Origin of the sequence: Solidesulfovibrio sp., from assembly GCF_029978005.1 — a bacterium.
In the GTDB taxonomy this organism is placed as follows: Bacteria; Desulfobacterota; Desulfovibrionia; order Desulfovibrionales; family Desulfovibrionaceae; genus Solidesulfovibrio.
In genome coordinates this window covers 1-56,169 of sequence record NZ_JARKOZ010000144.1, presented here as the reverse complement: position 1 = coordinate 56,169, position 56,169 = coordinate 1, and the positions used below count along the sequence as shown (strand labels likewise).

Sequence of the window (56,169 nt, the reverse complement as noted above, 5' to 3'; positions counted from 1 at the left end):
AACAGTGAAATAATCATCTGGATTTAAAAGCAATTTTTCAAGCGATACAGAATTATTGTTTGTTATTGAAAATTCTGGATTCAATTGCTTTGGGCTGACCTTAATAATAGTTGGCTTTATGACGATATCGCCAGCGAAGTGTATTCGTATATTATCAATAATATCATCTGGCCTTATTGGTGCGTTCCCGTTATTCAAAAACGTCAACTCTATAATCGTCAGAGAGTCTATAGGCCTTGCCTTGTACAAAAGCTCAAGCCCGTCAATCTTATTGCTTCCCAAAGACGCAATAGCAACATTTGAATCAACATTAACAGTCAGAGATTTGTTTTCCTTTTGCCAATACTCCCAGATTAAAAGAGCACCACCAAGGGTTATTAAAATAAAAACAAACTGCGATATCAGCTTTTTTACAATGTTCATTTGCAATTTACAAAGCAATAGTGCGGGCGTTATGAAGTATAACGCCCGCACTCCTTTTCTGTCTTACTCTTCCTTCTTCTTGCTCTCCGCGATCACCTTTTCGGCGATGGGCGGCGGGCATTCCTCGTAGTGGTCGAAGGCCATGGTGAAGGCTCCCTGGCCGCCGGTCATGGAACTCAGGGTCTTGGCGTATTCCTGCATCTCGGCCATGGGCACGTGGGCCTGGATTTCGGTGATGCCGCCGGTGGAGTCCGAACCCAGCACCTTGCCGCGCCGGCTGGACAGGTCGCCGATGATGTCGCCCATGTATTCGTCCGGGCAGCTCACGGACACCAGCACGATGGGTTCGAGCAGCGAGATCTTGAGCTTCTCGCAGGCCGCCTTGAAGGCGATGGACCCGGCGATCTTGAACGCCATTTCCGACGAGTCCACGGTGTGGAAGGTGCCGTCGTAAAGCGTCACCTTGAAGTCCACCATGGGATAGCCGGCGAGGTAGCCGCGCGCCGCGGACTCCACCACGCCCTTGTCCACGGCCGGGATGTACTGGCGCGGGATGGCCCCGCCCACGATGGCGTCCACGAACTCGTAGCCGCCGCCGCGCGGCTGGCCTTCCATGCGGATCCAGCAGTCGCCGAACTGGCCGCGCCCGCCGGTCTGCTTCTTGTGCCGGCCCTGGACCTCGACCTTGCCCTTGACCGACTCGCGGTAGGGAATCTTCGGGGCCTTGAGCACCGGGCTCACCTTGAAGCGGCGCTTGGCCTTCTCCACGGCCGTCTCCAGATGCGTCTGGCCCATGCCGGAAAGGAGAATGTCGCCCGTCTCCTCGTCACGGGTGATGGACAGCGTGATGTCCTCGTCCAAAAGCTTGGACATGGCCGCGAAGACCTTGTCCTCGTCGCCCTTCTCGGCCGGGGCCAGGGCGTAGGAGATCATGGGCGGCGGCAGGACCGGCGCGGGCACGATCACGGGCTTTTTCGGGTCGCACAGGGTGTTGCCCGTGGCCGTGTCCTTGAGCTTGGCCAGGGCCACGATGGCGCCCGGGCCGGCCGGCTCCTTGGAGATGACGGTTTCCTTGCCCAGCGGCAAAAGGATCTGCCCGGCGCGCTCCAGGGTGTCGGTGACGGGATTTTGCAGGTCCTGGTTGGTATTGAGCGTCCCCGACAGCACCCGGGTCATGGAGAGCTGGCCGGCGAAGGGGTCGAAAAGCGTCTTGAACACGAAGGCCACCACCGGGCCGGACTCGGAAGCCTGGATTTCCCCGCCGTCGGCGGTGGGGATGACCTTCGCGCCGCCGGGGCCTTCCAGGGGGCCGGGCAGGAAGTTCTCCACGGCGGTCAAAAGGCGCGCGCCGCCCATGTTTTTGAGCGCCGCGCCGCAGCACACCGGGCACAGCATGCCAGAAAGGGTGGCCTTGTGGACCGTGGCCAGCAGTTCCTCGGTGGATATCTCCTCGCCTTCGAGGTAGCGCTCCATGAGCTGCTCGTCGGCCACGGCGATCTCCTCGACCATGGTCTCGCGCAGCGTCTCGACCTCGTCGGCCATGTCGTCGAGAACCGGGCCCTCGGTCACGCCGCCCTTGTCGTCGAAAAGGTAGGCCTTGCCCTCCAGGACGTTGACCACGCCCTTGAAGTTCTCCTTGGAGCCGATGGGCAGGTTCTGGATGTAGGTCTTGACCCCGAGCTTCTCGCGGATGCCGGTGAGCGCCATGTCGAAGTCGGCCCGGTCGCGGTCCATTTTGTTGATGAAAAAGACGGCGGGCAGGCCGAGCTTGGCGACCTCGCCCCAGAGCTTTTTGGTGAGCGGCTTGACGCCGTCCACGGCGTCCACCACGAACACGACGCCGTCCACGGCGCGCAAAAGGAACGGCAGGTCGCCGTTGAAGCTGCCGTCGCCCGGGACGTCCAGGAGAAAATGCCGGTTCTTGTTGAAAAGGTAGGTGGCCAGGCCAGGCTGGGTGCTGCCCCGGCGTTTGATTTCCTCGGGCTCGTAGTCGAGCGCCGTGGTCCCCTCCTCGATCTTGCCAAGGCGCCCCACGGCTCCGGTGGTAAAAAGGAGCATTTCGGCCACCGAGGTTTTGCCGCATCCGCCGTGGCCGATCAGGGCATAGGTGCGTTGGCTGGCAAGGTTGTCCGACATTCCCTTCTCCCTTGTTGTCGCGTTCGGTAACTGCTCAACATGCCGACATGTGTGCAACCCAAAGACGCAATTGGCGCATCCGCAAAAAACACGCGGTTTCGTGCGTGGACGACGCGAGGCGCATGGCGGGACGGAACCGCCGGACGGCGGCCCGCAAGCGCCCTATGGCCAGCCGCCGGGGAGGCGGCTTGAGGTCTTTTGCGAACCAAGAGAAAGAACGGGGCGCGATTTCCGGCCTTTTCGGGCCATTGCCGGCCCCTGGCTTTTGCGCGAGATTAGGCATACTGAGGCAGGCGTCACCCCCTTGTCAAGACGACAACTCCTTGAAATCATAAATTCTACGGGAAAACCGTAATAAAACCGACACCGTGCAGCCACTCTTTTTACACCCGCGCGATCTGGACCTCGATGCCCTTCACCTTTTCTGGGCCGCGCCGCCGGACGCCGTCCTGACCGCCTCCCTGGCCACGCTCGGCCAGACCACCCCGGCCCTGGCCTTCGCCGCCGAGGGCCGGCCCATCCTGGCCGCCGGCGCGCGCCGGGCCCTGGCCCTCCGGGAGAGGCGCGGCCGCACCCTGGCCGCCGTGGTCCTGGAGGAGCGGGACATGGAGCCGGACCTGGCCGCCCTGCCCCAGGCCCTGCGCCTGGGCGCGGTCTACCTGGCCTCCAACCTGGGCCGAACGGTCACCGACGCCATGGCCGTGGCCGCCGGGCGCTACTTCGTCGCCGCCGGCGGCCCGGAGGCCTTCGAGGCGCTCGCCGCGCCGCGCCTTTTTCCCGAAGGAGACCGCAGACGGGCGCTGGTCGGGCAATGGCTGGCCCTGCCGCCGTCCCTGGACGCGCTTCTGGCCTCGGGCAACCTGCCGCTCGGCGCGGCGGGGCGGCTGGCCGCCCTGGACGACGCCTCCCGCCAGGCGCTTGCGCCGCTTTTTCATGCCGTGCGCTGGTCCCGGGCCAACCTGGACAACGCCCTGACCTGGCTCGTCGAGGCGGCCCGGCTGGCCGGCGAGCCCCCGGCGGCCATTCTCGGCCGCTGCGGCGCGCTGGATCTCCCCGGCCGGGGCCTTTCGCCCAACGACCTGGCCGCCGGCGTCCTGGCCGCGCTTCGCCGGGCGCGCTATCCGGCCACCACCACCCTGGAGGCCCGCTTCGCGTCGCTTTCCCGCGCCGTGACGCCCAAGGGCAGCAAGGCGCGCCTGTCGCCGAGCCAGGGCTTCGAGGCCGACGCCGTGACCGTGACGGCCACGGCCAGAAGCCCGCAGGAGCTGGCCAAAATCGCCGCCGACATCGCGGCCATGGCCGCCGCGTCCGAGCTGCCGCGCCTTTTGCGCGTGGCCCATGAGGACGACCCGGCATGACCGCCGCGCCGTGGGACATCACCCTGCTCGCCGTGGACGCGGCCGTGGCCGGCTCGGCCATGGCGCTGCGGGCGGCCGCCGCCCTGCCGGAGGCGAAACAGATGGTCCTTGCGCCCGGCGAAGCGTCGCCCGAGGCCCCGGAGGGCGGCCGAGCCCTGCACGTCAAGGCCCATAAGGGCCGGTTTTTGCGCCCCTGCCCGGCCACGCGCCACTACCGCTGCTGCGGCTACCAGATCGTGCACATCGGCGAGAACTGCCCCATGGACTGCTCCTACTGCATCCTGCGGGCCTATTTCCGGGACCGGACGCTCACGGCCTTCGCCAACACCGGGGACATGTTCGAGGAGCTCGGCCGGACCTTCGGCCGGGACCGCAGCCGACTTTTCCGCGTGGGCACGGGCCAGTTCGCCGACTCCCTGGCGCTGGAGCCCATAACCGGCCACACCAGGGAAATCCTGGGCTTTCTCAAGGGGTTCGACAACGTGGTCCTGGAGCTCAAGTCCAAGACGGCGGACCTCTCCTGGCTGGAGGCCGATCCGCGGCCCGACCGGGTGCTGCCGGCCTGGTCGCTCAACGCCCCGGAGATCGTGGCCGGCCAGGAACGCGGCACCGCCTCCCTGGAGGCGCGCCTGGCCGCGGCGAGGACCTGCGTCGCGGCGGGCTTCCGGGTGTGCCTGCACTTCGACCCGGTCTGCTTCTTCCCGGGCTGGGAGGCGGGCTACGCCGCCGTGGTGGACATGATCTTCGACCACCTGCGCCCGGCGGACATCGCCTACATGAGCCTGGGGTCCTTCCGCTGCCTGCCGGAGCTGCCGGGAAGGCTTGCCGCCGAGGGCCGGGAGCTGCCGCTTTACATGCTCGGGGAATTCACCCTGGGCGCGGACGGCAAGAAGCGGCTTGTGCGTCCCCTTCGCGTGCGACAATTCCGTTTCATGGCCGGCAGGCTCGCCCGGCACGGCTTCACCCGGGGGCTGTATTTCTGTATGGAATCCGACGAGGTCTGGCGCGAGGTCCTCGGCCGCACGGCCCGGGACCTGGGCGGATTGTCCGCCCATCTGCTCGACGCGGCCCGCAACCGTGGAGGTGCGCCGTCATGCTCGTGGACTACGCCGAAACCCTGACCAGACTGGAACGGGCCCTGGGCCGCAGCTACGCCGAAACGCCGTCGATCCTCAACGTCCCCGGGGCCTCGGCGGCCCTCAAGCTCGACCCCTTCTACTACCTGGCCCTGCGGCCGGTCTTTTTCGAGCTGCTCGGCAAATGGGCGGCCGTGCCGCCGTCCCGGGTCGAAGAGACGTTCGCGCGCACGGGCAACCTGGTGCTCGGGCCGGGAAAAACGCGTTATCCCCGGCCGCTTACGGCATTCGAGGAAGGCACGGGCACCCGGTTGCAACTGACGGCGGATTTCGTGCCCGCGGCCTGCATCGACCGGGCCGTGGTCATGTACGGCGGCAGTCCCGGGCCGTTGCCCGTGGCCGGACTGCGTCTTGCGGCGGATCAACGGGAGGCGCTGGCCGCCTTTTTTGCGGAAACCACGCCCCTTGCCGCCCTGTGCTTCGGAGAGCCCGCCGGGACCTGAGACGCGGCCCGGCCTCCCTTGACACCGCCGGCGCTTGGGGTCATGTGGGCAAACATAACGAACATACGGCTTGGCCGTTCCGGAGGATGCGCGTGAAACGCCTGCTTGCCATATTGCCCATGCTGTGCCTGCTTCTGGCTTCCTGTTCCTCGACGCTCAACTTCTTCGGCTTCGGGGGCAAGGACGAAAAACCGCAGGAACCGACCATCGTCCTCGTGGATTACGGCATCTACGACGGCTCCGGCGCCCTGACGCTGGCCACCACCTCCGTGCCCCGCAAGCTCGGCACCACCTTCGGCATGCGCTTCCGCACCCTCAAGCCCGAGGGCGGCACGTCCAAGGTGAAGGTCGTCACGGCCTCGCCCGGCATCATCGATCCGGCGAAAAACGCCGTGGTCTTCAACACCGAGTCCACGGTCGACGTGGTCACGGGCAAGGAATACAACTGCACCTTCACCTTCGAGAAGGAATGGGAGATGGCCAGCGGCGACTGGACCCTGACCGCCACGGCCGAGGACGGCTCCCAGGTCAAGAAGACCTTCCAGGTCTTCAACCCGCAGCAGTAGCCCCGGCTTTGCGGCATGACGCCGGTCATGCCCTGACGCGCACGACGACGCCGCAAAGCGCAACGGATTTCCGCGCGCTGCGCCTCCGACCGGGAGGCGCGGCGCGTTTTCGTTTCCCGTCCGCCGGCCCCGCCGGTCAGCCGTCCTGGCGCAGGACTTCCCAGTCCACGTCCAGGGCGGCGGCGACCTTTTTCAGGGTGGCCGCCCGGGGCCTGGCCTTGGCCGCCTCGAACTGGGCCACGGCCGCCGGGGTCACGCCCAGGCGGCGGGCCAGCTCCTCCCGGGACACGCCCAGATGCTCCCGCCAGGCCCGTATGGCCGAAAACCCGTCCCGGCGCAGCCAGGTCACTTCGGTGGGCGTCGCCCCACCGGACGACGCGTCGTGTTCTTCCAAGATTCCCTCCCCGGGACACGGCCGGCTCACAGGCCGCCAAGGCTGCGCATCATCGCCGCCGCGCCGGCGAACTTGTCCGGCGCGATGCGGATGATGCCGGAATACGGCGTGTCCAGCTCGTAGAGCAGAAAGATGTTGCCGAGCACCATGGCCAGCATCATGAGCATGAAAAAGAGGTCGCTGGTCCGATGGTCGGTGTCCAGGAAATAGAACCCGGCCACGGTGAAGGCCACGCCCATGTAGATGATGGCCCAGATGGGCGAATAGAGGTTGCCGTTGATGAACAACAGCCGCTGATGCCGCAATTTGTTCAAATTGATCAGCTGGTTGAGCATGACGACATAGACGCTGTGGCTGACGCCGCCGCGCGGGTCGGCGGTCTGCAGCCGCTCCCAGATGCGCTCGTACAGGGCGTCGGCCCCGTCCGTGGGTTTGCCCTCCCGCATGTTCTTCCAGCCCTCGCCGGCGACGAAGGTGACGTAGTCGAGCAGCGACCGACGCAGCTCGTCCGTTCCGGGCATGGTCAAGGACAGGCGGTATTCCACCACGAGCAGGTCCGATTCGTTGGTGATGGCCGCGTCGGCATGGTTGTAGTCCTGCCACAGCGAGACCACGGCAAAGCCCAGAAAGAACGTGTAGAGGGTGGTGAAGAACCCGAAATTGGTGGCGAAAAGGGTCCGCTGGGCAATGGACATGCCGCCGCACCGGCGGCGGCGGAAGACCTCGAGCAAGGCCACGCCCGCGCCCACGGCGCACAGCACGTACAGCAGATATTTGACGTCGTCGTACATGAGGCCTCCGGGAACGGTCGGCGACGCCTCCCCGGCGCGCCGGGGCGGGGCGGGAAGGCGTCGCGGTCGGACGGCGGCCTCTCGATGCCGCTAAGGCCGCGTCCGGGAAGCGGCGACGAACGGCACGAACGTCTCGCCGTCCTGGCGGTAGAGGTCCATGGCCGCTCCTTCCCCGCCGCTCACGCGCACGGCCAGCTCCAGGCCGCCGGCGGTGCGGAAGGCGAAAAGCGGCGTGTAGCCGGCCACGGGAAATTCCCCCCCGTCGTCCTCGCGCCAGGTGCCGCCGGGATCTGCCGTGGCCGGGTAGTCCAGAAAAACCAGTTCCCGGGAGTCGGCGTAGGTCAGCGTCGCCAGCTCGTCGCGCCCCCTGGGCGCGAACCGGGCCAGGGACAGCACGCCGCCGCCCTCCACCGAGGCCACCTGACGGCACCACAGCACGGGCCGCCCGGCCCGGGCGGACAACGCCCCCCGCAGCCGGGCCGGACACTCCCGGCCGTCCAGGGGGCTCACCCCGAGCACCTGCCGCTCGGCCAGAAAGCCGTCCGTGGCCACGAACACGTCGCCGCCCGGTCCGACCTGGCCGCCGGCGGCGAACAGCGCCCCGGGCGTCTCGTGAAAATCCGCCACGCCGTCGCCGTCGGCGTCGCCGCCCCGGCGCACCCCGGCAAAGCTCAGGGGCACGACCCGGCCGGGCGCGGCCACGGCCTTGCGAAACCCTTTCATGCCCCGAGCCAGCCCCGTCTCCACCGGCACGAGCACCTGCTCGCCCTGGGCGTCGGCATAGCCGAACGCGCCGCCGGAAAAGACCTGGTTCGCCGAGGGGTCGTCCTCGTCGTGATTCGATTGGGCCAGGGCCATGACCGCCAGGGTCATGACCAGGGCCGCCAAGCCGCACGCGACCCGCCAGGGGAAAAACCCCTGGTCGGGCGTCGTCGTCTCGCCCATAAGTGCGCTTCCTTCTCCCGCGATGATGCCAAAACGGCCGCCTCAGCGCCGGTGCGCCGGCAGCCCCCAGACCACGGCCACGGCTTCGGCCACGGCCATGATCACCCGATCCTCGGCCCGGTCCCGACGATGGACCAGGGACAACCCCAGGGTCAGCCCCTCGCGCTCCCACAGACAGACCTCGCCGGCGGCGGCGGCGTCCAGGGCGTCGTCGCGGCGCAGGAGCGTGAGCCCCACGCCGGCCGCCACCAGGGTGCGCAAGGTGGCGTCGCTGTCGCCGCACATGACCTTGTTGACCACGAGGTCGCGGCAGGAAAACGACGCCTCGAGCAGGAACTGGAACGGGCAGCGCTCCGAGAACCACACCCAGGGCAGGGCGGCGATGGTCTCCCAGTCCGCCCGGCGCATGCGCTCGGCAAAGGACGTGGGCCCGACCACGGCCATGGGCACGTCCTCCAGGGGCTGGGCCGCCACCTCGTGTCCCGGCTCGATGATGTTGTCGTAGACGAACCCCAGGTCCAGCTTCTCCTGGCGCACGGCGTCCAGGATGCGCGGCGAACTGGAATTGACCAGATGGATCTCCACCCCGGGGTGCCGCCGGCCGAGCACGGCCAGCAGTTCCGGCACCCGCATCCGGGCCGCTTCGTTGTTGAGCCCGATGCGGGCCACGCCCGTGACCTCGCGCCGCAGCTCCCCGGCGCGATCGCGCACGGCGTCCAGGCCCGACAGAGCCCGCCTGGCCTCGTCGAGCAGGGCCCTGCCCTCGCCCGTCAGACGCATGCCCCTGGGGGTGCGCACGAAAAGCGGCACGCCGAGCTCGTCCTCCAGGCCGCGCACATGGGCGCTGACCGCCGGCAGGCTGGCGTGGAGCCGCTCGGCCGCCCTGGTGAGGTGCTCTTCCTCGGCCACGGCCACGAAGGTCCGCAGATGGTAGTATTCCACAACGCCCCTCCCGGCGTCGCGTCGCCCGGCCTTCAGGGAAACGGAAGCGGCGCTTCCGTCATTGCGATTGGATCGCCTCCCCGCCGGCCTGCTACATCCGGTACTTCCTGGCCTATGGCATACGCCCGGGCCTGCGTAAAGACCGGGCGCGACCCCTTTTCACGGGAGGAAAAGACCATGTCCGTTGTCAAGAAGATCCTTGCCGGCGCGGCCCTGGCGGCCGTCGTTTGCCTGCTCGCGGCCCTGGCCGAAGATCCTGCGGCGAGCCCGGGCGCGCCCGCGCGATCCGCCGCCGTCGTCCCGGCCCGGGCCGACCTGGCCGAGGCGGTCTTCGCCATGGTGCTGGAAAACGCCAAGAACGGGGGCATGCCCCTGGCCGAGCCCATCACCCTGTGCCAGGCCTGCGCCGCCGCCCACCTGGGGCTGCCGGACGGCGTGGTGCGGGAGCGCTGCGCCCGGGCCTGCGCCCTGCGCTGACGCCGGCCGGCGTTTCAGGAAAAAAGGCGCAGCAGCAGCCCGTCGAGCAGGGCGGCCAGTTCGCCGCACAGCCCGCCGCCGCCCGGCGGGGAGCCGAAAAGCTCCTGACGTTCGGCGGCCAGGTCCGTGGCCGGGCACTTGGAGCCATTGACCAGGGATAGGGTGATCTCCAGGCGCTGGGCCGGGAAAAACGTCAGCAACCGGTCGACGAAGCCTTCCAGGCGCGCGGCGAATTCCGGTCCGGCCTGCCGCCAGTATTCCCGGGCGGCGCCGTTGGGCGGCAGGGCGGCCGCGCCGGCCAGCATGCCGGCCAGGCTCGACAGGGAAAAGCCGGGCATGCCCGGCCGCCAGCCGAGCAGCCAGGCGTTTCGCCGGAAAAGCAGCCGGGCGTCCAGGCCGGAGCCCACGGCCCTGGCCAGGGCGCGCCGGGCGGCGGCCAGGTGGGGATCGTCGAAGCGCGCCGGCTCCGTCTCGGGGTCCCAGGCCGGCACGGCACGGCCCAGGCGGTCCTCCCGGGTCAGCAGCCCCAGGATGTGGCCGAACCAGGCGTTGGCCCCGGGCGAGTCCGGGGTCTCCAGATGGGCGTGGGACAGCACGTAGCGCCCCTGCCCGAAACGTCCGCTCAGCACGCAGGCCCCGCCGTCGAGAAAGGCCGGCGGCAGGCGCAGGCCGAAACGCTCCCGGCAGGCGGCGAGCCTGGCCGCGTCCATGGCCCCCAGGGCCACGTCGGCCAGCATCAGGTCCGGCCCGGGTCCGACGTAGGTCGCGGCCACCATGACGTCGGGATCGACCCCGCCGAGCGGCGGCGCGAACCCGGCCGGCCACCACACCGGCACGGAAAGGTCCTCCGGGGCCGACGGCGGGCACAGGGCGGAATCCGGGTCCAGGCGCAGCCGCACGTGGCCGCTGACCAGGTGCTCCAGCCGGTCGGCGAAGGTCCGGCGCGTCCAGGAGCAAAGCCGCAGGCCGTCGGCGTGGGACAGGGCCAGCCCCGCCCCGCCGCAGATGCCGAAATAGCCCCCGCCCCCGGAGACGTAGTCGCGCACGGCCCGCGCGCCGTCGTGCCCCAGGGCCTCGTGCTTGAGCCGGGCGAAGCCGCCCGGCACGACGAGCAGCCGGGGCGCGTCGCGCGAAAGCGCGCCCTCGGCCACTTCCCGGCAGGTCACGGGCGAAAAGTCCGCGCCGACGGCGGCGAGCCCCCGGCAGGCAAGCAAACCCCACAACTGCGAATGGTCCCACAGGACCCGGATGGACGCGGCCATGGGAAAAGCCTAACGGGAGAGCGAGCGGCCGGCAACCCGCCCGTGGCCCCGGCCGGGCCGTGACATTGGCCCCGATCTTTTGTATCCAGGGCCGCCGAAGCGGCGCGACGCGCCGCGTTTTTTCGAAGGAGCGCACAATGACCAGCGAGGCCCTCTCCAAGGGATACGAGCCGGCCGACGTCGAAGCCCGTTGGATCGCGTACTGGCAGGACGAAAAGACCTTCACCCCGGACCCCGACGGCCCGGGAGAGCCCTACAGCATCGTCATCCCGCCGCCGAACGTCACCGGCGCCCTGCACATGGGCCATGCCTTGAATGTCACCATCCAGGACATCCTGTGCCGCTACCACCGCCAGCGGGGCCGCAAGGTCCTGTGGGTGCCGGGCACGGACCACGCCGGCATCGCCACGCAAAACGTGGTGGAGCGGTCGTTGGCCGCCGAGGGCAAGTCCCGCGAGGAACTCGGCCGCGAGGCCTTCGTCGAGCGGGTCTGGAAGTGGCGTGAGGAATACGGCGGCAAGATCCTCAACCAGATCAAGCGCCTGGGTGCGTCCGTGGACTGGACCCGGGAGCGCTTCACCTTTGACGAGGGCCTCTCGCGCGCCGTGCGCGAGGTGTTCGTGCGCCTGTACGAAGAGGGACTCGTCTACCGGGGCGACTACATCATCAACTGGTGCCCGCGCTGCCACACCGCCCTGGCCGACCTGGAAGTGGAATACGCCCCGCACATCGGCAAGCTCTACCACATCCGCTACCCCGTGGAGGGCATGGAAGACACCTTCGTCACCATCGCCACCACCCGGCCCGAGACGCTGCTCGGCGACACGGCCGTGGCCGTGCATCCCGAGGACGAACGCTACAGGGAATTCGTGGGCAAGCACGTCGTCCTGCCCCTGGTCGGCCGGCGCATCCCCATCATCGCCGACGCCTATGTGGAACGCGAGTTCGGCACCGGGTGCCTCAAGGTCACGCCGGCCCACGACATGAACGACTTCGAACTGGGCCGCAAGCACGGCCTGGAAGTCATCTCCGTCATGGACGAGGCCGGGCGCATCAACGACAACGCGCCCGAGAAGTACCGGGGCCTGGACCGGCAGGCCGCGCGCAAGGCCGTGATCGAGGACTTAAAGGAGCTCACCCTCCTCGACGACATCCGCGACTACGAGCACAACGTGGGCGAGTGCTACCGCTGCCGCACTGTCATCGAGCCCTACGTGTCCAAGCAGTGGTTCGTCAAAACCGGCCCGCTGGCCAAGGTGGCCCGCGAGGCCGTGGAACGCGGCCATACCACCATCCTGCCCGACCAGTGGACCAAGACCTATTACGACTGGCTCGACAACATCCGCGACTGGTGCGTGTCGCGCCAGATCTGGTGGGGCCACCGCATTCCGGCCTGGACCTGCGACGCCTGCGGCGAGCTCATCGTCTCGCGCGAGGACCCGACCACCTGCCCGGCCTGCGGCGGGACGCTGCTCACCCGCGACCCGGACGTGCTGGACACCTGGTTCTCCTCGGCGCTGTGGCCGTTTTCCACCATGGGCTGGCCCGACGAGACCAAGGAGCTCAAGACCTTCTACCCCACCTCGGTGCTGGTCACGGCCTTCGACATCCTCTTTTTCTGGGTGGCCCGCATGATGATGATGGGCCTGCACTTCCGCCACGAGGTGCCCTTCAGGCAGGTCTACATCCACGCCCTGGTGCGCGACGCCGACGGCAAGAAGATGAGCAAGTCGCTCGGCAACGTCATCGACCCCCTGGTCATGATGGACCGCTACGGCACGGACGCCCTGCGCTTCACCCTGGCCGCCTTCGCCGCCATGGGCCGCGACATCAAGCTCTCCGAGGAGCGCATCGAGGGCTACCGCCACTTCGTCAACAAGCTGTGGAACGCGGCCCGCTTCGCCCTCATGCACCTTTCCGGCGGCGCGCCGGAGCTGCCGCTCGCCGAGGCGGCCAAGGCCGGGCTGTGCCACGCCATGATCCTCTCGCGCCTGGAGCGGCTCAAGGAGACGGTGGCCAGGGCCGTGGAGGGCTACCAGTTCAACGAGGCGGCGCAGGAGCTTTACGCCTTCTTCTGGCGGGAATTCTGCGACTGGTACCTGGAGATGGCCAAGGTGGACCTCGGCGGCGAGGACGAGGCCAAAAAGGGCGCGGCCAAGCGCGTGCTCCTGACCGTGCTTTCGGAAGTCCTCACTCTGCTCCACCCCTTCATCCCCTTCGTCACCCAGGAGGTCTGGAGCAAGCTGCCGGGCGCGGCCGACCCCAACCTGGCCCGGGTCCCCTATCCGCCGGCGCGGCCGGAGCTGGTCTCCGACGCGGCCGAGGCGGACATGGACCTACTCAAGGCCGTGGTGGTCGGCGTGCGCAACATCCGGGCCGAGCTCAACATCAACCCCGGGGTCAAGCTCACGGGGCTTGTGCACACGGAAAACGAGGCCCAGGCGGCGTCGCTTTCGGCCAACGCGGCCATGATCGTGTTTCTGGCCAAGCTCGAGACGTTCACGGCCGGCCCGGAAGTGATCGCGCCCAAGGCCTCGGCCTCCACGGCCGCCGGCGCGTGCGCGCTGTTCGTGCCGCTTTCCGGCGCGGTGGACTTCGACGTGGAGTATCTGCGGCTGTCCAAGGAAGAGGTGAAGACGGTCAAGGAACTGACCGTGGTGGAGAAAAAGCTCGGCAACGACGACTTCGTCTCCCGCGCCCCGGCCGAGGTGGTGGCCAAGGAACGCGAGAAGCAGGAGGCGCTGGGCGAACGCCTGGCCCGCCTTCGCGAGCTCAAGGACCGCATCAAGAAGCTCATGGCCGAGTAATCGGCCTTCGCCATATCGCCAACGAACCGCCGGGCGGCTCCGCAAGGGGCCGCCCGGTTGTTTATTTAGCCGGCGTCCACCAAGCTGTTCTTAAACCTGAGCAGGTCGCAATACATGGACCTGCTCTGGTCCGCCTTGTCCTCATCGGTAAGAAAGAAGAAGTCGTTTCTTGCATAAAAGTGGATAGCACGAGGAGTATTGTAGGCGTCCACGGTGACGAACCGGCAACCTGTTCGATTGTCCGTGATGAAAAGAACCTTGACGGCCCACAGGAGGCGGGAGCCGATGCTTTGGCCTTGATACTCCCTGCGCGTCCCCAAGCGCCCTATCTTCACGGCGGGATACGATTTGTAGCGCTTGCCCTCGGGGAATGTCTGGCTCTTTTTCCTGTTGGACAGCTTTACCGAGTCGTTCGACATGCTGCAAAAGGCCACGGCATCTGACACTGACCAGTTGTCCTTCAGGTAAAACGAGTACATCTTGGCCAGAAGCTGGTCTTCGTGCGGCTGGGCTTCGTTTATGAAAAAATCGTCAAGGTCCGCATCGCCACATGAAAAGCCCGCGAACAACGTGAAGTCGTCCACGGGCTTCAAGAGGCAGTCGAAATCTTCGTAGCTATTTCGCGGGCTGCTTGTCACGACCAAAGACCAGGGACTTGGCTTTGTCGAGGCTTGGAGCGCGCGTCACCTTTACCGGAGAACCGACGTCCTCCGAAATCCTGCGCTCAAAAGTTTGCGCCTCCCGGTCGTAGAGGACAGGGGTGGGCTTGATCGGCGTAGCCATTTGGGTCACCTCGTGCTCATGGGGGACAGTGCATACAATGCCTACAATGCATGTACTGTGCACATGTAATCCCCATCCCCACTCCGCGCAAGCCCCGCTCTCCCCTCTTCGAACAAATCCTGGACCCGACCGCCGGGTCGCGTCCGCCAACATGGCGTAAATTCTCAAGTGCTTGAGATGGCGAGGGGCAGCCGGAAAGCCGCGAAAAACGGCCGGGCTACAGCGACCGCACCCAGGCCGCCATGGCTTGCCGCTTCTTCTCCGAAAAGCCGCCCCGGACCTGCTCGTGGAGCCAGCCCAGGGTCCTGGCCCGCAGCTTGTCGCGAAACGCCTCCTCGGCCTCCTGCATCACCACCTTGATCAGGCAGGGGCACTTGCCCGAAACGGCGGCGGGCTCGTCCTCGAAAATATTCTTCTGGCGGATCTCGGCGCACTGGAAGAAAAACGACGGTCCCTCCACCGCCTCCACCACGTCCCAGAACGTCACCTCGCCGGCCGGGCGCGCCAGCTCGTAGCCGCCCTTCACCCCGGCGATGGACCGGACGATGCCCGCCTTGCGCAGCTTGGAAAATATCTTCGAAAGATAGCTCTCGGTGATGCCGTGGAGCCCGGCCAGCGGCCTGATCCCCACCGTCGTGCCGGGAGGCAGATCGATCATGTAAAAAAGCGAATGAAACGCGTACTCTACGCCGACACTGAATTGCACCTGCCGCCTCCATGCCCGGGAATTTTTCCAAAATACCCGGCGACGGCGGTTTTGTCTTGACCGGGCCGGGCGGCCTAATTATGGATATTAAAGATATATGTTATCTATAATTATCCCCACGCAAGGAGACGATCCATGTTCACGGAGACCTTTCGCGAAGTGCTCGGCAAGGAAGGCGTGGTCGCCATCGTGACCTGCGCCGACGGCGAGGCCCATGTGGTCAACACCTGGAATTCCTACCTGGTCTCGCCCCGGGACGGCACGCTGCTCATCCCCGCCTGGAAGATGCGCGAGACGGAGCGCAAGACCCAGGTCAACGACGCCGTGCAGCTCACCCTCGGCAGCAAGGAGGTGGCCGGCCGGCGCGGCCCGGGCACGGGCTTTCACCTGCGCGGCACGGCCCGCTTCCTGCGCTCGGGGCCGGAATTCGACCTCATGAAGGAGAAATTCCCTTTCGCCACGCGGGTGCTGGAGGTCACCGTCACCTCGCTGACCCAGACCCTGTAAGCGGCGGCCGCGCCGTGCGGAAACGAAAGGGCCGGTCCGTCCGCCGCACGCGGCGGCGAAGGGACCGGCCCCGAAGAAACGCTTTGCCGTGCGGGGTCACCTTCGTGCGGACAGCGCCCTGGGGACGGCCTTGCCGGACGGCGCGCCGGACTCGCCGCCGCGCATTTCGGCGATCAGCCGCGTGAGCACCGCGGACTGCTCGGCCATGCCGGCCACGGCCTGCGCCGATTGCCGCATGCCGTCCGAGGCCTCCATGGAGATGCGGTTGATGTCCTCGATGCTGCGGTTGATCTCCTCGCTGGTGGCCGACTGCTGCTCCGAGGCCGTGGCGATGGACTGGATCTGGCTCGCCACCATGTCGGCCAGGGACACGATCTCGTTTAAGGCCTCGCCGGACTGGGTGGCCAGGCGCGTCGTGTCCGCGATGGTCCCCACGGTCTTTTTGACCTTGTCCACGTTGCCGGCCGTGCCCTGCTGGATGCCGGACACGGCGTCGCCCACCTCCTTGGTGGCGGTCATGGTCTTTTCGGCGAGCTTGCGCACCTCATCGGCCACCACGGCGAATCCCCGGCCGGCTTCCCCGGCCCGGGCCGCCTCGATGGCGGCGTTGAGCGCCAAAAGGTTCGTCTGGTCGGCGATGTCGGAAATGACGTTCATGATGGCGCCGATGCCCTTGGCCCGCTCGCCCAGCGCCTCCATGTCCTGCTGCAGCTCCCGGGCGTGGGACTGCACCGTGCCGATACCCTTGACGACGCCGTCCACGACCTCCTTGCCCTGGAGGGCCTTGTCCTTGGCCTGCTCGGCCGTACCGGCGGCCATGGAGGCGTTTTTCGCCACTTCGAGCACGGTGGAGTTCATCTCCTCCATGGCCGTGGCCGTCTCGCCGGCGCTCTGGGACTGCCGGGCCGCGCCGCTGGCCGCCTGCTCGATCTGGGCCGAAAGCTCCTCCGAGGCCGTGGCCGTGGCCTGGGCCACCTCCTGCAGGGTGACGGCGGCGGTCAGCATGGCGTCGCGCTGGGCGGCGGCCTCGCGCTGGGCCGCCTCGGCCCGGTCCATGGCCTCCCGGGCCTTGCGCGCCTCCTCGGCCGCCTCGGCCGAGCGGGCGTCGGCCTCGCGGATGCGCTCCTTGAGGCGCTCCACCATGGTGCGCAGGCTGTCCGCCAGCCTGCCCACCTCGTCGCCCTGATGCACGTCGAGGACCCCGTCGAGGTCGCCGCCGGCCACCTTGTCGGCAAAGGCCACGCTGGACAGGATCGGCCGGGTGATGGCGCGGGTGAGAACCACGGCCACGCCGACGCCGAGCAGCAAGGCCATGGCCAGGCCGGAGACCATGACGATGTTGGCCGTGCCGAGATCCGAGGCGGCGGCGTCGGCCAGGTGCTGGGTGTTGGCCATGCCCGCCTTGGCCATGTCCTTGGCCAGTTCCTCGATTTCCGCCCCCGCCTGGTTGCGCTTGACCGCAAGCTCGTCCAGGGCCGCCACGTCGGCGTCGAAGGCCGTCATGGCTTCCTTGTAGCGCCCCAGGGCCTGCTGCACGTCCCCGACTTCCTTCTTGTTCTCGGCCGTGCGCGTGACGGCGGCCAGGCGCTTGACCACCTCGTCGAGCTTGGGGAACTGCTGCAGGGCCTGTAGGCGCAGACTGCGGTCGTTTGCTGCCTGGGCCTTGAAATTCCTGACCCGGATGTCGAAACCTATCTCGATGATGGCCGAGATGTCGGCCACCTTGGCGAGCCGTTCCTCGAGCCTGGCACTCGCGGCCTCGTCGCGGATCTCCTGGGTGAACTGCTTGTTCTGGCTTTCCGACAACAGTTCGACGCTCTCGACGAACTCGGCCGCGGCGGCATCCATGGCCTGGCGCGAGGCGGCCAGGGACTTGACGCGCTTTTCGGTTTCCTCGGACAGAGCGAAATAGGCCTCGGCCCCGGCCTCGGCCTTGGGCAGGTCGGCCTTGAGGCGGACCAGCGAGGGGTACTTGGCCGAAAGCTCCCTGGCTTTTCCCAGGGCCTTGCGCACGGCCTCGATCTCGGTCTTGGCCTCCGCACGGTATTTCGGGTCCGTGCTCATGGTATAGCCGCGCATGGCGTACATGATCAGCATGGACGTCCGCTCGATCTCGTTGGCGATGCCGGTTTCCGGGATGTACTGCTGCGACAGCACCACGGACGTCTTTTCCACGCCGCGCATGTTCCAGACGCCGAGCAGCCCCAGAGTCAAGGCGACCAATACGAGAAAACCGAATCCGACCCCGATCTTGAGGCCAAGTTTAATATTTTTCATATTTCCGCCCTATATTGACATCAAATAGCGCCCCATGCTTACTTCGCCTTGGCAATAAGACTAATAGCATTGAACATATCCTATATGTTCATATTTTATACAACACTTTTTTCAAGAAAACAAGAAGCTCCACCTGAGACGGCACAGCTATGCCCGTGCGCGAGTCCAAGACCTGCTGGCGGGATTGCGATACGACGTGCCAGCCTTGCCCGGCGCATGATGGAGGGAAATCCGCTGCGGCGATGTTGCCTGAACGCGTTGCTTGCACCTTGCGGTCCGAAGGGGACGCGGTGCTTACGAAGCGGCGGGCGTCGCCTCACGCCCGCCCTGCTCCAGCATCCGCTCGACGTCCTCGCGGCAGACCGGGCGGGAGAACAGGAACCCCTGCCCGGCCTCGCAGGCGAAGCCGGTCAGCACGTCGGACTGGGTCTCGAGCTCCACGCCCTCGGCCACCACGTCCAGGCCCAGGCTGTGGGCGAGCGCCACCACCGCGCCCACGATCTTGCGGTTCTCGCTGGCCTCGATGTCGCTGACGAAGGCCCGGTCCACCTTGAGGGTGTCGATGGGGAAGCGCTGGAGATAGGAAAGGGACGAGTAGCCCGTGCCGAAGTCGTCCACGGACAGGCGCACCCCGAGCTCCTTGAGGCGCTTCAAGCGCAGGATCGACACCTCGGGGTTGTCCATGATGACCGTTTCGGTGATCTCGAGCTTGAGCGCATGGGGATCGAGGCCGGTCTCGCGCAGGATGCGGGCCACGTCCTCGACCATGGTCGGCTGGGCCAGCTGTTTGGCCGAAAGGTTGACGCTCATGGACATGGCCCGGGACTCGGGGAAGGCCTCCTGCCAGGCGGCCATGGTCCGGCAGGCCTCCCGCAGCACCCAGGCCCCCAGCGGCACGATGAGCCCCGTGTCCTCGGCCACGGGGATGAACTCCATGGGCGAGGCCACGCCCCGGCCCGGCCGCCGCCAGCGCACGAGCGCCTCGAAGCCCGTCAGCCGCCGGTCGCGCAGGGCCAGGATGGGCTGGTAATCCAGAAAGAACTCCCCCCGCCGAAGCGCCTGGCGCAGATCGCTCTCCAGGTCCATGAGCCGGATGGCGTCCTCCAGCATGCGGGTGTTGAAGACCTTGAAGCGGTTGCGCCCCTCGGACTTGGCCCGGTGCAGGGCGATGTTGGCGTTGCGCAGGAGCTCCTCGGGCTTGTCGTAGAGGCAGGGGCTGATGACGATGCCCATGGAGCAGGAAACGTGGATGTCGTGGCCGCACAGGGGAAAGACGGTGCCGATGGCGGCGCGGATGCGTTTGACGATGCGCACGATCTCCCGGTAGGAGCCCGTCTCCTCGAGCAGCACCACGAATTCGTCGCCGCCCAGGCGCGCCACGGTGTCCAGGCCCCGCACGCATTCGCGCAGCCGCTTGGCCACGCCCTCCAGGAGCCGGTCGCCCATGTGGTGGCCCAGGCTGTCGTTGATGACCTTGAACCGGTCGAGGTCCAAAAAGATGACCGCGTACTGGTAGTTGTCGCGGCGCTTGGACCGCTCGATGGCCTGGCGGATGCGGTCCAGGCACAGGCTGCGGTTGGGCAGGCCGGTGAGCGGATCGTGGAAGGCCATGTGGGCCAGCTGGCTTTCCAGGAGCTTGCGGTCGGTGATGTCCGTGACGAGGCCGGCGGCCATGCGCGAGGCCTCGTCGTGCCCCATGGGGAACAGGCACACGAGCAGGGTCTTGTCCGCGCCGCCGACGGCCACGGTCATTTCCTTGCGCACCGGCTCGTTCCAGGCGATGACCCGGGCCGCGTCGCGGGAAAGCGCCCCGGCCAGCTCCTCGGGCAGGGCCGCTTCCAGGGGCGTGCCGGCCGGCGGCGCCCCGCACAGGCCGAAGATGCGGCCGGCGGCGGCGTTGGCCAGGCGCAGCCGGTCCTCGGCGTCGATGACGAAAAATCCCTCGGGCGCGCTTTCCAGGTCGATTTCCGGCAGGTCCGGCCGCACCCCGGGCTGGCGCGTGGCCCGGGCCTCGAGCAGCATCCGGCCGTCCTCCTCGCTCACCCGGGGCGCCAGGGTCAGGGCCACGGGAAAGGCCGAACCGTCCAGGCGCATGCCCTTGGCCACTGCCCTGCCCGTTTCGCCGCCGCCGGCGGCGGCAAGAAGCGTCGCCGCGACGCCGGCCTCGCCCGGGGCGAGCAGTCCGGCCAGGGACGCGCCGGCCAGCCCCTCGAGGCCGCAGCCGAAAAGCTTGTGCGCGGCCGGGTTGGCGTCCACCACCACGCCGTCGCGCTCGAGCAGGAGCAGGGCCGTGGGCGTGGCCGCGAACACGGCCCGGCTGCTGGCCTCGAGCCGCTGCCTGGCGATCTCCAGGCGGCTTGCCGCCAGGGCCGTCTCGATGGCCCCGATGAGGGCCTGGCTGTCCGGGGGATTGGGCAGGAGGCAGGCGACGGAGGCCTTGCGGACCTCGTCCAGGCGGGCGGCCTCGCCGTTTCGGGAGAGCAGGACGACCGGGATGCCGTGGCCTTCGCGCAAAAGCGCCGCCGCGTCCGCGCCGTCGCAGGCCCCTTCCAGCACGAGGTCCATGACGGCCAGGTCGGGCCGATGGGCGTCGGCGGCCTCCAGGGCCTCGCGGCAGGAGGCGGCCGGTCCGAGCGTTTCGTAGCCGTGCGCGCAAAGCCGCTCCGCCAGGGCTGCGGCGGCGGCGCGATCCTTCTCGACGACCAGGATGCGGGGCGGCGTCATGAAAACCCCCTGGCGTCGGGATCGGACGCGACGGGCCGCCGTGCGAAGGCGCGGCGGCCCGTCATGTCTCCCGATGAAAAAACCGTATAGCCAGGGTGCTTTTGGAAGGCAACCGTTATATGGCCGGGCGATGCGTCAGTTGGTGGGATACCACAGCTTGATGGCCGAGCCCTTGTCGCCCTTGGCTTCGGCCATGCGGATGTCGTAGCGCGCCGTGCCCTCGGGCACGCGGAACATGGCCGTGCCGACGTTGCCCTTGACCATGCTCTCGAAGCGCAGCCCCTGGCACTCCTCCTCGATGAGCTTGTCCGCCGCGTCGAAGCGGGCCATGCAGACCTTGAGGAAGGGCTGGGCGTCGCTGGCGCCGAACATGGAATCCATGCTGGACGGGGGCTTTTGCCGCAGCTCGGCCGTGACGAGCACTTCCTTGTAGGGCACCTGCTTGAGCGTGACCTTGCCGGCCGAGGGCACGTAGCGCTCCTCGGTGCGCTCCCGCTCCTTGATGTCCGTCACCTTCATGTATTCGTTGCGCAGGTCCTTGTAGCGCGAAAGCTCGAGCCCCGCGGCGCGGGCCGGCGTCGGCAGCGCGGCCGGCGGCAGCAGGACGGCGGCGAGGGCGAGCAGCAAAACGCCGAAACGGATCATGGAGCGGCACCCTCCGTGCGGTTTGGGCCGAGCCCGGAGCGGTCAGTCGCCGCGCCTGGGCGCGATGGGAAAGATGGCCAGCTTGAGGAAGTCTGTTTCCGTGATGATGCCCACGAGTTCGCCCTCCCGCACCACGGGAAGGCAGCCGAACTTGTTGTAGATCATGGTCTCGGCCGCGGCGCGCAGGGGGGTGTCCGGCGTCACGGTGACCACGTCCGTGCGCATGACGTCCCGCAGCGGCGTGACCGGGTCCTTCCTGTGCTCCATGGACAGCACGTCGCGCTGGGTGACGAGCCCCACGAGCCCGCCCGCCTCGTCCACGACCGGGACGTGGCGGATGAAAAGCTCCTGCATGGCGGCCATGGCGTCGGCCAGGCTGTCCGTTTCGCGCAGGCAGCGCAACTGGCTGGTCATGAGGTCGGCGACGAGCATGGGGGCACTCCACAATTCTGGCGACGCGGCATTGCAAGACTTCCGACATGGCATCCTTGCCGATGCCCGGCCCCAAGTCAAGCCGCGCGGCCGCAACCCCCGGCCCGAAAAAACGAAAGGCCGGGGAGGCCCCGGCCTTTCGCAACACTGGAGTCGGCGGAAACTACTGGGCCGGAGTGGCCTTCTTGTTCTTCTTCTTGGCCTTCAGGATTTCCACCACGGAGTAGCTGTCGGCCTTGGTGGTCTTTTTCTTCTTCTTCTTGGTACCGGCGAAGGCCATGGAGGTGGCGAGCAGGCAGGAAATGACGGTGAAAATGACGATCTTCTTCATGATATGGGCTCCTTGAGCGGTAATTTGTCCTGGCCAGTCCCCCGGCCTACAGGGCCCGTCCCACACGGGCCGTTCCCCCGTGTCGTCCGGATGGTTCCCCCCGGTCGACGATTGGGGTCTATGCCCCGACCCCTTTCTGGCCTCTTACTCGTCCATTACAAACATGAAAGACAAAAACCCCGCCATTTCTTGCCTTTACAACAACCTTGCCAGTTAATGACAGATATGAAAAACAGGGAAAATCCGTAGCGCCCGGCCCCCCTGGACCTTATGAGGCGTTACATGTACACCGCGCACCAAAAGACACAGGCACCAGGTCGCCGGCCCGAGGGCGACAGGCGAAAGGAAACACGGCCCATGCGGATTCTGCTCGTCGAGGACGACGAGAAAATCGCTTCCTTCATCATCGGCGGATTGCGACAAAGCGGCTTTGCCGTGGACCACGCCGCCAACGGCGTGGACGGCCTGCATCTGGCCGCCACCGAGCCCTACGCCGTGGCCGTCATCGACGTCATGCTGCCCGGCCTCGACGGCCTCAAGGTCATCGAGGAGCTGCGCCGGCGCGGCATCAACACGCCCATCATCATCCTCTCGGCCAAGCGTTCCGTGGAGGACCGGGTGCGGGGCCTCGAGACCGGCAGCGACGACTACCTGTCCAAGCCCTTCTCCTTTTCCGAGCTGCTGGCCCGGGTCCAGGCGCTCATCCGCCGCTCCTCCAGCGTGTCCGAACCCACGCGCCTGACCGTGGGCGAGCTGTCCATGAACCTGCTCACCCGCGAGGTGCGCCGGGGCGAGACCGCGGTGCAGCTCCAGCCCCGGGAATTCGCGCTGCTCGAGTATTTCATGCGCAATCCCGGCAAGGTGCTCTCCAAGACCATGATCATGGAGCACGTCTGGGACTACCATTTCGACCCCCAGACCAACCTGGTGGACGTGCTGGTGTGCCGGCTGCGCAACAAGATCGACAGGGACTGGGAAAAGAAGATGCTGCAGACCCTGCGCGGGGTCGGATATGTCCTTAAAGAGTAGGGCCTTCTTCCGTTCGACCACCTTCCGCCTGACCGCCCACTACTCCCTGATCTTCATTTCGAGCGCCCTGATCCTTTTCCTGCTGGCCTATTCCCTGCTCTCCGACGCCGTGCGCGACGGCGACCGCCTGGCCATGGCCCAGAAGGTGCGGGAATACGCCTCCATCGCCCTCAAGCGCGGCCTGCCCGCCCTGGTGGAATTCGTGCGCATGGAGCGCGAGGACTTCGACTCCGACGAATACTACCTGCGTCTGGACGATCCCGACGGCCGGCCCCTGACCCAGATCGCGCCCACGGACGCCGCCCCCCTGCCCGACGAGCTTCCCCGCGACCTCGGCCCGGGCATCCAGTGGGCGTTTCTGCCCCGGCCCGACGGCGACGGCCTCATCGAACTGGCCTGCCGCAGCCTGCCCGGCGGGGGCATGGTCTACATGGGCAAGGACGCCAGCGACCGCGAACGGCTGCTGCGCCAGTTCCGGGTCATCTTCGCCGGCATCATGGCCCTGGTGGCCCTGGTGGGCCTGGCCGCGGGCTTCCTTTTGGCCCGACGCACGCTCAAGCCCATCCAGGCGCTCATCGACACCGTGCGGGCCATCGACACCGGGCGTATGGACGCCCGGGTGCCCGACAAGGGGGCCGACGACGAACTCAACGAACTGGCGCGGCTTTTCAACGCCATGCTCGACAAGATCAAGAGCCTGATCTCCGGCATGCGCGAGGCGCTCGACAACGTGGCCCACGACCTGCGCACTCCGGCCACCCGCACCCTGGCCGCCGTGGAAATGGCCGCCTCCACCAAAAACGACGCCGAATCCCTGCGCGAGGCCCTGCTCGACTGCGCCGAGGAGACCCGCCGCATGGTGTCCATGCTCGGCATCCTCATGGACATCTCCGAGGCCGAGACCGGGGCCATGCGCCTGCACCTGGGCTGCGCGGACATGGCCGGGCTCGTGGCCGAGATTACGGAAATCTACCAGTACGTGGCCGAGGAAAAGGGCGTGCTCCTCGCCGTGGCCCCCATGGACCGGCTGCCGGTGACGGCCGACGCCGACCGGATGCGCCAGGTGCTCGGCAACCTCCTGGACAACGCCGTCAAGTACACGCCTTCGGGCGGGCGGGTGGACGTCTCGGCCTGGCGCGAGGGCGGGGCCGTGACGGTGCGCGTGGCCGACACCGGCGAAGGAATAAGCGCCGACGACATCCCGCGCATCTTCGACCGCCTGTACCGGGCCGACAAGAGCCGCTCCCAGCGCGGCCTGGGCCTGGGCCTGTCCCTGGTGCGGGCCGTGCTCTTCGCCCACGGCGGCGAAATCGACGTGCAAAGCGCGCCCGGCAAGGGGAGCTTTTTCACCTTCACGTTGCCGGCGGCCGCTCCGGACGCCTGAGCGTTTTCCCTGGGGGCGGCGCACCTGCCCAGGGAAAACGCTCCCCACCGGTTGTCAATGCGCCCCGCCTCGGGCATGATCGCGGCAGACTCGGGACGTCCAGGTTCACTCCCCGAACGAACAGCCAACCCGGGAACGCGCCATGAACGCACAGGACGCGACCAGCACCACGCCTTTCTTCTTCACCAAGCAGGCCCTTTTCGACGTCAAGCGCAAGCTGTGGGGCTACGAGATCCAGGGCGGCAACGACGCCTGCGCCACGCTCACCTGCTTCGCCGACCGCGAGCATGTGGCCGATTCCCTGGCCTCGTCGTCGTACATGGGCGTGCAGCACGCCGTGGAGCGCGGCAAGAAGGTCGTGGCTCCCTTCGACGAGGCGGGGCTGCTCGCCAAGGCCCCCTACGCCCTCCCCTCCCAGCACGGGGTGGTCAAGGCCGTGGGCGCCGTGCAATCGCCCGAGGCGGTGGTGGCCGCGGCCAGACAGCTGCGCGCCGACGGCTACATCCTGGCCCTGGAGGACGGCCCGGGCATGGCCGCCGTGCCGGAGCTGGCGCGCCTGGCCGACGTGTTGTGCTTCGACGCCGGGAGCGGGGCCGATCCCCGCGACTTCCTGGACCGGGCCAAGGGCCGGGAGGTCATCCTGCTGGCCTCCCGGGTGCAGGGGCTCGAACAGTTCGAGGCGCTCAAAAACGCCGGGTTCACCCTTTTTCAGGGGCGCTTTTTCAAGGAACCCGAGGTGGTGGCCGAGCGTAAGTTCACTTCCCACCAGATGAGCCGGTTCAACCTCATGCGCCTGATCGAGTCCGAGGACCCTGACGTGGACGCCCTGGCCGAGGCCATCTCCTCCGACGTGTCCGTGAGTTTTCGGCTGCTGTCCTACCTCAATTCCGCCGCCTTCGGCTTTCCCCAGAAGATCCAGTCCATAAGGCAGGCCATCATGGTCCTGGGGTCGGTGAAGATGCGCAACTGGCTGCGGGCGGTGATGCTGGCCGACATGTCCCAGCACGGGGACATGCCGCGCGAGCTGGCCGAGCTGTCCCTGGAGCGGGCGCGTTTCCTGGAGCTGGTGGCCACGCGCTACGACTACTGGGACTTCAACCCGGGGTCGCTGTTCCTGCTGGGACTTTTTTCGCTCCTCGACGCCATCCTGGGCATGCCCATGGCCAAGGTGACCGAGCTTTTGCCCCTGGAGGAGAAGCTCAAGGCGGCGCTGCGGCGCGAGGCCCAAAGCGAATACGAGCCGCTGCTCGAACTGGTGGGCTGCATCGAGGACGCGGACTGGGGGCGACTGGAGGAGCTGACGCAAAACCTGGGCTTCGACCTGGAAACGGTCAAGGCCTGCGCCAGCGAGGCCATGGCCTGGAGCGGAGCCTTCTTCGCCACCCAGAACAACGTCGCGCCCGAGCCGCCGGCCACGCCCAGGCGACGCGAGTCTCGTGTCCCTTAAAGGACCCGGACGTTTTTAAGAAAAAAACGATACTGGAATATTGTCCCTGGGAAAGTACATGCATACTTCGTAGATGCGACACCCGCCCCCTGGACCCACAGAGCGGAAACGGCCTTCCCGCGGAGGAGAGACGGCCTCCTTAAGACGCGACGGCGCCGTTTGGGCGGGACGTCTTCGGCCGACGCCTTGGCCGCACTACAGCGGCAGCACCGGGGCGTCGATGAGGCCGAGCTTGGCCAGTTCCGAGAGCAGCACCTCGCGGCGCAGGGGCTTGGGCAGGTAGGCGTCGGCGCGGCCGTGGAAGAAGGATTCGCTGACGTTCCTGGTATCCGTGAGCACCGAGATCATGACGAGCTTGAAGGGCTCGCGGGGACCGGCGGCCTCTTCCATGCGGCGCAGGGCCTGGACGACCTCGTTGCCGTCCATGCCGGGCATGAGGATGTCCATGAAAACGGCGGTGATGGGCCTGTCCTCTTCGAGGGAGGCCTCGAAAGCGGCCAGAGCCTCCAGGCTGTCGCTGGCGGTCAGGCACTCGGCGTAGGCGGACAGAAAGGTGCGCAGAAAAAGGATGATGCTTTCATCGTCATCCACGATGAGAAAGCGCATGGCGATGCTCCCGATGCCGCGAGCGGCGTGGGGCGGGACGGCCCCTGGGAAGTGGGTATTGTTTTTTCGCCAGCGCCGCAACCGACGTTTCTCCGAAGCGCGGGGCAAGGCGGCCCGGCGCGGCGACTTGACGGGCATGCCTGGGAGTCTTTAGGCTTTTTCCCGCGCGCCCGTAGCTCAGCCGGATAGAGCGTCGGACTTCGAATCCGCAGGCCGGGAGTTCGAATCTCTCCGGGCGCGCCAGCTAAATCGAATAATTCCACGCCTTTTTGGCTTGCCGCCCTCCGTCTGCTTTCTTCCCCGGCACGCAAGCTCCTCTCCGGGCGCGCCAGTTCCTCCCCTACGACCGCCCGCGCCGCTGGCTGCGGGGACGCCGCCCGGCCTGCCCGGCCCTGGCCGGCCGCTCGGGCGCGCCGGGTGCGCAGGGCGGACAGCCCCTGCCGCCGATCTCCTTGTCCACGATGAAAAGCGGGCGCTTTCGCGTCTGCTCCAGGTTGTTCCAGAGATAGCCGCCGAGGATGCCGAAGCCCAGGAACAGCAGCGACACGATCACGAGCTCGAGCACGATCACCGACGGCCAGCCCGGGATGGTGATGCGTCCGAGAGCCGAGGCGATCAGCACATAGGCGATGCCGAGGCCGCTTAAGACCGACATGGCCAGCCCCAGCAGCACGAACACCTTGAGGGGAAAGGAGGAGAACGCCACCACCGAATGGAAGGCGTAGGAGAGCTTTTTGCCGAACGTCCACATGGACCGGCCGTGCACCCGCTCGGCCCGGTCGTAGAAGAGCACCTCGCGGTCGAAGCCGGCCCAGACGATCAGGCCGATGAGGCTCGTCTTTTTCTCCGAGGACTGGAGGATCACCTTCGTCACGCAGCGGTCGATGAGGCAGAAGTCGAAGCCGCCGGGCGGCATCTCCGGCATGACCGCCTTGCGGTAGAGCCAGTGGAAGGCCTGGGCCAGGAACTTGGACAGGCCCGGGTCCTCGCGGCGGCGGCGGGCGCAAAGCACCACCTTCTTGCCGGCCCGCCAGCGCGCCACCATCTCCGGGATCATCTCCGGCGGGTCCTGCAGATCGGCCGAAAGGATGACCGCCGCGTCGCAGTCGGCGGTGTGGGCCAGTCCGGCGGCGATGGCCGTGAACGAGCCATGGTTGCGCGAGAGCAGCAGCACCCGCACCCGGGGGTCGGTCGCGGCGAGTCCCTCCAGCACCGGCTGGGAGCCGTCGGGCGAGCGGTCGTTGACGAACTGCAGCGCCAGATCGACGCCGAGCCCGTCCACGGCGGCCACGATGCGCCGGTACAGCTCCGGCAGGCTGCCCTCGTTGCCGTAGACCGGCACCACCACGGCCAGGCGCGGCCGGCTCAGTCCAGGGCGGCGCTGCAGGCCATCCCGGCGTGGGGCGCGTCCCCGGTCCAGTCGCCTTGGGAGCATCGCAGTCCTTCCTTTGCGGGGAGAAGTTTGCCGCCGCAGCGGCACACGAGCCCGACGGGCCGGGCCGGATTGCCGACGACCAGGGCGAAGGGCGCGACGTCTTTCGTGACCACCGCCCCGGCCCCGACCATGGCGAACGCGCCGATGCGCACCCCGGGCGCGAGCACCGCCCCGGCCCCGATGGAGCAGCCGTTCTCCAGCACCGTGGAAACGGCCGGCACGTAGCGCTTGCTGCGGGGGTAGCGGTCGTTGGCGAAGACCGCCGACGGGCCGATGAACACGTCGTCGCCGACGGTCACCCCCTCCCACAGGGCCACGTGGCACTTGACCGTGACCCGGTCGCCGAGCGTCGCCCCGCCCTCGATGAAGACATGGTCGCAGATGTTGGCTTCGCGGCCGATGACCGCGCCCGGCAGCACGTGGGCGAAGGCCCACACGCGCGTGCCCGGGCCCACGGCCTCGGCTTCGCAGATGCCGGCGGGATGCACGAACACGTCCTTGGGCGCGCTCACCAGTAGTGCTCCTTGTGCTCCCGGTAGTAGGCGATGGTCGCGGCCACGCCCGCGGCCAGGGAGGTTTGGGGCCGCCAGCCCGTGACGCCGCTGATCTTGGCGATGTCGGTGTAGAAGTCGCCGGGCTCCTGGGCCTTGCGTTCCGGGGAGAAGGGCGTGAAGGCGATACGGCCCTGGCCGGCCGTCTCCACGATGGTCTCGGCCAGGGTCAGGAAATCCGACGGCCGGTCGTGGCCGATGTTGAACACTCCGCCCTCGGCCTCGGGCGTGACGGCAAGCAGCAGCAGGGCCTCCACGCAGTCGTCGATGTAGAGAAAGTCGCGCTTGATGCGGCCGTCGCCGAAGATGGGGATGGCCTCGTCGTCGATGGCCAGGCGCATGAACCAGTTGGCCACGCCGAAGCGGTTGTGGCGCATCTGGGCCCGGGGGCCGTAGATGTTGGTCAGGCGCGAGAGCACGCAGCGGATGCCGTGGTTTCTGTGGTAGCTGGCCATGATGTGCTCGGCGGCGAGCAGGGAGATCTCGTAGATGCCCTTGGGCTCGGGCCGGGTCTCCTCGCCGGCCGGCAGCTTGACCACGGAGCCGTACTGGCCCCGCGAGCCGAGCTTGACCACCTTGGCCTTGGGATTGAACTTGCGCAGGGCCTCCATGACCACGGCCGTGCCGGTGATGTTGATGTCGATGTCCGGGAAGGGATCGGACAGGCTTTTCAAGTGACAGACCTGGGCCGCGCTGTGGAACACGAAGTCCTGGTCGCGCACGAGCCAGTTCATGGCCGCCGCGTCGCGGATGTCGCAGAAGTTGACCGTGGCCGCGTCGCGGATGGGGGCGATGTTGAAAAGGTTGCCGCCGTACTCCTCGATCATGGCGTCGGCCAGCGTCAGGGTCGCGCCGCAGGCGGCCAGGCGCAGGGCCAGGCTCGCGCCCAGAAACCCCAGCCCGCCGAGGATGAGCACCCGGCGGCCGGCGAAGGCGTCGTGAAACAGGGCGTCGTTTCTCATGGAACCTCGAAGAACACGGTCTCGCCCCGATGCCAGAGCTGGGTGCCCCGGCCCGTGAGCGTCAGGCGCAGGGTAACGGGGAACTCCTCCGCCGACCAGCCGTTTTCCACGCAGGACAGGCACAGGGCGTACTGCGCGCCCACCGGGCTCCAGCCGTCGGTCCGGGAGGCAAGGGAAAAGAGCTTTCGCGCGAAGCCCCCCACCGGCTCCTCCACGGTCACGCTCGCGCCGGCCTCGCCGAAGCGCGGATAAAAGACCACGCGGCCGGCCTCCTTGCGCAGCGTCACCACGACCGTGGCCGGCGCGCCGTCCGGGCCGACGGCGAACATCTCCCAGCCCGGGACGTCGGCCGGCAGGTCGGCCACGCCCGGGGCGGACACGGTCTGCTCCATGTTGGAGCAGGCCAGAAGCCGCTCGCGCCGGACCGGCGGGTCGATTTCCGGCAGCAGCGCCATGCGCGACGCCTCGTGGGCGAAGTGGCCCGACCCCAGGGCGAAGGCCGTGAAAAAGACCGCGGCCAGAGCCCATGGCGACAGGCGGGCCAGCCCCTCGCGCCGGGTCACGGCCGGGCCTCCGGCCAGGGGGCGAAGCCGAAGGCGGCGTCGTTGCGGTAGAGCGTGCCTTCCGGGGTCTCGGCCACGGGGGTCAGCGGCGTGCGCGCGGCGGCCTTGGCGTACTCCTTCGGCCCGAGCAGGGCGAAACCGGGCGCAAGCGGCGCGGCCAGCCCCTCGGGACCGTAGATCTCGACGCCGTAGGCCGGCGGCGCGGCCAGGTAGGGCACGGCCATGTTGCGCAGGGGCACGGCCAGGGTGCGCAGCCAGGGCGAGGCCGCGCCGAGGCTCAGGGACAGGGCCGGGTCCATGGCCGCGGCCTGGGCGGCGAGGCGGTCGCGATACGCGGCCACGCCGTCGTAGGCCGGTCGGATGTACAGGGAGAAATCGGCCACCGTGGCCGGGAAAAGGGCCAAACAACCGGCCAGGACCGGGGCCAGGACCAGGGACCGGGACCGGCCGGGCAGCCCGGCCGCGGCGTAGGCCAGGGACAGCGCGCCGTGGGCGGCCAGAAGGCGCGTCAAGTGGCGGCCAGAGCCGTTGTAGATGGCCACGTACAGGCAGAAGGGAGCCAGGAAGTTGCAGGCATGCAGAACCAGGCCCTTGAGCCGAGCCTGGCGGCCGTCGGCCGGCGCGGCCAGGGCCAGGGCCACGGCGGCGGCCATGAGCAAAAGGACCAGCGTGTGGTGGCGGTTGGCGGAAAAATCGAACAGCGTCCGCAGGTTGGCGGCCAAAAGCGGCAGCGCCGCCGCCGGCCCGCCGGAAACGAGGCTGGACACGGGATTGGTGCCGGCCACGGCCACCCAGGGCGAGGCGGTCAGCGAAAAGGCGGCGTAGGCCGCCGCCAGACAGACCCCGCCGAGGACGGCGGCCCGGACCGCCTGCCTGATCCCGGCCGGGCCGGCCAGGAACAAGGCCGCCGGAAAGAGCACGGCCCAGGTCGGCCGCGTCAGGCTGGCCAGGAACACGCCGGCCAGAACGCCCCAAAGCCTTCGCCGCGAGGGCGCGGCGGCAAGCCCGGCCAGGGCCAGGCCGAGGACCAGCCCCAGGGCCATCTGCGGCGCGTCCTGATAGGCCGTGGGCAGGTAGAAGACCATGGGCGGGAAAAAGGTCAGGCAGGCGGCCAGGGCGGCGAAGACCGGCAGGGGAAGCCGACGGGCGCAGACGGCAAGGGCCAGGGCCACCAGGGCCATGTTGCAGGCCGGGCCGAGCCAGTCCTCCCAGCCGCCGAGCGCCTTGGCCGCCAGGCCGTAGACCACGGGATAGGCCGCGCCGTGGGCTCCGAAACGCCCGAGAACCGCCTTGCGCCCGTCGCCGCCGTAATAGCCGCCGTCGAAGCCGGCGGCGGCGAAGGTGGCGGCCTCGCGCGTATAGAAAAACTGGTCAGGATCGTAGGCGGGGCAAAACGCGACGAGGTCCACGCCGAAGCAGCGGCCGACGAGGAAAAGGGCGAGCAGAGCGGGGGCCGAGGCCAGGGCCGCCGCCGCGAGCAGGCGGCCGATGCGCGCGAGGATGTTCATGGGCGTGGCCGGTGATAGCACCCGGGCAGGCGGCGCGCAACACGGCCGGGGCGCATCCCGGGCAATGCCGGCCCCTTGCGCACCGCCGGCCTTGGGCCGGTTGTCTTCGCGACTGGCCGATGCTATGCGGTTTTTCCGCACCGCAATCGGAAAACCGCCCGGCGCGCCGCGCCGCGCGGCCCAAGGCCTTCATGAAGAAACTCCTTTTCGCCATCGTCTTGTGCCTGCTCGTCCTGGCCGCCTGCGAGGGCCTGGCCAGGCTCGGCTTCCGGCTGGCCATGGGCCGGCCCTACGACGCCGGGGAGCTGCGCCAGCGCCTGGCCGCGCTCACGGACCGCCAGTCCGCGGCCAAGGCCACCGAGCGCGGCGCGTCGGGCCGGGTCCATCCCTATTTCGGCTTCATCACGGCCAACGACGCCCCCCTGCCCGCCCGGCGCGACCTCGCCGACGCCACCTCCGGCCAGCTCGGCTTCGACGGCGACGTCCCCCTGTTCGACCCGTCGGGCGCGACCTTCCTCGTGATGGTCACGGGCGGCTCCGTGGCCCACCACTTCGCCGTGGACAGGGGGCGGGAACTGCTCGCCTTCCTGGAGAAACGCCCCGAATTCGCCGGGCGCAAGGGCCGGCTTCTCAACACCGCCCTGCCCGGCTACAAGCAGCCCCAGCAGCTGCTCATCCTGTCCTACCTGCTGGGACTCGGCCTGCGGCCCGACGTGGTGGTCAACCTCGACGGCTTCAACGAGGCCTGCATCGCGGTCAAGAACCTGGAATCGGGCATCGACCCCTTCATGCCCTGGTTCTGGATCGGCAACGACACGCCGTCCCGGGCGAGGCTTCGCCTGCTCGGCCGGCTGGAATTCGTGGAGGACCTGCGCGACCGGGCCGCCGCCGTCCTTTCCCGGCTGCCGGCCCTGCCGGCCCTGGTCGGCTTTCCGGCCGCCGCCCTGGACCGGATGGCCGACGGGAGGGTCAAGGCCCTCGAGGGCGAGCTGGTGCGCGACGCCCTGGCCGGGGCTGGTTCCCTGGCCGGCCAGAGGACCAGCCCCGGCGGCGGCTTTTCGCTCGGGCCCAACCTCGTCCTCACCAAGGACCGTTTCTACGAACTGGCCGCCGCCTCCTGGGCCAGGGCGTCGATCCTCATGCACGACATGATCCGCGACGCCGGCGGCCGCTACTTCCACGCCCTCCAGCCGGCCGAGCCCCTGTGGGCCGCCGCCCGGGGCCAGGCGGCCGGGCCGCTTTGCACCGAGGACTGCGTGGAAGCCGGCTATCCGTCGCTCATCCGCTACGGCCAGGCCCTCTCCGCGGCCGGGCTGCGCTACGGCGACCTCGTGCCGGCCTTCGACGGCGCAAGCGACGTCTTCACGGACTGCTGCCACATGACCCCGGCCGGCCAGGACGCGCTGCTCGCCGCCCTGACCCGCCTCATCGACAGAACCTGGAACGCCCCGACCCCGGCCGTGAACCCGATTGCGGCCCTGGCGGGGCTGGCCGACGCCCCCGCCGCGCCCTTCGCCGGCGCGGACCTGCTGGCCGCCGCGGAGCCCACGTCCGTGGCCGTGGAGCACCTGCGCGGCGTCGAACGCTCGTCCGAAGGACCCTACCGCACGGTCCTCGGCCGCGAGGCCGTCGTCTGCCTGCCCCTTGGCGCGCCCCGGAAGCTGCGCCTGGCCTTCGGACTCAAGAATCCCCTGCCCGGCCAGGCCCTGACCGTGTCCCTCAACGGCCGCGAGCTCGGCCGCTACGCCCTGGAAAAGCCCGACGGCCGCCTGGACCAGGCCATCGAAGCGGACTTCGCCCCCGGGCTCAACACCCTTTCCTTCGCCTTCGCCCGGGCCAACGAAGGCCCGGACCGCAACAAGGACATGCCCGAGGGCTACGCCGCCCAGTTCACGGCCCTGTCCCTGTCCCCCGCGCCCGACGGAGAAAAACGCCCGTGAGCGAACGCCTGCGCGACTACATGGCCGAGACCGGGACCGGGGCGCTGGCCGCCTACCTGCGCTCGCGCGCGGCCAGCCCCGGCCGCTACGTCTTCGAACAGCTGCCCCAGTGGCTGTTGGGCTGGATTCCGGGGCTGCCCGGCATCGCCGCGCGCCACCTCTGCTACCGGCCGCTCTTCGCCAAAGGCTCGGGCGCGCCCGTGGTCGAGGCCGGGGCGGAATTCTTCCACGCCGCCTCGATCCGCCTGGGCTCCTCGGTCTACGTGGACAAGGGGGCGCGGCTGCACGCCTCGGCCGCGGCCATCGACGTCGGCCCCTGCTGCCGGATCATGCGCGGGGCCTACGTCTGCTCCTACGTTTCGAACGCCGTGCCGGGCGAGGGCATCACCCTCGGCCCGCGCTGCTGGGTGGGGGTGGGCGCGGTGCTGGCCTCGGGACGCGGCGGCCTGACGCTCGGGCGCAACGTGCTGATCGGCCCAAACGCCGTCCTCGTCACCGGGGACCACGACTTCCGCCGCGCTGACCTCCCCACCCTCGACCAGGAATACCTGGGCCGGCCCATTGCCGTGGGCGACGAGGTCTGGATCGGCGCGGGCGCGACGGTGCTCGGCGGCGTGCGCGTCGGGGACCGGGCCGTGGTCGCGGCCGGGGCCGTGGTCACGCGCGACGTCGCCCCGGGCCAGGTGGTCGGCGGTGTGCCGGCCCGGCCCCTGGAGCCCGCCGAAAACGCCGCCGGCCTTGCCAGCCGACCCGATCGCGGCCACACTGCCGGACAACGGAACCCATCATGAAAGTACTGCTCCTTAACGTCCCGGACGCCCACGTGGGCAAGACCACCGACGACTGGGACCTCGAAGCCACGGATATCGGCGTCTTCCCGCCCATGGGCATCCTCTATCTGGCCGGGGTGCTGCGGGCCGGCGGCCGCCACGAGGTCGCCCTGGTGGACTGCATCCTCGACCGGCTGGGACCGGAGGAGGCCGCCGCGCGCGCCGCCGCCTTCGCCCCGGACGTGGTGGGGCTGACCGTCTACACCCCGACGCTCTACGACGCCCTGGTCCTCACCCGGCGCATCCGCGAGCTTCTGCCCAAGGCCGCCATCGTCTGGGGCGGACCGCACACGGCGCTCTATCCCGAGGCCTCCATGGCCCAGGCCGAGGTGGACTACCTCATCCTCGGCGAGGCCGAGGAGACGCTGCCGGCCTTTCTCGACGCCCTGGAGGCGGGCCGCTCCTTCGACGACATTCCGGGCGTGGTCTGGCGGCAGGACGGCCGGACGCGCCGCTCGGGCGACCCCGGCTACGTCAAGGACATCGACTCGATCCCCTTCCCGGCCTTCGACCTGCTGCCCTACAGGCGCTACTTCAGCGCCATCGGCACGGGTCTGCCCGTGGGCACCATCTGCTCGTCCCGGGGCTGCCCCTTCCACTGCACCTTCTGCTGCAAGCCCTACTCCACCTACCGCTCCCGGACCGTGGAGAACATCCTCGACGAGATGGCCGCCTACTACGCCCAGGGCATCCGGGAATTCTTCTTTTTCGACGACCTGTTCAACGCCTCGGCCAAGCGGGTGACGGCCATCGCCCAGGGCATCCTGGACCGGGGCTTCGACGTGGTCTGGTCCTTCCGGGGCCGGGTGGACGCCGTGACCGAGGACATGCTGCGCCTGGCCAAGAAGTCCGGCTGCCGGCAGGCCCTTTTCGGCGTGGAGGACGCCACGGACGAGGGCCTGAGGCTCATCAACAAGAAGATCACCGTGGAGCAGGTGCGCCGGGCGGTGAGGCTCTGCCGCAAGCTCGGCATCCTCACCAGCACCAACTGGATCATCGGCTTCCCCCACCACAAGACCCGGGAAGACGTCCTGCGCCTCATCGACACGGCCGTGTCCATCGACTCGGACTTCGCCCAGTTCAACATCATGATCGCCTACGACGGCACGGCCATCTTCAGGCAGGGCGTGGAGAAGGGGCTTTTTCCGGCCGACATCTGGAGCCGGCACGCCTTCGAGCCGGTGCCCAACTTCGTGGAGCCCATCTGGGAGGAGCACCTGTCCCGGGCCGAGCTGTCGCAGCTGCTCAAGCTCTGCTACCGGCGCTTCTACTTCCGTCCCCTGCCCATCCTGCGCAAGTTCCTGCGGGTGCGCCGCTTCGGCGAACTGGCCCTTTTCGCCAAGGGCGCGCTGACGCTGCTCGGCATCAAGGGCTACCACCGCAAGCGCCACAAGGAGGGGGAGAGCCGCTTCACCGCGCCGTCGCGACCGGAGGCCGGATGAGCCGGGCCGTTTCGCCGGCGACGATTCCCCCATTGCCCGGAGGACGGCCATGAGGCCCTCCGACGTGCCGCAACCCTCGCGGCGGGTCTTCGTCGCGCTGTTCGTCCTGTTGCTCGCGGCCGGCATCGCGCTGCGTCTGGCCGGCATCGGCGATCCCCAGCTGTGGGAGGACGACTACCTGAACCTGGACCGGGCGCTCATGCCGCCCGGGCGCATGATCGCGGTCCAGCAGTACCAGGGGCCGGCCGACACCATCTTCGACTTCCAGCCGCCCCTGTCCTACCTGCTGGTCCACGCCGCCCTGCTGGTTTCCGACACCGTGCTGGCCGCCCGCATGCCCTCGCTCGTGGCCGGGGCCTTGTCGCTTCTGGCCGTGGGCCTGCTCGGGACGTTGGCCGGCGGCCGCCGGGCCGGGCTTTGCGCCGTGGCGCTGTGCGCCCTGTCGCTTTTCCACTTGGACTTTTCCCGGGCCATCAAGCCCTATGCGCTTTTCCTGTGCACCCTGGGCTTTTCCCAGTACTTCCTCATCCGCTGCCTGTCGCCCGGCCAACGCGACGTGTTTCCTTTTCTCGCCGCCTGGAGCGGCGTCACGGCGCTGATGCTGACCACGGCCTACCAGGGCGTGCCGGTCCTGGCCTGCGAAGGCCTAGCCGCCGGCCTGCTTTTCGTCTCCCGCAAGGGGGTCTTCGCCGCACCCGGCCGGGGCAAGCGCCTGGCCTGGCTGGCCCTGGCCGGGGTCGCGGCCGTGGCGGCCTGGCTGCCGCTGGTGCGGGGCCTGCTTTTCATCCAGGAATTCCTGCGCAACCCGTCCGTGGACCCGTGGCGGGGACTCTCCGTCGGCTTTTTCGGCGACATGCTGCGCGGGCTCTTCTACCAGCACGCCCCGGCCGGAACGGCCTTCACCGTGCTGCTCGGCGCACTGGTCCTTATCGGCGCGCTGGGGTGCGCCCGGCTGCCGCTTCTGGTGCTGGCCGTGACGGGCGTGCTGCCGGCGGCGGCCATGCTCACCAGCCAGACCGACCTGCGGCCGCTGGTGTCCTGGCGGCACCTGTCGTGCCTTATGCCGCTTCTGGCCGTGTGCCTGGGCGTCGGCGCGGACCGCCTGGCCGGGGTCGCCGCCCGGTCGCTTCCGGTCAAAGCCCGGCCGGCCGCAGCGTTGGCCTGTGCCCTGGCCGTGGTCGCCCTGGCCATGGCCCCGGTTCTTCGCGACCTGCCCGAGGCCCTTTCCCGCAGCCTGTCCAACGACCGCGACCTCATGCGGTACGTAAGCCGCCTGCCCGCGCCCGACGCCGCCCTGACCTTCACCGGCTACCAGCGAAACGCCCGCAACTTCTCCACCCGCTGGCACCTGCCCGGCCGATTCGACGCGCCGGGCGAGTTCGCGGCGCCGGGCGAGTTCGCGGCCCCGGGCTACGTCCGTGCCCTGGTGGTGGACGCCTACGGCGAGGCCTCGGACCGCAAGCGCTCCCTGCCGCCCGGGAACCTCCTCGACTCCTGGGGCACGGGCCTTGGCCGTTCGCGCCTTTCCCTGGCCGGCCTGCCGAGCCGGGCCCCCCTGCTCCTTACCCCGGGGCGGGACGCGCCCGCCGCCTACGCCGACGCCTTCCGCGACCGCCGGGCCTACAACGACGCCTTCGCCCTGGAGAACTTCACGCCCGATCCGGAAGTCGGGCTTCTGCGTCCCACCCGCTACGAGGTTCCGGCCGCGGCGGTCTGGCGCTTCGTCGTGCCGCCAGGGGCCCGCGTCGCGGCCACGGTCACGGCCGCGCTCTACAAGCGCCACCCGGGCGTGGCCTCCGACGCCAGGCTCACCCTTTCGGCCAGCGCCGACGGCCAGCGCTTCACGCCCGTGGCCAGCCTCGGCCACGACGATTTCCTCCTGCCCGACGGCACGCCGCGCCGCACGCCGCGCCGGTTCTTCGAGGAAATGGGCTTTTACGACGACTGCCGCGAGGCCACGGCGCGCCTGGACCTCACGCCCTTCACCGCCGGCGGCGCGGTCAGCCTGCGCCTGGACTACGCCCCGGGCGTGCGGGAGGGCTTCCTCAACGTCTCGGGCCTGGCCGTGACCGCGACCGAGGACCTCGCCGGCGGCCAGACCGCGCCGGGGGTGGACGCCACGGCCTTTTACGCCGCCAACCTGGCCCGCAACTGCGATGCGCCGGCCTACCGGCCGGGCGTGACCCTGGTCGGCCCGGCGGCCTACGTCTTCGCCGCGCCCGGCCGCGAGGACCTCGCCCGCACGCTCCCGGGCGGCCAGGTCATCGGCACGCCCGGGGAGCTGGCCCGCTTCGCGGCCGACCACCCGGGCCTGGCCCCGGCCTATGTGCTGCCCGGCGCGGACGGGAACCCGGCCGTGCTCGTGCACGACCCGGCCCTGGACCCGCAGCAGGGGGCGGCGCACCTGAGCGACGCCGCTCCCCGGGCCGTCCTGGACGTGGCCGCGCCCCTTGATGTGGGCACGCTGTGGCTGTGGGGCCGCATCAACGCCCCCAGCCTGACCTTCGGCAACGAGAAGCTGTCCATCCCCGTGGCCGCTCCGCCGGGATCGGTCCTGCGGCTCACTCCCGGCGGCAAAGGGCTTTTGACCTTCACGCCGGACTTCGATCCGCCGGATTTCACCGACGGCCCGAACGCCCGGTTCCAGAACATGGCCCCTTCGATCTCTTATCCGGAATACGCCGGCGGCGTGACCTGCCGGCCGGAAACGGACTGCCGCTTCGAATACGTGATCGTCTCGGGCCTGCCCGTCACGGAACTGCGCCTCATGACCTATCCGCGCCTCTACGGCGGCCCCGGCCCCAAGGGGCGCTGCCGGGCGGCCGTTTCCACCAACGGGCGCGACTTCGATACGGTGGTGGATTTCCGCGACGCCCCGGACGGCGACTGGAGCCCCATGTTCGCCCGGCGCTTCGCCCGGGTGCGCTTTGAAAAACCCGTCACCTTCGTCACGGTGCGCTTTACGCTCGCGGCCAACGCCGAGGCGGAGTTCTGGTCCCACACCCGGCCCGTGGACCGCATGGTCGTGGAAGCGGCCCTCGACGCCAGGAGCCTCCCGCCCCTGGCCCTTCCCGCCGGGCAGGTCCCGGTGACGCTTTCCGGGGAGCCGGGCAACGACCTGCGCCTTTTGCCCGCCACGACCCGGCCGGGCCTGGAACGCGTCTGGCCCGGGGATTGACGTTACACCTCAGGCGATTGCCGGGGCGCGCCGGCCATGCTAGGTTCCGCCATGCTCCACGCATTTTCCGAAAGGACGACTTCCCCGTCATGAGCGCCCCGAACGACGCCTATGTGGTGGTCGGGGCCGGCGCGGCCGGGCTGACCTGCGCCGTCCGTCTTGCCGAGGCCGGCTGGCCGGTGGTGGTTCTCGAACGCGAGCCCGAGGTCGGCGGGCTCCTGCGTTCCCTGGTCCTCGACGACGTGGTCTTCGACCTCGGCCCCCACGTGCTTTTTCTCGACCACCCCGGCCCGGGCGAGGACTTCCTGCGCCAGGTCCTGGACGGGCATCCCGTCATCCGCCGTCCCTTCGCCTTCGCCATCGCGGCCGGCGGCCGGCAGTGGAAGTTCCCCAACCATTTCGATTTCCTGCGCTACCCCTGGAAGTACCAGCGCGAGGTGGTGCGCGCCGCGCTCAAGCGCCGGGGCGCGCCGCCGCCCGAGCCCATCCCGGCTTCGCTGGAGCTTTCGGAAAAAAGCGGCCCCGGGCTCTACGCCCTGCTTTTCCGCGACCTGTTCGCCAAAAAGGCCCTGATGCCGCCGGCCGCGCTCCACCACCACTGGCTGGCCCGGGTGGACCGCACCATCGACAACGAAAAGGAGCCCTTCGCCCGGCGCGGCAAGGCGGCGGCCGTGATCGCCGCCCTGTCCCGGCTGCGCCAGCGTTACACCTACCCGGCCGGCGGCCTCGGCGACGTGCCGGCCCTGCTCGCCGCGCGCCTGCGCCGCGCCGGGGGCGAGATCGTCACGGGCGTCCGCGACATTTCCCTCGTCCGGCAAAGCGAACGCATCGCCAGCGTCGTGGCCGACGGCCGGGAGATCGCCGTGCGCCACCTCGTCTGGACCGCGCCGCTAAACGTCCTCAACGCCGCCCTGGGCGACCCCGCGCCGGTCCTGCCCACCGTGACCATGCGCCTGGTCATGCTCACCTACGACCAGGCCGCGCCGGTCGCCCGGCCCTTCGTCTACACCTACCACCCCGACCCGGCGCTCACGGCCAACCGCGTCTATTACCCGTCGTCCCTCTTCCGGGAGCGCGGCCCGGCCGGCCGGGAGGGGCTGTGCCTGGAAATCAACGTGGCCGCCGGCGACGCCGCGCCGCCGAGCGAAGAGGAGAGCATCGCCGCGGCCGTGGCCGACGCGGCCCGCCTGGGCCTTTACCCGGCCTCGGCCCTGCGCCGGGCCAGGGCGGTCACCTTGCCGGCGGCCATGCCCGTCTATCCCCTGGACTACGAAGCGCGCCTGGAAGCCGCCGCCGCGCCGGTGCGCGGCCTGGCCAACGCCCACGCCGTGGGCCGCCAGGGCGGGTTTTATTTCTGCCTGACTCCGGCCGCCGTGAGCCAAGGCCTCAAGATGGCGGCGCACCTGCTGGAGCCGACCCCATAACCGGAGGGCCCATGGGACTTCTCGATTCCGCCCTGGCCACCAAGGGCGCGGGCGCGGCCGAACGCGTCAAGATCCTCAAGCGCCACGCCCAGGCCTTCCTGCGCCACGCGACGCCCAGGCGGCTGCTCAACTTCGCCCGGGCCGAGCGCAACCGGCTGCAAAAACGCACGGTCCTCGATTCGCTGCCCTACATCCTCAAGATCGAGACCACCAACATCTGCAACCTGCGCTGCGCCTACTGCTACGACGACCGCCGCCCGCCCCGCGACGACGAGCGCCCCTTCGGCCGCATGTCCCTGGACCAGTTCCGGGCCATCCTCGACGACGTGGGCGCGTATCTTTTCAAGATCAATCTCTACGGCTTCGGCGAGCCGTTCCTGTTCCCCGAGACCCTGGACATGATCCGCCTGGCCGCCGACCGCAACATCGGCGTGGGCGTGTCCTCCAACCTCACCCACCGCGACCCGGAGCTGCCCCGGCGCATCGTGGCCTCGGGCCTGGAGGTGCTCATCTTCTCCTGCCATGGCGTGTCCCAGGAGACGAGCAGCCGCTTCATGCGCGGCGGCAACCCCGACGTGGCCCTGGCCGCGCTTCGCGCCGTGATCGAGGAACGCCGCAAGGCCGGCCGCGACACGCCTTTCATCGACTGGCAGTACTGCGTCACGGGATTCAACGAGCACGAGATTCCGGCCGCCCGGGAAAAGGCGAAAGAGCTCGGCGTGGACCAGGTGCGCTTCATCAAGCCGTTTTTTCCTGCCGACGCCCCGGACGACTGGTTTTCCAGGCGCTTCCCACGCCAGACCCTGCGGCACGGCGACGACGAGCCCTCGCCCGGCTGCTCCTGGCTCTACCGCTCGGCCTACGTCAACTGGGACGGCGGGCTCATCCCCTGCTGCCGCGATCCGCGCGACCCGTCCGTGGATTTCGGCAACGTGATCCGAACGCCTTTCCGCCAGGTCTGGAACAACGAGAAGTACCAGGCCGCCCGGGCGCTCCTGGCCGAGCCCACGCGGGACGACCTGCGCGCCGGCATCCTGTGCGGCCGCTGCCCGGTGACGAAGGCGAAGGAGGAGGGAAAAAAGAATCGGGGCGCTGCCCCGGGCCCCGCCGGGGGGCATGACGCCCCCCGGACCCCCGCGACGGGGACGAGGCCGCAAGATCAGTAGGCGGAGTCGTTGCTTTCGGCGGCGCTCCAGACGTCGAGCGGGATGTCGTTGTCGAGCACGCGCTGCACGTAGCCGTTGTTCTTCGTATCGATCTTCTTCCAGGCCGTGTCGGCCTTCTGCTTGTCCTTCCACTGGGCGACGAACTCTTCCTTGGTGATCTTGCCGTCCCTGTTCACGTCGTACTTGGCGTAGACCTCGTCGATAGAGGTGTAGCCCTTCTTCTTGGCGCAGCCGCCCACGGCCGCAAGAAGCGTCAAGGCCAGGGTCAGAATCAACAAAACCCGCGTCATGCCGTGCTCCTTTTCCCGATGTCATGGTTTCGCGCGCCGCTCGCGCCGCATCGCCCCGCAACGCCTGTTCTTCACAGACTTTCACCCGAAGTCCTACAGGAACCCGCGCCCCCGGCGCAAGGGGCCGGAGGCGCCAATGCGTTGCGGCCCGGGCTTTTCCCTTGCCGGGCGTCGCCGCCTCCTCCTTGCCGTCGCCCCGGGGCCTGGGCTATTCGGGGCTTTTGACGGCGCGCGCCGTCCCCCTGCAACCCGAGGACCGAGGATCGCCCATGCCGTTTTCCCCCGATGCCTGGATCCGCCTGCGCCACGAAGACACCCCCATCTACCTTTGCCCGGACGCGCCCGACTGGTTCGTGCCGAGCGCCGCCGGCGACGCCGCCATCCAGGCCGCCGCGCGCGGGGAGTCCCCGGACTGCGAGGCCCGGCTGTTCCTGGCCCGCCTGCCCGAGGCCGCGCCCCTGCCCTACGCCGGCCGCCAGGCCGCCCTGCCGCTGGCCAGGCTCAGGGAACTGTGGCTGCACGTCACGGACCGCTGCAACCTGGCCTGCCGCCATTGCCTGTTCTGCTCCGGTCCGGCCGCCGCCAGGGAGCTGGCCACGGACGTGGCGCTTGGACGCATGTCCGAGGCCCGGGCGCTGGGCTGCCGGGTATTCGCCCTGACCGGCGGGGAGCCCTTCCTGCACCCCGGTTTCGCGGCCCTCATCGACCATGCCCTGGCCGACCCCGCCGCCCACGCCGTGGTGCTGACCAACGGCACGGGCTTTTCCGCCTTCCGGGAGCGCCTCAAGGGCTGGCCCCGGGAGCGCCTGCACTTCCAGGTGAGCTGCGACGGCCTGGAGGCGCGCCACGACGCCCTGCGCGGGCCGGGCGCGTTTGCGCGCCTGGCCGCCGACCTGGGCCTGGCCCGGGACCTCGGCTATCCGGTGACCATTTCCTTTTGCCCCACCCGCGACAATCTGGACGACCTGCCGGACGTGGCCGCCTTCGCCGCCGCCCGGGGCGCTTCGGGGCTGCATCTCATGTGGCACTTCGCCGCCGGGCGCGGCCAAGGCGACGACCGGCCCGAGGCCGAGGCGTTGTACGCGGCCGTGGTCGCGGCCTGGGACCGGGCCGAGGCCCTGGGCCTTGCCGTGGACAACGTCGAGGCCCTGCGCGCCCAGGTGTTCGCGCCCGTGGGCACGCGCCACGACGGGGCCACGGCCGGGTACGAATCCGTGGCCCTGGGCCCGGACGGCGAGCTTTACCCGAGCCCGGCGCTCATCGGCCTTTCGGAGCTGGCCACGCCGATCCCGGAAGCCGGCGGCCTGGAGGCGGCCTGGCGCGAGAGCCCGGTTCTCGAGGACCTGCGCCGGGCGAGCTGCCGGGAGAGCCACTCGCCCTGGAAGTACCTCCTCGGCGGCGGCGATCCGGACCATTCCTTTCGCCACGGCGGGGCGTTCACCGGCCACGATCCCTACCTGCCGCTGCTCGAACGCCTGGCCGCCCGGCTGATCGCCCGGGAGGCCGCGTCCGTGCCGCCGGCCCTGCCCGATTCCCGGCCGGCGCTGCGGCTCAAGATGGGCGAAACCCACGTCAGCTGCCACGCCCACGGCGAAGTGGCCCTGGCCCACACCAACTGCCTGCTGTCGCTTCCCGGCGAAGGCAGCCTCGCCCAGATCAAGGCCTTCTACACCGAGGCGGCGGCCGCGGAAAAAGGCGACATCGTCAATCCGGTCCACTATCCGGACGAGATGGTGGCGCACATCCCCGAGCGCTTCCGGGTGCGCGGCTACGGCTGCGGCTCGCCCATCGCCGACGCGGCCCTGCGCCCGGGCGAGACCATGGTGGACCTCGGCTGCGGGGCCGGGGTCGAGTGCCTCGTCGCGGCCAGGCGCGTGGGGCCGACGGGCAAGGTGATCGGCCTGGACATGCTGCCGCCCATGCTGGCCCGGGCCAGGGTTGCGGCCGCGGCCACGGCCGAGGTCCTGGGCTACGCCAACACGGCCTTTTTCCAGGGCTACCTGGAAGCCATGCCGCTTGGCGACGCCACGGCCGACTGCGTGACGTCCAACTGCGTGCTGAACCTGTCCACGCGAAAACGCCGGCTCTACGCCGAAATATTGCGGATTCTCAAACCCGGCGGCCGGCTCGTCTTTTCCGACGTGGCCACCGAGACGCCGGCCTCGGCCGCCATCTGCAACGACCCGACCCTGCGCGGGGAGTGCATTTCCGGCACGCTCACGCAAAAAGACCTGGTCGCCATCCTGGAGGAGGCCGGGTTCACGGACATCCGCTTCCTGCGCCGCTTCCCGTATCGCCTGGTGCGGGGGCACCGGTTCTATTCGGTGACGGTGTCCGCCCGCCGGCCGGCGGCCGTGGCGCGGCGGCGCAAGGTGTTCTACCGGGGGCCTTTCCGGGCCGTGGTCACGGCCTCGGGCGAGGTGCTGCGGGCCGGGGAGATCAGGGAGATCGCGCTGCTTGAAGAGGATATGGCCGGCGAGAACCTCTTCGTCCTGGACGAGGAAGGGGCCATCGCCAATCCGGACTTCCAGGCCGGTTCGGGCGGCTGCTGCTGCGCGCCGGCCAGGCCCGACGCCACGGTGGCGGCGCTGCTGGAAAAGCTGCCGGCCCGCGAGGGGCTTGCGCCCTTCAATCTGGCCCCGCCGGCCGGGGAAGAGCGGGAAAAAGGGCCTAACGCGTGATTTCCACGGCCAGCTTCACGTAGTCGCGGCGGGCGGCCAGCACCGCGTAGTCGCGGCAGCAGGCCTGGCAGAAGTCCTGCAGGGCGGCGTATTCGTCGGTGCAGTCCCGGGCCGTGAATTCGTCGAACAGGATGATCGTCCCCGGGGCGATGTGCCGCTGCATTTGCATGAGGCAGTACAGGGTCGAGGAGTAGAGGTCCGCGTCCATGTGGAGGACCAGGGCGTTTCGCGGCGTGAACGACCGGGAAAAGGCGTCCACGGTCTCCTGGAAGAGCCCGTCCACGATGCGGGCCCGGCCGTCCCCGAATTCGGGGACCCGGCCCTGTCGGGAAAACGTGCCCTTGGGGTTGTCCGCCCCCCAATCCTCCGGCAGGCCCTGAAAGGAATCGAAGCCGAAGAACCTGGAGTCCGCATTGGCGTTGAGCTCCAGCCAGGCCCGAAAACTTTCGCCGCCGGCGACGCCGAACTCGAGGTAGTCGACGGGCCTGTTCCCGACGAACCGCTGGTTCACGCAGCGGTAGAGCTTCCTTCTGTCCTTGTATTCGAAGTCCAGGAGGATCGCGTCCTTCGCCTTCTCCGCCATGACGTCCTGGAATTCCCTGAGCCTGTAGTGACTTTTCCAATCCTGGGCCGTTCCGTGAACGAGCAGATCGATGGCGTACTTGACCAGCTGCGAGGCATCGTTTTTCTTCGCTTGCGCCATGGCCGGGCTCCTTGTGCGATCGCAGGTCGGTTATGCACAAAAAGTGCCATAATCCCGGATTTTGTCGCCTCGCGCAACGGCAACGCCGCCTGTTCCTCCTCTTGCCGTATAATCAAATCCTTGCATGCATGGCCCACAACGGTCGCAAGAACCTTTGCAAGGCCTCCGTGAACCGGGAACCACGGGGCTATTCGCTCTGTCAAAATACCGTATCGCGACCAAAACCGGGATGATTGGCCGCAAGAGGACGCAATGCCCAAACGACGCGGTGAAGGACAAGGGGCCAAGTCCTTCACGCTTATCGCGTCATGGGCCCAGGCAGGCCACGGCGTCGGAAAAACGTCGGCCAAACGGCCGGCGCGGGCATGAGTGAGGCGTCGGGGAGGCCTGCCGCGTCGGCGTCGCGTCCGCGAAATACGTGCGGACGCGTCCGGCGGACCAGCAACCTTGAGAAGGAAACATCCTGCAAAACGGCCGGGTTTTTCAAAGACGCGCCAGACGGCGCGGCGGCACGGCGGTCCGCGAGCGGCCGGCGAATACGGGAGAAAGGCGGGCTACTCCCCGCAGCACTTCTTCATCTTGCGAAAGACGGTGGTGCGGTCGAGGCCCAGGCGCTTGGCCGCCTCGCCCACGGAGCCGTAGTAGGCGATGGCCCGCTCCAGGTAGTCGCGCTCGAAGGAGGCCAGCACCTCCTTGTAGGGGCGCTCGAAATCCACGGGCAGGGCGATGGCCTCGCGCACGGTCGCGGGCTCGGCCGCCGCCGCGTCGGCGGCGGGCAGCAGGCATTCCTTGACCCGCATGGCCGTGGGCAGGTCCTCGGCCGTGATCGCGCCGTCGCAGGTGATGACCAGGCCCTCGATGAGGTTCTCGAGCTCCCGGACGTTGCCCGGCCAGTTGTAGTGGGCCATGATCCGCTCGGCCTCCAGGGAAAAGGAGGCCCGCTTGCGGTAGCGCGAGCCGAAGCGCTGGAGAAAGAGCCGGGCCAGGGGCAGGATGTCGTCGGGCCGGTCGCGCAGCGGCGGAATCTCCAGCACCGCCACCCGCAGGCGGAAAAAGAGGTCGCTGCGGAAGGTGCCCAGGCGCGCCTCGGCCTCCAGGTTGCGGTTGGTGGCGGCGATGACCCGCACGTCGGTCTTGCGGGCCTTGCTCGAGCCCACGGGCGTGAGCTCCCTGTCCTGGAGCACGCGCAGAAGCTTGGATTGCAGGGCAAGCGGCATCTCGCCGATCTCGTCGAGGAAGATGGTGCCGCCCTCGGCCATCTCGAAAAAGCCCACCCTCCCCTTGGGATGCGCGCCGGTGAAGGCCCCGGGCGCGTAGCCGAACAGTTCCGACTCGATGAGGTTCTCCGGGATCGAGGCGCAGTCCACCTTGACGAAGGGCTTCTCGCGCCTGGGGCTGGCCTCGTGGATCATGCGGGCGAAGAGCTCCTTGCCCACGCCCGTCTCGCCGAGCACGAGGGCCACGGCGTCCGTGGCCGCGATGCGGCGCAAGAGGTCCATCAGCCGCTTCATGGCGGAATTTTCCGCGATGAAGTTGGTGATGCCGCCGCCCTCCCGGATGAAGAAGTCCATCTGGTGCTGATAGGTCTCGATCAGCTCCTGCTGGCGGGAGATGCGCTCGCGCATGCGTGCCATGAGGGTGATGTCGCGGGCGTAGACCACGACCAGGCTCACCGTGCCGTCGGGATCGCGCACGGGCTTGCCGTCGATGGTCATGGAGCGGTTGTCGCGGGTGACCTGGATGGAGGAGGCGGGCCGTCCCGTGGCCACGATCTCGGGGGTGATGGGCGCGATGTTGAACAGGCCGGCTTTTTTGAGCTCTTCGACGTTCTTGCCGATGAGTTCGGCCTTGGCCATGCCGGTGAGCTGCTCGTAGGCGGCGTTGACCTTGAGGGCGTAGCCCTCCCGGTCGGCGATGAACACGCCGTCCTCGATGCTGTCGAGGATGGCGTCGAGGTGGCTGGCCACGGGATCGAGGAAGTGTCGTTCCTTTTTTCTCATTTCCGCCCCTTTTTCGCCCCAGGCTCGTCACAATTTTCTCAAGCCCGCCCTTTGTCTGGTGTGCAATACCGCAACCTGTGGCAAAGGTGCAACATGTTGCAGATTTGCCAATCCCCTGATTTCTTTGGTTATAGACTCCCGAACTCGAAAAAAACAAGTGCGAATTTGCAACATGACTCGCCCTTTTTTCGGGTTTCATCAGACCTTTAAATTTTTACCAAACAAAATCAACTGTTTAATTTTTTGGCACGCCCATTGCTAATAGAAAGACAACGCGCAAGACGCAAACACGAAAACAACTGCCTTATAATACAAGGAGAACGCCATGGACGCCACCCCGAACACCACCAAGGTTCGCCCGGTTGTGAAGCCCCTGGAAAACTACACCGTCGAAGGCGTGAGCGAATGTTCGGCCTGCGGCCGCGCCGTCAAGATGCAGCTGCTCATCGACAACGACATCATCGTCGATGCCGGCGGAACGGTCGAAAGCTGCGGCTACAGCCGCGAATGCATGGCCGCGCTCGTCGCCACCGTCACGGGCATGAACGTGTTCGACGCCCAGGCCGTCTCCAGCGAAGATTTCCAGCCTCTCATGACCCGCGTCATCGAGAAGCTCGGCTGCGACAACTGGTGCGTCGCCGCCCTGCGCATCGCCCTGCGCAACTACCGCCTCCGGGCGGCGGCCTAGGCACACCGCCGCCCGTTCACCCGGCCATCCGTTGGACCCACACGGACGGTCGGGGGCAAGCCAGGGGACGTCCGCCGCTAACGTCCCCTGGCTTTTTTTCTTCGAAACGACTTTTTCCCGCCTCCCGGTCCCGCCCTGTCGTCCCGCTTTGACAACATGTCCGCCATTCCGTAGACACGGATAAGCGCCGAATCGGCCGCCGGCTCGCCGGATTTTCGCGGCCCGGCGCAGGACTCCCCGCCCCAGGCGGCGCGCCAACGCATCAACCGCGGGGGAGCCCCGGGAAGCGCTCCGGCAGGGGACGCCTTCCCCCCCGCCCAGGGAGAGGCCATGGCCAAGGGAAGCGTGTCCGATTTCCACGACCTCGGTTCGCTCGGCGAGGACATCCGCCGCCACATCCTGTCCAATCTCGGCAACGACCTCTACCCGCCCGACCCCTTCCGCTATTTCAGCGGCCTGGCCTACGCCATCCGCGACCGCCTCATCCGCATGTGGCTGGCCACCCAGGCCTCCTACTACGACTCCATGAGCAAGCGGGTCTATTACCTGTCCATGGAGTTCCTGCCCGGCCGCTTCCTCATGAACTACATCACCAACATGGGCATGGAGGAAGGCTGCCGCGAGGTCGCCTCGTCGCTGGGCTACGCCCTGGACGACCTGGCCGAGGAGGAGCGCGACGCCGGCCTCGGCAACGGGGGCCTGGGGCGGCTGGCCTCGTGCTACATGGACTCCATCGCCACCCTGGGCGTTCCCGGCTACGGCTACGGCATCCTCTACGACTACGGCCTCTTCCACCAGACCATCGTGGGCGGCTGGCAGGAGGAAAAGGCCGACAACTGGCGGCGTCACGGCAGCCCCTGGGTCATCGACCGTGTGGAGCACCTCTACGAGGTGCGCTTCCACGGCAGAAGCGAAGCCTACCGCGACGACAAGGGCGCCCTGCGCTACCGCTGGGTGGACGCGGACTCGGTCATGGCCATGCCCTGCGACATCCTCATCCCGGGGCACGGCGGCGGCCACGTGACCAACATGCGGCTGTGGGCGGCCGCCTCGTCCCAGGAGTTTTCGCTGCGCGACTTCAACCAGGGCGACTTCGTCGGGGCCATGCAGGCCAAGATCCTCTCGGAAAACATCTCCAAGGTGCTCTACCCCAACGACGAGCCCGTGGCCGGCAAGGAGCTGCGCCTCAAGCAGCAGTATTTCCTGGTCGCGGCCACGCTTCGCGACATCGTGCGCCGCCACCGCAAGTCCGGCCCCTCCTTCGAGGGCTTCGCCGACAAGGTGGCCATCCAGTTAAACGACACCCACCCCACCATCGCCGTGGCCGAACTCATGCGCATCCTGGTGGACGAGGAGTTTCTCGCCTGGGACGAGGCCTGGGACATCTGCCGGGCCACCTTCGCCTACACCAACCACACCGTGCTGCCCGAGGCCCTGGAGACTTGGCCCATGGACCTCTTGGGCCGGGTGCTGCCGCGCCACCTGGAGATCATCGCCGAGATCGACCGGCGCTTCCTGGCCGAGGTGGCGGCGAAGCATCCCAACGACCCGGGCAAGCTCGCCCGCATGGCCGTCATCGACCGGGGCAGCTCCCGGGTGCGCATGGCCCACTTGGCCATCGTCGGCAGCCATGCCGTCAACGGCGTGGCCAGACTCCATTCCGACATCCTGCGCCAGAGCGTGTTCCCGGATTTCGACGCCTTCTACCCGGGCAAGTTCACCAACGTGACCAACGGCGTCACGCCCCGCCGCTGGCTGCTCCAGGCCAATCCCTCCCTGTCGCGGCTCATCACCGAGGCCATCGGCCCGGACTGGACCAAGGACCTCACGAAACTCGAAAAGCTCGTCCCCCTGGCCGAGGACCCGGCTTTCCGCCAGGCCTGGCGCACGGCCAAGCGCGACAACAAGAAGCGGCTGGCCCGGTACGCGCTGCGAAAAACGGGACTCGGCATCAACCCGGACACGCTCTTCGACGTCCAGGTCAAACGCATGCACGAGTACAAGCGCCAACTTCTCAACGTGCTGCACGTCGTCACCCTCTACAACCGCCTGCGCCGCGACCCGGGCCTGGCCGTGCCGCCGCGCACGGTGCTCGTCGGCGGCAAGGCCGCGCCCGGCTACTTCATGGCCAAGCGCATCATCCGGCTCATCACGGCCGTGGGCGAGAAGGTCAACGCCGACCCGGCCATGCGGGGCCGGCTGCGCATGCTCTTTCTGCCCAACTACTGCGTGTCCCAGGCCGAGAAGGTCATCCCGGCCGCGGACCTGTCCCAGCAGATCTCCACCGCCGGCATGGAGGCCTCGGGCACGGGCAACATGAAGTTCGCCCTGAATGGCGCGCTGACCATCGGCACCCTGGACGGGGCCAACATCGAGATCATGCAGGAAGTGGGGGAGGACAACATCTTCATCTTCGGCCTGACCGCCGCCGAGGTGGCGGCCGCGCGGGCCCACGGCGTGGACCCGCGCCGGCGCGTGCGCGACGACGCCGAGCTGGCCGAAGTCCTGGACATGATCGGGCGCGGCTTCTTCGTCCCGGACGAGCCCGACCTCTTCGCCCCGGTCATCGCCAACCTCCTCGACCACGGCGACTACTACTGCGTCACGGCCGACTACCGGGCCTGCATCGAGGCCCAGGACCGGGTCAATGCGCTCTACCTGGACCCGGACGCCTGGAGCCGCAAATCCATCCTCAACACGGCCAACATGGGCTTTTTCTCCAGCGACCGGGCGGTCATGGAATACGCCCGCCGCATCTGGAACATCGAGCCCCTCGGGGAATGACCGGCGGCCGGGCCGGGGGAAACCCCTTTCCACCGGCCCGGTCGCGCGGCCCCAAGGCTCAGGCGAAAAACGCCTTGACGTACGCGGCCAGGGCCGTGGCCGGCCGGCCGGACAGCGCCTCCACGTCGCCTGTCACGCCGGCGTATTCCCCGGCTTCCGAGGCGGCGTAGATGCTGATGAGCGCCTCCACCACATCCTCGGGCATCCCGGCCGCCCGAAAGGCGGCGGCGAAATCCTCCGGCGCGGCGTCCACCGCCCGCACCGGCTTGCCCAGGGCCAGCGAAAGCGCCTTGGCCACGTCCTCGCCGTCGTAGGCCACGGGCCCGGTCAGTTCGTAGACGGCGTTGTCCCTGGCCGCTCCGGTCAGCGCGCCCACGGCCGCCGCGGCCACGTCCCGGTGCGTGACGTAGGCGACCTTCCCCCTGGCCCCCGGCATGGCGAACACGCCCGTCTCCCTGGCCTTGGCCAGCAGCGCGTCCAGGTTGGCGGCGTACATGTTGTCGCGAAGCAGCACATAGGCCAGCCCCGAGGCCTTCAGGTACGCCTCGGTGGCCACATGGGCGGCGACCCACGTGAACTTGCTCCCGGGCACGGGATTGACCGCGCTCGTGTAGACGATGCGCTTGACTCCCGCCTTCCTGGCCGCGTCCACGGCGGCGCGGTGGTTGGCGATGCGCGTCTCGTTGCTTCCCGCCCCGGAAACGAGCAGGAGCGTCTCCACCCCGGCGAAGGCCGCCTCCAGGCTGGCCGGATCGTCGTAGTCGGCCCGGGCCGTTTCGAAACCCAGGCTTTTGAGCGCCTCGAGCTTCTCCGGCGCGCGGGCGGTCAGGCGCACGCCCCGCGTCAGTCCCCGGGCCTTGCATTCCTCGATGACGGCCTGTCCCAGACGGCCCGTCGCGGCGGTGATGGCGATCATGACGTCCTCCTTCTGTTTGAGATCAAACAAATCGGGCAAAAATTAAAGGAAATTGGCTTCCATGGTCTCGAGGAGACGCACGAGCCGCCCCCGGTCGTCCGGCGCGATCCCGCGCCAGGCCCTTTCCAGCAGCGCCTGGGAGATCTCCCGGAACGCCGGCTCCAGGGCCCGGCCGGCCCCGGTCAGGCGCACCCGGACGCTGCGCAGGTCGTCCGGCGCGGCTTCCGTGGCCACGTAGCCGGCGGCCACGAGCTTTTTGACCAGCGCCGTCACCGTGGACTTATCCCGCTTGGCGGCCGCGGCCAGCTCCTTCATGGACGCCTCGCCCCTGAGAAAGAGGTGGTGCAGGATGGCTCCGTGGGACGGGGCCAGTCCCTTGATGCCCCGGCTTTCCAGGGCGGCGGCCAGGGAGCGGTTCACCCCGGCGTGGACGTCGCCGATGAGGGCGGCGATGCGCTGCGTTTCCATGGTCGAATGAATAAGTTTGACGTCAAACAATGTCAAGGTCCGAAAAAAAGGCCGGGGGGGGCGCTCGCCCTTCCCGGCCCGTGAAGACGTTCGCTGGCGGTTATCCCAGCAGCTCGTTGATCTTTTTCATGACCGCGAAGGCGTCGGCCACGTAGAGCACGTCGGCTTTGCCTTGCGCCCAGCCGCAGGAGGCGTCGAGGTTCACGGCCCGGCGCTCGGCGATGAAGCGCCAGCCGACCACGTGGGGCTCCTCGCCGTGGCAGCAGGTGGCCAGGCCCTTGGGATGGCGCGGCGTCGCGCCGGTCTGGCCGACCTGGTGCAGGTGGCTGAGGAAGGGCAGTACGGCCTCGCCCTCGCCGCCCATGTCCACCAGCGACTTGCTGCTGCCGAGCGACGCCTTGGACCTGCCGAGGAACCCAAGGATCAGTTCGCCGGCCTCGGCCACGTGGGGCGCGCCGTCGGGCTGCTTTTTCGTCCAGCCCGCGCCGGCCACGAACAGCAGCTTGGCGTCGGGGCGGATGGTCTGCTCGTCGGCCGAGGGCGCGATGACGGCCTTGACCGCGGTGCGGGTGAGCGCCGCCGTGACCGGCACGTCGACGGCCGTGACGGCGACCTGGCCCGGCGCGCCGTCGTAGGCGGCGTGGCAGCCGGCCGAGACGGTCAGGCACCAGGGACGCCCGGCGCGGCTGAGCTCGGCCTGCATGCGCTGGCGGTAGTAGCCGCGCGTGGCCACGGGCGCGCCGTCCTTGGCGGAAACGGCCGTCACGTGGGCGTCGATGCGCCCGCCGAGCCGCGCGGCCACGCCCGGAAGCGCCCGGGAGACGCGGGAATCGTCGGCCGCGACGACAAGGGTCGCGCCGGCGGCCTTGCACAGGGCCTCCATGGCGGCGGCGTCCGTGGCGTAGCGGGGCTGGCCGAAGGCCTCGCCCGAAACGCCGTGGAAGGAGGCCGCGCCGCAGCCGGCCAGAACACCCGCCGCCCCGGCCACGTCCGCGCCGAAAAGGCCGACGGAAAGCGGCGCGCCGAGCCCCTCGGCCAGGGACTTGGCCGCGGTCAGGGCCTCCAGGGAGGCCTTGGACAGGCCGGCGTCAGCCTCGGTATGGGCGAGAAAAAGTACGGATTCCATGTTGTCGCGCCTCCTGCCCTAGCTGTTGATCCAGGCGATGATGTCCCGGGCGATGTCTTCCACGGGCGTGTCCTTGACCAGGCGGGTCTCCCGCTTCTGGGCCGGCACGGCCACGGACTTGTAGTCGATGGCCGCCGCGTCGATGGCGGCGGGCTTGGCCTTTTGCAGGGCCGGCATGACGAGGCGCATGTTGGCCATGCCCACCTGCGGATTGTTGGGCGGCTCGGGCAGCTCGCCCGTGGCCCAGCCGAGCACGGCCGGCGCGCCGGCGCAGGTCGAGACCAGGTAGGCCCCGCCCTCGATGCGCTCCATGATTTCAAGGGAGCCGTCCGCCCCGACGGTCAGCTTGTCCACGCCCTGGAACTGGTCCACGACGCCGAGCTTCTCGCCCAGGATCTGCAGGGTGGAGCCCGCGCCGCGCGAGGCCGACTGCCAGCCGCCGAAGACCAGCAGCTTGGACTTGTCGAGGCCGGCGATGCCCTCGATGGCGGCGAAAAGCGCCGCCGCGACCTCGGAGCTGTCCGTGAAGCCGCCGGCCGGGCCGTCGGCCACCACCAGCTCGAAGGGAGCCTTCTGGGCCACGGTCATCATGACCTGCTGCAACTTGGCCTTGGGCCCCAGCGACACCAGCCAGACCTTGCTGCCGGCGGCGGACTTGGCCAGGTGCGCGGCCTCGTACAGGGCGTGGGACGCCCAGGGGTCGAGGATCGACGGCAACATCATCTCGTTTTTGAGCCCCCAGCCGGTCGGACCCTTGACCGGCTCCAAGGTCTGCAACGGATCGGGCACTATACCGCCGCATACGACGATATGAAACATAGGCACTCCTTCCCAAAAAACTCCCAAGGTGTTCTTTGTAAACCGCTATCCCTTTCGGGAGCGCGGGCGGGAGAACTTCCCGACCGCGCCCCCGCCAAGGACTGCAACGAAGCTATCCCCCTTCATTTCCCCCCATCAAGGGGGTTCGGGGGGGATTATCCCCCCCGATGGGGAGGTCCAGGAGGGGCGACGCCCCTCCTGGCTCTTCTCTTTTCTTCTTCCCTTCCTCAGTTCTCCGCCGAGTGCAAGCCGCCGGCGGCGGCTTTGAAGGTGATGTTGGTGCGTTCGGGGTCGGCCTTGGAGGGCTTGGAGCAGTTCCAGAGGCAGGCCCCGCAGTGCACGCACTTTTCCCGGTCGAAAAGCGGCACGCCGTCGTCCGGGTTGGTGGTGATGGCCTGTCCGGAGCAGGCCTCGATGCAGGTCTTTTCGCAGCAGGCCCGGCAGACGTCCGGGTCGTCGAAGACGACGTGGTCGGCGTAGCCCGGCGCGGCCTGCACCTTGCCGCCAATAAGCAAGGCGTCCTGGTGGGAGACGAGCAGTTTGCCGTCGTATTCCACGGCCGGCCAGCCCGCGCGGTCCATGAGGGCGTCGTGCAGCGCCTGGCCCTTGGCCGTGGCCTCGCGGCGGATGCGCGCGATCTCCTCGCAGGGGATGCGGCAGCGGTAGTATTCCTCGATGCTCGGGATGCGCTTGTGGGTGGGCTTCGAATCCGCCGGCCAGCAGAGCATGCCCTTGGTCAGGCCGCAGATGCCCATGCCGATAAGTCCCGGCAGGAAGCCGGCGGCGAAGCCCTCGCGGGAGCGGGCGGCGATCTTGGCCTCGGCGTCGAGCCAGGAGGCGCGGCGGCGGGCGACGTAGGTCTTTTCGAGGTTCTCGGCGGTGAAGGGCAGGCCCTGCTCCAGCAGCCCGACCACGGCCTCGCCGAGCAGCACGCCCGAGGTCCAGGCCTCGTCCACGCCGGAGCCGGTGAGCACGTTGGTGGTGCCGGAGCCTTCGCCGATGCGGGCGTAGCCGTCGCCCACGAGGTAGGGCTCGCCGTTGCGCCCGGCTTCCTGCAGCGTCTTCGCGCCGAAGGAGCGCAGTTCGCCGCCCTTGATGTTCTTCCAGATGTAGGGGTGGCGCATCCAGTGCTGGAGGTAGCGGTAGGCCGTGCGCACGGGGTTGTCGAACCAGGAGGGCACGAAGATGCCCAGCGAGGCCGTGCGGTCGGGCAGCACGTAGAGGAAGCCGAAGATTTCCGGCTCGGGGAAGCCGATGGTGTGGATGACCGTGCCCTGCTTCCAGGGGCAGTGGGCGGGCAGGTCGATGACCAGCTTCATGCCCACGGCGTAGTCGCGCTGGTGCTTGCCGGCGGGCAGGCCGCGCATGTCGTCGATGGCGCGGCCGACCGGCCCCACCGGGCCGTCGCCGACGACCGTGAGTGCGGCGCGCACGTCCATGCCGGGCATGTAGGCGGCGTCGGGCTTGCCGTTTTTGTCCACGCCCTGGTCGGCCAGGCGCACGCCCACCACCTTGCGGTTTTCGACCAGCGGCGCGGCCACGGGCGAGCCGGGCCAGATCTGCGCCGCGCCGGTGGCCATGACGTTGCCGGCCACCCACTGGTTGAACTGGCCGATGGAAAAGGTCAGGCCGCCGTGCTTTTGCAGGAAGGGTGGAATGTACGGCAGCTCCACGGCCATGTCCTTGTAGCCCGGGAGCTTCTCGCCCAGGGCCTTTATGGCCATGTCCTTGAGCTTCATGAGCAGCGGCCGGCGGCTGGCCCCCACGGGGTCGAGGAGGTAGACGACCTTCTCGTCGGCGATGGGGGCGCACATGGGCAGGTCGGCGGGCTTGAGGTCGGGAAAGCTCAGCCGGATGCCGCGCGCCTTGGAGACCACGCCGGAGACGCCGACGCCCAAGTCGTCGGCGCGCTCGTAGCAGATGACCTGCGGCGGCAGCCCCGGAGCCAGCGGGCTCTCCATGACCGGCGACCCGTCCTCGTTGACGATGCCCCGGGCCAGGGTGGTCAGAAATCCGCCCATGGCCGGTCCAAACCCGACGCAGACGATGTCCGTCTCCATGACCTGCCGTTCCATCATGACCTCCGTGCGTGGAGCGAGGAACCGGGGGAGGGAACCCCTTTTTGAAAAAAGGGGTTCCCTCCC

The 56,169-nt window shown here is 68.7% G+C and carries 48 protein-coding genes and 1 tRNA gene (1 of these 49 only partly in view); 20 read left to right on the top strand and 29 right to left on the bottom strand.

Features of this window, described 5'->3' with window-relative positions; translation table 11 throughout:
- Both Q1K70_RS16425 and Q1K70_RS16420 read right to left on the bottom strand, forming a co-directional pair.
- On the bottom strand, positions 1-423 hold the 5' portion of the coding sequence (locus Q1K70_RS16425) for a hypothetical protein (RefSeq protein ID WP_300161713.1). 276 nt of this gene lie to the left of the window's left edge; the window shows 423 of its 699 coding nt (coding positions 1-423); the start codon lies at positions 421-423; the stop codon falls past the left edge of the window.
- Positions 424-486: 63 nt separating this feature from the next.
- Complete coding sequence (locus tag Q1K70_RS16420; protein ID WP_300161710.1) at positions 487-2,559, bottom strand: elongation factor G; 2,073 nt, start codon at positions 2,557-2,559, stop codon at positions 487-489.
- Positions 2,560-2,927: 368 nt separating this feature from the next.
- Here Q1K70_RS16420 and Q1K70_RS16415 point away from each other — a divergent pair, with 368 nt between their 5' ends.
- The 4 genes from Q1K70_RS16415 (at position 2,928) to Q1K70_RS16400 (ending at position 6,062) form a co-directional block, all read left to right on the top strand.
- Positions 2,928-3,917 (top strand): chromosome partitioning protein ParB, encoded by a 990-nt coding sequence (locus Q1K70_RS16415; RefSeq protein ID WP_300161708.1) that lies wholly within the window; start codon positions 2,928-2,930, stop codon positions 3,915-3,917.
- The gene (locus Q1K70_RS16410) at positions 3,914-5,038 is read left to right on the top strand and encodes a spore photoproduct lyase family protein (RefSeq protein WP_300161706.1); all 1,125 of its coding nucleotides are present in this window, start codon (positions 3,914-3,916) and stop codon (positions 5,036-5,038) included. Before Q1K70_RS16415 ends, Q1K70_RS16410 begins: the two co-directional genes overlap by 4 nt.
- A complete protein-coding gene (locus Q1K70_RS16405) occupies positions 5,011-5,496 on the top strand; it encodes a hypothetical protein (protein ID WP_300161703.1) in 486 nt (161 codons plus the stop codon). The genes Q1K70_RS16410 and Q1K70_RS16405 overlap by 28 nt, the downstream gene beginning before the upstream one ends.
- Positions 5,497-5,588: 92 nt before the next feature.
- Positions 5,589-6,062 carry a DUF3859 domain-containing protein gene (locus tag Q1K70_RS16400; RefSeq protein WP_300161700.1) on the top strand — a complete coding sequence of 158 codons (474 nt, stop codon included), beginning with the start codon at positions 5,589-5,591 and terminating at the stop codon, positions 6,060-6,062.
- 136 nt (positions 6,063-6,198) lie between these two features.
- On the opposite strand, the gene Q1K70_RS16395 is transcribed toward Q1K70_RS16400, so the two are convergent.
- From Q1K70_RS16395 to Q1K70_RS16380, 4 genes are all read right to left on the bottom strand, one after another.
- Complete coding sequence (locus Q1K70_RS16395) at positions 6,199-6,456, bottom strand: helix-turn-helix transcriptional regulator (protein ID WP_300161697.1); 258 nt, start codon at positions 6,454-6,456, stop codon at positions 6,199-6,201.
- A 26-nt stretch (positions 6,457-6,482) separates the two neighbouring features.
- Positions 6,483-7,247: a DUF4239 domain-containing protein gene (locus Q1K70_RS16390; RefSeq protein WP_300161694.1), complete on the bottom strand. Its 765-nt coding sequence runs from the start codon at positions 7,245-7,247 to the stop codon at positions 6,483-6,485.
- Between the two features lie 90 nt (positions 7,248-7,337).
- On the bottom strand, positions 7,338-8,192 hold the full coding sequence (locus Q1K70_RS16385) for a hypothetical protein (protein WP_300161691.1): 855 nt from the start codon (positions 8,190-8,192) through the stop codon (positions 7,338-7,340).
- A 42-nt stretch (positions 8,193-8,234) separates the two neighbouring features.
- Positions 8,235-9,134, bottom strand: a complete 900-nt coding sequence (locus Q1K70_RS16380) for a LysR family transcriptional regulator (protein WP_300161688.1) — start codon at positions 9,132-9,134, stop codon at positions 8,235-8,237.
- A 177-nt stretch (positions 9,135-9,311) separates the two neighbouring features.
- Here Q1K70_RS16380 and Q1K70_RS16375 point away from each other — a divergent pair, with 177 nt between their 5' ends.
- Complete coding sequence (locus tag Q1K70_RS16375; protein WP_300161686.1) at positions 9,312-9,611, top strand: hypothetical protein; 300 nt, start codon at positions 9,312-9,314, stop codon at positions 9,609-9,611.
- A 14-nt stretch (positions 9,612-9,625) separates the two neighbouring features.
- Here the strand turns inward: Q1K70_RS16375 and Q1K70_RS16370 are convergent, their stop codons facing one another.
- A complete protein-coding gene (locus Q1K70_RS16370; RefSeq protein ID WP_300161684.1) occupies positions 9,626-10,873 on the bottom strand; it encodes a BPL-N domain-containing protein in 1,248 nt (415 codons plus the stop codon).
- Between the two features lie 137 nt (positions 10,874-11,010).
- On the opposite strand from Q1K70_RS16370, the gene Q1K70_RS16365 reads away from it, so the two are divergent.
- Positions 11,011-13,680: a valine--tRNA ligase gene (locus tag Q1K70_RS16365; RefSeq protein WP_300161682.1), complete on the top strand. Its 2,670-nt coding sequence runs from the start codon at positions 11,011-11,013 to the stop codon at positions 13,678-13,680.
- Positions 13,681-13,745: 65 nt separating this feature from the next.
- Here Q1K70_RS16365 and Q1K70_RS16360 read toward each other — a convergent pair whose 3' ends face one another.
- From Q1K70_RS16360 to Q1K70_RS16350, 3 genes are all read right to left on the bottom strand, one after another.
- Positions 13,746-14,264, bottom strand: a complete 519-nt coding sequence (locus Q1K70_RS16360; protein WP_300161680.1) for a GNAT family N-acetyltransferase — start codon at positions 14,262-14,264, stop codon at positions 13,746-13,748.
- A gap of 31 nt (positions 14,265-14,295) precedes the next feature.
- Positions 14,296-14,463: a hypothetical protein gene (locus Q1K70_RS16355; protein WP_300161679.1), complete on the bottom strand. Its 168-nt coding sequence runs from the start codon at positions 14,461-14,463 to the stop codon at positions 14,296-14,298.
- Between the two features lie 217 nt (positions 14,464-14,680).
- Entirely contained in the window at positions 14,681-15,169 is a 489-nt protein-coding gene (locus Q1K70_RS16350; RefSeq protein ID WP_300161677.1) for an Rrf2 family transcriptional regulator, read from the bottom strand.
- Between the two features lie 135 nt (positions 15,170-15,304).
- Here Q1K70_RS16350 and Q1K70_RS16345 point away from each other — a divergent pair, with 135 nt between their 5' ends.
- On the top strand, positions 15,305-15,676 hold the full coding sequence (locus Q1K70_RS16345; protein ID WP_300161675.1) for a pyridoxamine 5'-phosphate oxidase family protein: 372 nt from the start codon (positions 15,305-15,307) through the stop codon (positions 15,674-15,676).
- Positions 15,677-15,772: 96 nt separating this feature from the next.
- On the opposite strand, the gene Q1K70_RS16340 is transcribed toward Q1K70_RS16345, so the two are convergent.
- From Q1K70_RS16340 to Q1K70_RS16320, 5 genes are all read right to left on the bottom strand, one after another.
- Positions 15,773-17,953, bottom strand: coding sequence for a methyl-accepting chemotaxis protein (locus Q1K70_RS16340; protein ID WP_300161673.1), 2,181 nt, complete (start codon positions 17,951-17,953; stop codon positions 15,773-15,775).
- Between the two features lie 294 nt (positions 17,954-18,247).
- Entirely contained in the window at positions 18,248-20,677 is a 2,430-nt protein-coding gene (locus Q1K70_RS16335; RefSeq protein WP_300161671.1) for an EAL domain-containing protein, read from the bottom strand.
- Positions 20,678-20,812: 135 nt separating this feature from the next.
- A complete protein-coding gene (locus tag Q1K70_RS16330; RefSeq protein WP_300161669.1) occupies positions 20,813-21,322 on the bottom strand; it encodes a hypothetical protein in 510 nt (169 codons plus the stop codon).
- Between the two features lie 42 nt (positions 21,323-21,364).
- Positions 21,365-21,754, bottom strand: a complete 390-nt coding sequence (locus Q1K70_RS16325) for a CBS domain-containing protein (RefSeq protein WP_300161667.1) — start codon at positions 21,752-21,754, stop codon at positions 21,365-21,367.
- Between the two features lie 163 nt (positions 21,755-21,917).
- Positions 21,918-22,085 (bottom strand): hypothetical protein, encoded by a 168-nt coding sequence (locus Q1K70_RS16320; RefSeq protein ID WP_300161665.1) that lies wholly within the window; start codon positions 22,083-22,085, stop codon positions 21,918-21,920.
- Between the two features lie 357 nt (positions 22,086-22,442).
- Here Q1K70_RS16320 and Q1K70_RS16315 point away from each other — a divergent pair, with 357 nt between their 5' ends.
- The 3 genes from Q1K70_RS16315 to Q1K70_RS16305 all read left to right on the top strand — a co-directional run bounded on the left by Q1K70_RS16315 (position 22,443) and on the right by Q1K70_RS16305 (position 25,945).
- A complete protein-coding gene (locus tag Q1K70_RS16315) occupies positions 22,443-23,114 on the top strand; it encodes a response regulator transcription factor (RefSeq protein WP_300161663.1) in 672 nt (223 codons plus the stop codon).
- Complete coding sequence (locus Q1K70_RS16310; RefSeq protein ID WP_300161661.1) at positions 23,098-24,498, top strand: ATP-binding protein; 1,401 nt, start codon at positions 23,098-23,100, stop codon at positions 24,496-24,498. Before Q1K70_RS16315 ends, Q1K70_RS16310 begins: the two co-directional genes overlap by 17 nt.
- A gap of 142 nt (positions 24,499-24,640) precedes the next feature.
- On the top strand, positions 24,641-25,945 hold the full coding sequence (locus Q1K70_RS16305; RefSeq protein WP_300161659.1) for an HDOD domain-containing protein: 1,305 nt from the start codon (positions 24,641-24,643) through the stop codon (positions 25,943-25,945).
- Positions 25,946-26,140: 195 nt separating this feature from the next.
- On the opposite strand, the gene Q1K70_RS16300 is transcribed toward Q1K70_RS16305, so the two are convergent.
- The gene (locus Q1K70_RS16300) at positions 26,141-26,551 is read right to left on the bottom strand and encodes a response regulator (protein ID WP_300161657.1); all 411 of its coding nucleotides are present in this window, start codon (positions 26,549-26,551) and stop codon (positions 26,141-26,143) included.
- Positions 26,552-26,717: 166 nt separating this feature from the next.
- Here Q1K70_RS16300 and Q1K70_RS16295 point away from each other — a divergent pair.
- A tRNA-Arg gene (locus tag Q1K70_RS16295) sits at positions 26,718-26,794 on the top strand.
- 97 nt (positions 26,795-26,891) lie between these two features.
- Here the strand turns inward: Q1K70_RS16295 and Q1K70_RS16290 are convergent.
- From Q1K70_RS16290 to Q1K70_RS16270, 5 genes are read right to left on the bottom strand one after another with little or no spacing between them, the layout of a single operon-like run.
- Complete coding sequence (locus tag Q1K70_RS16290; RefSeq protein WP_300161655.1) at positions 26,892-27,986, bottom strand: glycosyltransferase family 2 protein; 1,095 nt, start codon at positions 27,984-27,986, stop codon at positions 26,892-26,894.
- Complete coding sequence (locus Q1K70_RS16285; RefSeq protein WP_300161653.1) at positions 27,917-28,498, bottom strand: acyltransferase; 582 nt, start codon at positions 28,496-28,498, stop codon at positions 27,917-27,919. Before Q1K70_RS16285 ends, Q1K70_RS16290 begins: the two co-directional genes overlap by 70 nt.
- Entirely contained in the window at positions 28,495-29,499 is a 1,005-nt protein-coding gene (locus Q1K70_RS16280; RefSeq protein ID WP_300161651.1) for an NAD-dependent epimerase/dehydratase family protein, read from the bottom strand. Before Q1K70_RS16280 ends, Q1K70_RS16285 begins: the two co-directional genes overlap by 4 nt.
- Complete coding sequence (locus Q1K70_RS16275) at positions 29,496-30,062, bottom strand: hypothetical protein (protein WP_300161649.1); 567 nt, start codon at positions 30,060-30,062, stop codon at positions 29,496-29,498. The genes Q1K70_RS16280 and Q1K70_RS16275 overlap by 4 nt, the downstream gene beginning before the upstream one ends.
- Entirely contained in the window at positions 30,059-31,570 is a 1,512-nt protein-coding gene (locus Q1K70_RS16270) for a hypothetical protein (RefSeq protein ID WP_300161647.1), read from the bottom strand. The genes Q1K70_RS16275 and Q1K70_RS16270 overlap by 4 nt, the downstream gene beginning before the upstream one ends.
- Before the next feature lie 191 nt (positions 31,571-31,761).
- Here Q1K70_RS16270 and Q1K70_RS16265 point away from each other — a divergent pair, with 191 nt between their 5' ends.
- The 6 genes from Q1K70_RS16265 (at position 31,762) to Q1K70_RS16240 (ending at position 41,550) form a co-directional block, all read left to right on the top strand.
- A complete protein-coding gene (locus Q1K70_RS16265) occupies positions 31,762-33,510 on the top strand; it encodes a hypothetical protein (RefSeq protein WP_300161645.1) in 1,749 nt (582 codons plus the stop codon).
- The gene (locus tag Q1K70_RS16260; protein WP_300161643.1) at positions 33,507-34,301 is read left to right on the top strand and encodes an acyltransferase; all 795 of its coding nucleotides are present in this window, start codon (positions 33,507-33,509) and stop codon (positions 34,299-34,301) included. The genes Q1K70_RS16265 and Q1K70_RS16260 overlap by 4 nt, the downstream gene beginning before the upstream one ends.
- A complete protein-coding gene (locus Q1K70_RS16255; RefSeq protein ID WP_300161641.1) occupies positions 34,298-35,782 on the top strand; it encodes a radical SAM protein in 1,485 nt (494 codons plus the stop codon). Before Q1K70_RS16260 ends, Q1K70_RS16255 begins: the two co-directional genes overlap by 4 nt.
- 49 nt (positions 35,783-35,831) lie before the next feature.
- A complete protein-coding gene (locus tag Q1K70_RS16250; RefSeq protein WP_300161639.1) occupies positions 35,832-38,960 on the top strand; it encodes a glycosyltransferase family 39 protein in 3,129 nt (1,042 codons plus the stop codon).
- Between the two features lie 89 nt (positions 38,961-39,049).
- Positions 39,050-40,384 carry an FAD-dependent oxidoreductase gene (locus Q1K70_RS16245; RefSeq protein WP_300161637.1) on the top strand — a complete coding sequence of 445 codons (1,335 nt, stop codon included), beginning with the start codon at positions 39,050-39,052 and terminating at the stop codon, positions 40,382-40,384.
- Between the two features lie 11 nt (positions 40,385-40,395).
- On the top strand, positions 40,396-41,550 hold the full coding sequence (locus Q1K70_RS16240; protein WP_300161635.1) for a radical SAM protein: 1,155 nt from the start codon (positions 40,396-40,398) through the stop codon (positions 41,548-41,550).
- Here the strand turns inward: Q1K70_RS16240 and Q1K70_RS16235 are convergent.
- Positions 41,544-41,840: an EF-hand domain-containing protein gene (locus Q1K70_RS16235; protein WP_300161633.1), complete on the bottom strand. Its 297-nt coding sequence runs from the start codon at positions 41,838-41,840 to the stop codon at positions 41,544-41,546. The two genes, Q1K70_RS16240 and Q1K70_RS16235, sit on opposite strands and share 7 nt — an antisense overlap.
- 269 nt (positions 41,841-42,109) lie before the next feature.
- On the opposite strand from Q1K70_RS16235, the gene Q1K70_RS16230 reads away from it, so the two are divergent.
- Positions 42,110-44,521: a methyltransferase domain-containing protein gene (locus tag Q1K70_RS16230; protein ID WP_300161631.1), complete on the top strand. Its 2,412-nt coding sequence runs from the start codon at positions 42,110-42,112 to the stop codon at positions 44,519-44,521.
- Here the strand turns inward: Q1K70_RS16230 and Q1K70_RS16225 are convergent.
- Together Q1K70_RS16225 and Q1K70_RS16220 are read right to left on the bottom strand one after the other, a co-directional pair.
- Positions 44,511-45,224 carry a class I SAM-dependent methyltransferase gene (locus Q1K70_RS16225; protein WP_300161629.1) on the bottom strand — a complete coding sequence of 238 codons (714 nt, stop codon included), beginning with the start codon at positions 45,222-45,224 and terminating at the stop codon, positions 44,511-44,513. The genes Q1K70_RS16230 and Q1K70_RS16225 overlap by 11 nt on opposite strands.
- Positions 45,225-45,778: 554 nt before the next feature.
- Positions 45,779-47,224: a sigma 54-interacting transcriptional regulator gene (locus Q1K70_RS16220; RefSeq protein WP_300161627.1), complete on the bottom strand. Its 1,446-nt coding sequence runs from the start codon at positions 47,222-47,224 to the stop codon at positions 45,779-45,781.
- 325 nt (positions 47,225-47,549) lie between these two features.
- Here Q1K70_RS16220 and Q1K70_RS16215 point away from each other — a divergent pair, with 325 nt between their 5' ends.
- Positions 47,550-47,912: an iron-sulfur cluster assembly scaffold protein gene (locus Q1K70_RS16215; RefSeq protein WP_300161625.1), complete on the top strand. Its 363-nt coding sequence runs from the start codon at positions 47,550-47,552 to the stop codon at positions 47,910-47,912.
- A gap of 330 nt (positions 47,913-48,242) precedes the next feature.
- Positions 48,243-50,696: a glycogen/starch/alpha-glucan phosphorylase gene (locus Q1K70_RS16210; protein ID WP_300161623.1), complete on the top strand. Its 2,454-nt coding sequence runs from the start codon at positions 48,243-48,245 to the stop codon at positions 50,694-50,696.
- Between the two features lie 58 nt (positions 50,697-50,754).
- On the opposite strand, the gene Q1K70_RS16205 is transcribed toward Q1K70_RS16210, so the two are convergent.
- The 5 genes from Q1K70_RS16205 to Q1K70_RS16185 form a co-directional block, all read right to left on the bottom strand.
- Positions 50,755-51,612: an SDR family oxidoreductase gene (locus tag Q1K70_RS16205; RefSeq protein ID WP_300161621.1), complete on the bottom strand. Its 858-nt coding sequence runs from the start codon at positions 51,610-51,612 to the stop codon at positions 50,755-50,757.
- A gap of 42 nt (positions 51,613-51,654) precedes the next feature.
- On the bottom strand, positions 51,655-52,080 hold the full coding sequence (locus tag Q1K70_RS16200) for a MarR family transcriptional regulator (RefSeq protein WP_300161619.1): 426 nt from the start codon (positions 52,078-52,080) through the stop codon (positions 51,655-51,657).
- A 100-nt stretch (positions 52,081-52,180) separates the two neighbouring features.
- Complete coding sequence (locus Q1K70_RS16195) at positions 52,181-53,206, bottom strand: electron transfer flavoprotein subunit alpha (protein ID WP_300161617.1); 1,026 nt, start codon at positions 53,204-53,206, stop codon at positions 52,181-52,183.
- A gap of 18 nt (positions 53,207-53,224) precedes the next feature.
- Positions 53,225-54,025 (bottom strand): electron transfer flavoprotein subunit beta, encoded by an 801-nt coding sequence (locus Q1K70_RS16190; protein ID WP_300161615.1) that lies wholly within the window; start codon positions 54,023-54,025, stop codon positions 53,225-53,227.
- Positions 54,026-54,252: 227 nt separating this feature from the next.
- On the bottom strand, positions 54,253-56,103 hold the full coding sequence (locus Q1K70_RS16185) for a 4Fe-4S ferredoxin (RefSeq protein WP_300161613.1): 1,851 nt from the start codon (positions 56,101-56,103) through the stop codon (positions 54,253-54,255).
- Positions 56,104-56,169 lie beyond the last annotated feature (66 nt).

What these genes read in the sequence shown, in the direction of transcription:
- Q1K70_RS16255 (WP_300161641.1), top strand. Translation starts at nt 34,298, where the DNA reads ATGAAAGTACTGCTCCTTAACGTCCCGGACGCCCACGTGGGCAAGACC.
- Q1K70_RS16325 (WP_300161667.1), bottom strand. Translation starts at nt 21,754, where the DNA reads ATGCTCGTCGCCGACCTCATGACCAGCCAGTTGCGCTGCCTGCGCGAA.
- Q1K70_RS16195 (WP_300161617.1), bottom strand. Translation starts at nt 53,206, where the DNA reads ATGGAATCCGTACTTTTTCTCGCCCATACCGAGGCTGACGCCGGCCTG.
- Q1K70_RS16200 (WP_300161619.1), bottom strand. Translation starts at nt 52,080, where the DNA reads ATGGAAACGCAGCGCATCGCCGCCCTCATCGGCGACGTCCACGCCGGG.
- Q1K70_RS16410 (WP_300161706.1), top strand. Translation starts at nt 3,914, where the DNA reads ATGACCGCCGCGCCGTGGGACATCACCCTGCTCGCCGTGGACGCGGCC.
- Q1K70_RS16370 (WP_300161684.1), bottom strand. Translation starts at nt 10,873, where the DNA reads ATGGCCGCGTCCATCCGGGTCCTGTGGGACCATTCGCAGTTGTGGGGT.
- Q1K70_RS16335 (WP_300161671.1), bottom strand. Translation starts at nt 20,677, where the DNA reads ATGACGCCGCCCCGCATCCTGGTCGTCGAGAAGGATCGCGCCGCCGCC.
- Q1K70_RS16405 (WP_300161703.1), top strand. Translation starts at nt 5,011, where the DNA reads ATGCTCGTGGACTACGCCGAAACCCTGACCAGACTGGAACGGGCCCTG.
- Q1K70_RS16220 (WP_300161627.1), bottom strand. Translation starts at nt 47,224, where the DNA reads ATGAGAAAAAAGGAACGACACTTCCTCGATCCCGTGGCCAGCCACCTC.
- Q1K70_RS16305 (WP_300161659.1), top strand. Translation starts at nt 24,641, where the DNA reads ATGAACGCACAGGACGCGACCAGCACCACGCCTTTCTTCTTCACCAAG.
- Q1K70_RS16385 (WP_300161691.1), bottom strand. Translation starts at nt 8,192, where the DNA reads ATGGGCGAGACGACGACGCCCGACCAGGGGTTTTTCCCCTGGCGGGTC.
- Q1K70_RS16240 (WP_300161635.1), top strand. Translation starts at nt 40,396, where the DNA reads ATGGGACTTCTCGATTCCGCCCTGGCCACCAAGGGCGCGGGCGCGGCC.
- Q1K70_RS16225 (WP_300161629.1), bottom strand. Translation starts at nt 45,224, where the DNA reads ATGGCGCAAGCGAAGAAAAACGATGCCTCGCAGCTGGTCAAGTACGCC.
- Q1K70_RS16290 (WP_300161655.1), bottom strand. Translation starts at nt 27,986, where the DNA reads ATGCTCCCAAGGCGACTGGACCGGGGACGCGCCCCACGCCGGGATGGC.
- Q1K70_RS16205 (WP_300161621.1), bottom strand. Translation starts at nt 51,612, where the DNA reads ATGATCGCCATCACCGCCGCGACGGGCCGTCTGGGACAGGCCGTCATC.
- Q1K70_RS16310 (WP_300161661.1), top strand. Translation starts at nt 23,098, where the DNA reads ATGTCCTTAAAGAGTAGGGCCTTCTTCCGTTCGACCACCTTCCGCCTG.
- Q1K70_RS16250 (WP_300161639.1), top strand. Translation starts at nt 35,832, where the DNA reads ATGAGGCCCTCCGACGTGCCGCAACCCTCGCGGCGGGTCTTCGTCGCG.
- Q1K70_RS16300 (WP_300161657.1), bottom strand. Translation starts at nt 26,551, where the DNA reads ATGCGCTTTCTCATCGTGGATGACGATGAAAGCATCATCCTTTTTCTG.
- Q1K70_RS16420 (WP_300161710.1), bottom strand. Translation starts at nt 2,559, where the DNA reads ATGTCGGACAACCTTGCCAGCCAACGCACCTATGCCCTGATCGGCCAC.
- Q1K70_RS16210 (WP_300161623.1), top strand. Translation starts at nt 48,243, where the DNA reads ATGGCCAAGGGAAGCGTGTCCGATTTCCACGACCTCGGTTCGCTCGGC.
- Q1K70_RS16235 (WP_300161633.1), bottom strand. Translation starts at nt 41,840, where the DNA reads ATGACGCGGGTTTTGTTGATTCTGACCCTGGCCTTGACGCTTCTTGCG.
- Q1K70_RS16315 (WP_300161663.1), top strand. Translation starts at nt 22,443, where the DNA reads ATGCGGATTCTGCTCGTCGAGGACGACGAGAAAATCGCTTCCTTCATC.
- Q1K70_RS16340 (WP_300161673.1), bottom strand. Translation starts at nt 17,953, where the DNA reads ATGAAAAATATTAAACTTGGCCTCAAGATCGGGGTCGGATTCGGTTTT.
- Q1K70_RS16215 (WP_300161625.1), top strand. Translation starts at nt 47,550, where the DNA reads ATGGACGCCACCCCGAACACCACCAAGGTTCGCCCGGTTGTGAAGCCC.
- Q1K70_RS16390 (WP_300161694.1), bottom strand. Translation starts at nt 7,247, where the DNA reads ATGTACGACGACGTCAAATATCTGCTGTACGTGCTGTGCGCCGTGGGC.
- Q1K70_RS16375 (WP_300161686.1), top strand. Translation starts at nt 9,312, where the DNA reads ATGTCCGTTGTCAAGAAGATCCTTGCCGGCGCGGCCCTGGCGGCCGTC.
- Q1K70_RS16270 (WP_300161647.1), bottom strand. Translation starts at nt 31,570, where the DNA reads ATGAACATCCTCGCGCGCATCGGCCGCCTGCTCGCGGCGGCGGCCCTG.
- Q1K70_RS16365 (WP_300161682.1), top strand. Translation starts at nt 11,011, where the DNA reads ATGACCAGCGAGGCCCTCTCCAAGGGATACGAGCCGGCCGACGTCGAA.
- Q1K70_RS16190 (WP_300161615.1), bottom strand. Translation starts at nt 54,025, where the DNA reads ATGTTTCATATCGTCGTATGCGGCGGTATAGTGCCCGATCCGTTGCAG.
- Q1K70_RS16265 (WP_300161645.1), top strand. Translation starts at nt 31,762, where the DNA reads ATGAAGAAACTCCTTTTCGCCATCGTCTTGTGCCTGCTCGTCCTGGCC.
- Q1K70_RS16280 (WP_300161651.1), bottom strand. Translation starts at nt 29,499, where the DNA reads ATGAGAAACGACGCCCTGTTTCACGACGCCTTCGCCGGCCGCCGGGTG.
- Q1K70_RS16330 (WP_300161669.1), bottom strand. Translation starts at nt 21,322, where the DNA reads ATGATCCGTTTCGGCGTTTTGCTGCTCGCCCTCGCCGCCGTCCTGCTG.
- Q1K70_RS16230 (WP_300161631.1), top strand. Translation starts at nt 42,110, where the DNA reads ATGCCGTTTTCCCCCGATGCCTGGATCCGCCTGCGCCACGAAGACACC.
- Q1K70_RS16355 (WP_300161679.1), bottom strand. Translation starts at nt 14,463, where the DNA reads ATGGCTACGCCGATCAAGCCCACCCCTGTCCTCTACGACCGGGAGGCG.
- Q1K70_RS16345 (WP_300161675.1), top strand. Translation starts at nt 15,305, where the DNA reads ATGTTCACGGAGACCTTTCGCGAAGTGCTCGGCAAGGAAGGCGTGGTC.
- Q1K70_RS16185 (WP_300161613.1), bottom strand. Translation starts at nt 56,103, where the DNA reads ATGATGGAACGGCAGGTCATGGAGACGGACATCGTCTGCGTCGGGTTT.
- Q1K70_RS16245 (WP_300161637.1), top strand. Translation starts at nt 39,050, where the DNA reads ATGAGCGCCCCGAACGACGCCTATGTGGTGGTCGGGGCCGGCGCGGCC.
- Q1K70_RS16320 (WP_300161665.1), bottom strand. Translation starts at nt 22,085, where the DNA reads ATGAAGAAGATCGTCATTTTCACCGTCATTTCCTGCCTGCTCGCCACC.